Raw genomic sequence first — 57,671 nt, forward strand, 5'->3', positions numbered from 1 at the left:
GACCGCCGACTCCCTCGCCGCCCGCGGCGAGCGGCCCGTCCCGGCCGAGCAGCTCCTGCGCGACCTGCGCATCAACCGCATCTTCGAGGGCTCGACCGAGATCATGCACCTGCTCATCGCCCGCGAGGCCGTCGACGCCCACCTCGCGGTCGCCGGCGACATCATCGACCCGGACAAGACGCTGGGCGACAAGGCGAAGGCAGGCGTCCAGGCGGGCGCCTTCTACGCCCGCTGGCTGCCGAAGCTCGTCGCCGGGCCCGGCCAGCTGCCGCGCTCGTACGCCGAGTTCCACCCCTCCGGACACCCGGACCTCGCTACCCACCTGCGCTACGTCGAGCGCACCTCCCGCAAGCTGGCCCGCTCCACCTTCTACGCCATGTCCCGCTGGCAGGGCCGCATGGAGACCAAGCAGGGCTTCCTCTCCCGGATCGTCGACATCGGCGCCGAGCTCTTCGCCATGAGCGCCGCGTGCGTCCGGGCGGAGCTGCTGCGCTCCACCGACGAGCACGGCCGCGAGGCGTACCAGCTCGCGGACGCCTTCTGCCGCCAGTCCCGCATCCGCGTCGAGGAGCTCTTCGGCCGGCTGTGGCACAACACCGACGACCTGGACCGCACGGTGGTCAGGGGCGTGCTGTCGGGCACGTACACCTGGCTGGAGGAGGGCGTCCTCGACCCCAGCGGCGACGGCCCCTGGATCGCCGACGCGACCCCCGGCCCGTCGACCAGGGAGAACGTCCACCGGCCCATCCGTTGACACCGTTTCCGCCCGTCCCACCCGCCCCGGTACGTCCAGCCCTCATAATCGAGCCGCGATCACCACGATCTCGACGACGAACGGGAGCACGGATGTACGGGGCGGGAAAGCGGTACGGACGGAGCGGGCGCCTCGCCGCCGCGCTCGGCGGCATGCTCCTGCTGGCCGCGTGCAGCGCGGAGCGGCCCGACGCCCCGGACGACGACCCCAAGGCCAAGCCCTCCGCGAGCGACGCGAAGGGACCGGCGCCCCTCACCGAGGCCCGGCTGACCGCCGCTGCCTTCGCCGCGGACGAGAAGGCCGGCTCGTACACCACGAGCCCCTACGGCGTCGGTGAAGCGCCCTTCAGCGACAGCTACACCGCCGCCCCGGCCGTCTGCCAGCCGCTGGTCAGCCTCGCCAAGGGCGCCACGGCCCACGACCCGGTCGCCGAGGTCCACCGCGATCTGGACCGCGACAGCGAGCTCCGCTCCGTCAACGTCACCGTCCAGCTCCGCTCGTACGCGGGGAAGGACGCCACCGCCGTCATGGCCGCCCTCGCCAAGGCGGGCACCGCCTGCGCGGCCGGCTTCACCGAGGACCGGGCCCTCACCCAGGCGCGCTACCTGAAGGTGGAGCCGGTGAAGGCGCCCGCCGTCGGCGACGAGGCGAAGGCGTTCCGCTTCACCATCCAGGACGTCAAGAACAAGGACCTCAGGCTGTACGAGTACCTCACGGTCCTCCGCTCCGGTTCCACCACGCTCTCCTTCCGCGCCGACGTCCTCGACACCAAGGACTTCGGCGGTGTCCCCCAGGAGGTCGTCACCGCCCAGTGGGAGAAGTTCCGGGCGGCCACGGGCGGCGGCGCGTAGGCCCGGTCCCAGGGGCGCGGTCCTGGCACACGCCCGTTGCGGCAAGAATGGGGGCATGAGCGACAGCCCATCCCCCCTCGCAGACCCGCACATCGCCTTCGATCCGGCCGAAGGCCGCCGGGACATCGTCGTCCTCGGCTCCACCGGGTCCATCGGTACGCAGGCCATCGACCTGGTCCTGCGCAACCCCGACCGGTTCCGTGTCACGGCCCTGTCCGCCGCGGGCGGCCGGGCCGGGCTCCTCGCCGAGCAGGCGCACCGGCTGCGGGTCCGCACGGTGGCCGTGGCGCGCGAGGACGCGGTCCCGGCGCTGCGGGAGGCGCTCACCGAGCTGTACGGCTCCGAGCCGCTGCCGGAGATCCTCGCCGGACCGGACGCCGCCACCGAGGTCGCGGCCTCCCCCTGCCACACCGTGCTCAACGGCATCACCGGCTCCATCGGCCTCGCGCCCACCCTCGCGGCCCTCGAAGCGGGCCGCACCCTCGCCCTCGCCAACAAGGAGTCGCTCATCGTCGGCGGCCCGCTGGTCAAGGCGCTCGCCAAGCCGGGCCAGATCATCCCGGTCGACTCCGAGCACGCCGCGCTCTTCCAGGCGCTCGCCGCCGGCACTCGCGCCGACGTCCGCAAGCTCGTCGTCACCGCCTCGGGCGGCCCCTTCCGCGGTCGTACGAAGGCGGAGCTGGCCCATGTGACCCGCGAGGACGCCCTCGCGCACCCCACCTGGGCCATGGGTCCGGTCATCACGGTCAACAGCGCCACTCTCGTGAACAAGGGCCTGGAGGTCATCGAGGCCCACCTGCTCTACGACATCCCCTTCGACCGCATCGAGGTCGTCGTGCACCCGCAGTCGTACGTCCACTCGATGGTGGAGTTCACGGACGGTTCGACCCTCGCCCAGGCGACCCCGCCGGACATGCGCGGGCCCATCGCCATCGGGCTCGGCTGGCCCGAGCGCGTCCCGGACGCGGCCCCCGCCTTCGACTGGTCCACGGCCTCCACCTGGGAGTTCTTCCCGCTGGACACCGAGGCCTTCCCCTCCGTCGGCCTCGCCCGGCACGTCGGCGAGCTCGGCGGCACCGCCCCGGCGGTCTTCAACGCCGCGAACGAGGAGTGCGTGGCGGCGTTCCTCGACGGCCGGCTGCCTTTCACGGGGATCATGGACACGGTCACCGCGGTCGTCGCGGAACACGGCACACCCGGCACGGGAACCTCACTGACGGTGCCGGACGTCCTGGAGGCGGAGACCTGGGCCCGCGCCCGGGCCCGTGAACTGGCGGAGAAAACCATGGCGGAGGCTCGCGCATGACGATCCTGTTGACGATTATCGGCATCGCGATCTTCGCCGTCGGACTGCTCATCTCCATCGCCTGGCACGAGCTCGGCCACCTCTCCACGGCCAAGATGTTCGGCATCCGCGTCCCCCAGTACATGGTCGGCTTCGGCCCCACCATCTGGTCGCGGCAGAAGGGCGAGACCGAGTACGGCATCAAGGCCATCCCCGCCGGCGGCTACATCCGCATGATCGGGATGTTCCCGCCGGGCGACGACGGCCGGATCGAGGCGCGGTCCACCTCGCCGTTCCGCGGCATGATCGAGGACGCCCGCTCGGCGGCGTACGAGGAGCTCCGGCCGGGCGACGAGACGCGGCTGTTCTACACGCGCGCGCCGTGGAAGCGGGTCATCGTGATGTTCGCGGGCCCCTTCATGAACCTGGTGCTCGCCGTCGCCATCTTCGTGGGCGTCTGCATGACCTTCGGGATGCAGAAGCAGACCACCGAGGTCGCCGGGGTCCAGAAGTGCGTCATCGAGCAGAGCGAGAAGCGGGAGAAGTGCGCCAAGGGCGACCCGGTCTCGCCCGGACAGGCGGCCGGCCTCAAGGTGGGCGACCGGATCGTCGCCTTCAACGGTGAGCCCGTCCACGACTGGCCCACCCTCTCCGAGCGCATCCGCTCCACCATCGGCCCGGCCACCCTCACCGTCGTACGCGACGGCCAGGAGGTGGTCCTGCACCCCGAGCTCATCGAGAACAAGGTGATCGCGAAGGACGCCGACGGCGAGGTGATCCCCGAGAAGTACGTCCAGGCCGGGTACCTCGGCTTCGCCTCCAAGACCGTGATCGAGCCGCTCACCTTCGGCGAGTCCGTCGACCGCATGGGCGGCATGATCGAGGACGGCGTGGACTCCGTCATCGCCCTGCCGTCGAAGATCCCCGACCTGTGGGACGCGGCCTTCGGTGACGGCGAGCGCAAGGCCGACTCCCCGGTGGGCGTGGTCGGCGCCGCCCGGATCAGCGGCGAGGTGATGAACCTCGACATCCCGGCGCCGAACATCGTGGCGACGCTCCTGCTGTTCCTGGCGATGTTCAACCTCTCGCTCTTCCTCTTCAACATGCTGCCGCTGCTGCCGCTGGACGGCGGGCACATCGCCGGCGCCCTGTGGGAGTCCCTGCGCCGCAATGTGGCGAAGGTCTTCCGGCGCCCGGACCCGGGACCGTTCGACGTGGCGAAGCTGATGCCGGTGGCGTACGTCGTGGCGGGCATCTTCATCTGCTTCACGCTGCTCGTGCTGGTCGCGGACATCGTGAACCCGGTGAAGATCTCCTAGCGACGGCCGGGCCGGGCCGGGACCGCACCGCAGGAGTACGAGAGTGGGTACAGCCGTGCGAGTGGGGCGGGCGGCCGGACACCCCGTGGTGTCCGGCCGCTCCACCCCGGGGCTGTAACCTCAAACCTGGAGCCCGCCGATCTCGGGACCTCGATCCACACCTTGGGGTTGCACACCAGATGACCGCGATTTCTCTCGGTATCCCGTCCGTTCCCACCAAGCTCGCCGACCGGCGCACGTCCCGGCAGATCATGGTGGGCAGCGTCCCGGTCGGCGGCGACGCCCCGGTGTCGGTGCAGTCGATGACGACCACCCGGACGTCCGACATCGGTGCCACACTGCAGCAGATCGCCGAGCTGACGGCCTCGGGCTGCCAGATCGTGCGTGTGGCGTGCCCGACGCAGGACGACGCGGACGCGCTGCCGGTGATCGCCAAGAAGTCGCAGATCCCGGTGATCGCGGACATCCACTTCCAGCCGAAGTACGTCTTCGCGGCGATCGACGCCGGGTGCGCGGCGGTCCGCGTCAACCCGGGCAACATCAAGCAGTTCGACGACAAGGTCAAGGAGATCGCGAAGGCCGCCGGCGACGCCGGTGTGCCGATCCGCATCGGCGTGAACGCGGGCTCGCTGGACCAGCGCCTGCTCCGGAAGTACGGCAAGGCCACCCCCGAAGCCCTGGTCGAGTCGGCGCTCTGGGAGGCCTCCCTCTTCGAGGAGCACGGCTTCCGCGACATCAAGATCTCGGTCAAGCACAACGACCCGGTCGTGATGATCGCCGCCTACCGCCAGCTCGCCGCGGCCTGCGACTACCCGCTCCACCTCGGCGTGACCGAGGCGGGCCCGGCGTTCCAGGGCACCATCAAGTCGGCCGTCGCCTTCGGCGCCCTGCTGAGCGAGGGCATCGGCGACACCATCCGCGTCTCGCTCTCCGCGCCGCCGGCCGAGGAGGTCAAGGTCGGCATCCAGATCCTGGAGTCGCTGAACCTGCGCCAGCGCCGTCTGGAGATCGTCTCCTGCCCGTCCTGCGGCCGCGCCCAGGTGGACGTCTACAAGCTGGCGGACGAGGTCACCGCGGGCCTGGAGGGCATGGAGGTCCCGCTGCGCGTCGCGGTCATGGGCTGCGTCGTGAACGGCCCCGGCGAGGCGCGCGAGGCCGACCTGGGCGTCGCCTCCGGCAACGGCAAGGGCCAGATCTTCGTCAAGGGCGAGGTCATCAAGACCGTCCCGGAGTCGAAGATCGTCGAGACCCTCATCGAAGAGGCCATGAAGATCGCCGAGCAGATGGAGAAGGACGGCATCCCGTCCGGCGAGCCCTCGGTCTCGGTCGCCGGCTGACCCCGCCGTACACCCACGACGACAAGCCCCGCCGCACCCCGGCGGGGCTTCTCGCCGTCCGGCCGTCCTGCCACTCCTCCCGCGCCGCCAGGTACAGTGCCAGGACCCTGTCGGAACACGGTGAGGCCCCCTCGTGCTGACGCAGACCACCACCCGGGTCCTCGAACCCGGCGATCTCGGCGCCGCGCTCGCCATCCTGGAGAGCGACCCCGTCCAGAACGCGTTCGTCACCGCGCGCGTGCGGGCCGCCGGGCTCGACCCGTGGCGCCTCGGCGGCGAGATGTGGGGCTGGTACGCCGACGGGCGGCTGACGTCGCTGTGCTACTCCGGCGCCAACCTCGTCCCCATCTGCGCTACACCCGAGGCCGTCCGCGCCTTCGCCGACCGCGCCCGCCGCGCCGGGCGCCGCTGCTCCTCCATCGTCGGCCCCGCCGAACCGACCGCCCGGCTGTGGCGGTTGCTCGAACCGAGCTGGGGCCCGGCCCGCGACGTCCGCGCCCACCAGCCGCTCATGGTCACCGACCGGCCCTCGCCGGACGTCGCCCCCGACCCGCTCGTCCGCCGGGTCCGCAAGGACGAGATGGACGTGATCATGCCGGCGTGCGTGGCGATGTTCACCGAGGAGGTCGGCATCTCGCCGATCGCCGGCGACGGCGGACTGCTCTACCAGGCGCGCGTAGCCGAGCTCGTCGGCGCGGGCCGCGCCTTCGCCCGCATCGAGGACGGCAAGGTCGTCTTCAAGGCCGAGATCGGCGCCGCCACCCCGCAGGCCTGCCAGATCCAGGGCGTCTGGGTCGCCCCCGAGTACCGCGGCCGCGGCCTGTCCGAGACCGGCATGGCGGCCGTCCTGCGCTACGCCCTCGCCGACGTCGCACCGGTCGTCTCCCTGTACGTCAACGACTACAACGCCCCCGCCAGGGCGGCCTACCGGCGCGTCGGCTTCCGCGAAGTCGGGGCCTTCATGAGCGTCCTGTTCTGAGGCTAGGGTTCGCCCATGGAAGACGTGGATGACGTGCGGGACGCGGAGGACGCCGGCGACGTCGTGGTCGGACCGGTCGACCTCGCCGCGCGCGTGGACGCGGCCCTCGCCGTACAGGCCGTCGCCTTCGGGCTGAGCGAGGACGAGATCGGCGTACGCCGCCACATCGTGCTGCGCCACCTGCTCTGCCCCGGCGCCACCTCCTACGGCGCGACCACGCCCGGCGGGCGGCTCGTCGGCTTCGTGTACGGGATGCCCAACGACCGCGCCCACTGGTGGTCGACGGTCGTCCAGCCCTACCTCGTCCGCGAGGGCAACGAGAGCTGGCTCGACGACTCCTTCGTCATCACCGAGCTCCACGTCCACCCCGCGTACCAGGGCCGGGGCCTCGGCCGTCAGCTCATCACCACCATCACGGACGCCGCCGCGCAGCCACGCTCGATCCTCTCCGCCATCGACGTGGAGAGCCCGGCCCGGATGCTCTACCGCTCCCTCGGCTACCGCGACCTCGCGCGCCGGGTCCACTTCCCGAGCGCGGCGAGGCCGTACGCGGTGATGGGCGCGCCGCTCCCGCTGCGGCGGCGCGGCGACGCCCCGCAGGGGAACTGATTTCCGCCGGGCGGTGACCCAGGGCTAACCTCCTAGGCATCACACTTTTCACCGCAGGAGAGTTCCCCATGGCCCAGGTCCAGCGCATGTCCCGGTTGATGGTCAAGACACTGCGCGACGACCCGGCGGACGCCGAGACGCTCAGCCACAAACTGCTCGTCCGCGCCGGTTACGTCCGCCGCAACGCCGCCGGCATCTGGTCCTGGCTGCCGCTCGGCATGAAGGTCCTGGAGAACGTCGCCCGCGTCGTCCGCGAGGAGATGGACGCGATCGGCGGCCAGGAGGTGCTCCTGCCGGCCCTGCTGCCCAAGGAGCCCTACGAGGCGACGGGCCGCTGGAACGAGTACGGCGCGGAGCTGTTCCGCCTGAAGGACCGCAAGGGCGGCGACTACCTGCTCGGCCCGACGCACGAGGAGATCTTCACGCTCCTCGTCAAGGACCAGTGCACGTCCTACAAGGACCTGCCGGTGATCCTGTACCAGATCCAGACGAAGTACCGCGACGAGGCGCGTCCGCGCTCCGGCATCCTGCGCGGCCGCGAGTTCCAGATGAAGGACTCGTACTCCTTCGACACCACCGACGAGGGCCTGGCCGAGTCGTACCGCCTGCACCGCGAGGCGTACATCAAGATCTTCACGCGCCTGGGCCTGGAGCACAAGATCGTCTCGGCGGTCTCGGGTGCCATGGGCGGCTCCGCCTCCGAGGAGTTCCTGGCCCCGGCCGCCGCCGGCGAGGACACCTTCGTCTACTGCCCCTCCTGCGACTACGCCGCCAACACCGAGGCCGTCACCCACCCGCTGACGCCCGTCGACGGCTCGGCGCACGGCCCGGTGGAGGAGCTGGACACCCCCGACACGCCGACCATCGAGACGCTCGCCGCGCACCTGGACGTACCGGCCGCCGCGACGCTGAAGAACCTGCTGGTCAAGGTTGACGGCGAGATCGTCGCCGTCGGCGTGCCCGGCAACCGCGACGTCGACCTCGGCAAGCTGGAGGACCACCTCGCCCCGGCCACCGTCGAGCTCGTCACCGCCGAGGACTTCACCGGCCGCCCCGACCTCGTCCGCGGCTACGTCGGTCCGCAGGGCCTGGACAAGGTCCGCTACATCGCCGACCCGCGCGTGGCCCCCGGCACCGCCTGGATCACCGGCGCCAACAAGCCGGGCACGCACGCGAAGAACGTCGTCGTGGGCCGCGACTTCGAGGTCGACCAGTACCTCGACGTCGTCGAGGTCGAGGACGGCGACCCGTGCCCCAACTGCGGCACCGGCCTGAAGATGGACCGCGCCATCGAGATCGGCCACATCTTCCAGCTCGGCCGCAAGTACGCCGACGCCCTCCAGCTCGACGTCCTTGGCCAGAACGGCAAGCCCGTCCGCGTCACCATGGGCTCGTACGGCATCGGCGTCTCCCGCGCCGTCGCCGCCCTCGCCGAGCAGCACGCCGACGAGCAGGGCCTGTGCTGGCCCCGCGAGGTCGCCCCGGCCGACGTCCACGTCGTCGCGGCGGGCAAGGCCCTCCAGACGGAGCTCGCGCTCGACGTCGCCGACAAGCTCGGCGAGGCGGGCCTGCGGGTCCTGGTCGACGACCGGGCCGGGGTCTCCCCGGGCGTGAAGTTCACCGACGCCGAGCTCATCGGCGTACCGAAGATCCTCGTCGCGGGCCGCCGTTCCGGCGAGGGCGTCCTGGAGCTGAAGGACCGCCGCACGGGCGAGCGCGAGGAGCTCACGGTCGACGAGGCGATCGCCCGCCTCTCCGCGTAAGCGCCCGGCGCCCGGCCTCACATACAGCCCGCCGTACCGGTGTCGTCCTCCCGCACGTCGTGCACGTGCGGGGAGGCCGGCGCCGGTTCGCGTTTCTGCTCGTGGTCGTACGCCTCCGGCGGCAGCGGCTCGTGCGTGTGCGGTTCGTGGAGGTGGAGCCCCTGGGCCGGCTCGGGCTGCGCGGCCCGCTCCAGGAAGCGCAGCAGCTCGACGGGGAAGGGCAGCACCAGCGTGGAGTTCTTCTCGGCGGCCACCGCCACGATCGTTTGCAGCAGCCGCAGCTGGAGGGCGGAAGGCGTCTGCGACATCACGCCCGCCGCCTCCGCGAGCTTCTTCGACGCCTGCAGCTCGGCGTCCGCGTTGATCACGCGGGCGCGCCGCTCGCGGTCCGCTTCGGCCTGGCGGGCCATCGAGCGCTTCATCGTCTCCGGCAGCGAGACGTCCTTGATCTCGACGCGGTCGATCGTGACGCCCCACTCCACGGCCGGATTGTCGATCATCAGCTCCAGGCCCTGGTTGAGCTTCTCGCGGTTGGACAGCAGATCGTCGAGATCGCTCTTGCCGATGATCGACCGCAGCGATGTCTGCGCGATCTGCGAGACCGCGAAGCGGTAGTCCTCGACGCGGATGATCGCCGCCGCCGGGTCCACGACCTTGAAGTACACGACCGCGTCCACGCGGACCGTGACGTTGTCCCGGGTGATGCCCTCCTGGGCGGGCACCGGCAGGGTCACGATCTGCATGTTGACCTTGTTCAGGCGGTCGACGAACGGGACGATCATGGTGAATCCGGGTGCCCGGACGCCGCTGCGAAGCCGCCCGAACCGCAGCACGACGCCTCTCTCGTACTGCTTGATGACCCTCGCCGCGGCCGCCAGGTACACCGCGCCCGCCGACCCCGTCGCCGCGGCCGCCGCCACCAGTTCCTCGACCATGACAACCCCCTTACGGGTGCGTTATGCCCAATATCGCACCTTTGGGGCCGTTCGGGGGAGATGGGAAGTCGGACCGCCCGTACGGTCCTACAGCCAGCCCGCGAACTCCATCAGCAGCTCCCCGTCCTGCCGCCGCCCCGCCGCCAGCGCCCTGGTGCCCGACTCCACGGCCCGGAAGAGCGTCCAGCCGCGCAGCCGCTCACGGTCCACGTCCAGCGAGTCGGCCAGCCTGCTCACCCGGCGGCGCGCCACCGAGGCGCCCGAGGCCGTTGCCACCAGGTCCTCCACCCGGTCCCGCACCAGCCGCGCCAGGTCGTACGCCCGCTCGCCCACCACCGGGTCCGGCCCCACGGCCAGCCACGGCGCCCGCTCCCCGCCCAGCACCTTGCCCTGCCGGAACGCCCCGTGCAGCAGCAGCTCCTCGGGCGGGGCCGCCACCAGCTCCTCACGGGCGTCGAGCGCCGCCGTCACGAGCGCGGCGGCCTCCGCGTCCTTGCCCGCCCGCATGGCCTCCGCCTGCCGCGCCGTCCGCTCGGCCACCGACTCGAAGCCGTGCCCGGCGGGGGGCTCCACCCACAGCCGCCGGACCGTGCCCGCCGCCTCCAGCAGCGCCTTGGCCTCCGGCAGCGAACGCAGCGAGACCTCCGTGTGCAGACGCTCCAGCAGCAGCCCGGGCCCCTCGGCGTCGAGGAGCCGTACCGCCCCCCAGCCGTTCCAGTGCGCGAGCGCGGCCCGCTCCAGCTCCGGCGCGGCGAACGGCGGCGCGACCTTGAGCGCGGCCGGCTCCCCGGACGGCTGCCGTACGAGGACGACGACGCCGCTGCGCCCGCCCGGGACGACGACCCGCTCGGCCTCCAGACCCCGCCGGTCCAGCGCGTCCGCCACGACCCCCGGGACCTGGTCCAGCCAGTCCCGCGCGGCCGCGTCCCCGTACATCTCGCCCAGCGCCCGCACCAGTCGCTGCGGCGGTTCGAAAGCCATGCGTGCGTTGTTCCCCTTCGACGCCCTGCTCAAGTTCTCTTCGGTCGCGTTCCGCGCTTCGCTACCGCTGTGGGCAGATGCCGCCTTCGCCACGCGGCGGAGCCGCATATCGATGCAGCCAGGCAACCTCTACCCTCCGCTACAGCTCAGCTCAGCTGCTCACCGGCGTTCGGTGAGACCGGGAAAGGCTACGCCGCTGCCGCGCCACCGCACCGCCCGCACCGCCGCCTCCCGCAGGGCGCCCGCCGCCTCGCGCCGCAGCGGGCCCTCGGCCGCCCGGACCAGGTCCGCGTAGACGCCCGCCACCCGGTCCTCCAGCTCGGCGGCGAGCCGTACGGCCGCGGCCGCGTCCGGCACCGCGAACGGCAGGGCGTATCCCGCGGCCGCGGCGGCGGGCTTCGCGCCCAGGTCGCGCGCGGTACGCGCCAGTGAGTCCCGCCGCGCGCGGTGCGCGGCGTACGCGGCGGACGCCTCGGCCCGGCGCTCCTGGCCGACCCGGGCGCCGACGACCCCGTACCCGTACACCGCCGCGTGCTCGGCGGCGAGTGCCGCCTGGACGGCGTCCAGGGCGCTCATGATCGGCTCTCCTCTCGTGGCGTCGGCGCTCTACGCGTCGGCGGTCAAAAGGTACGCGTGCGCGGCGGCCGCCGCGGCGACGGACGCCAGCAGCCGCGCGTACTCCGGCGGGGCGGCCGCCAGCGCGGCGGTGTGCGCGTCCGAGGCGCGGCGGGCGGCCGCGGCCAAGTGGGCCAGCGCGGCGGCCGGGTCCTTCGGTACCGGCTCTCGCGAGGGCGAGGGCGAGGGGCTCGTCCCGGCCGCGGGCGGGGCCGCGGCCTCGGTGCGCGGCGTCGGGGTCGGGGACGCGGCCCGGCCGGTGCCGTCCTCCGCGAGCGCCGCCGTGTGCGCGGCGACCTGGGCGCGCAGCGGGAACAACCGCGCGCCGAGCGAGGGGTGCGCGGCGAGGACCGCGTCGTACTGCCCGAGCAGCGCGGCGCTCACGGCGGTGCAGCGGCCGCGCAGCCGCGCCGCCGCGCGCGCCGCGCGGTCGGCCGCCGACGCCGAACGCGCGGAGCCGCCGTCACCGGCCGAGCAACCGGCCGCCCACAGCCCCGCCGTGGCGACCGCGCCCGTCGCGATGAGCGCACGCCTGCGTGTCGTACCCCTGCGCCCCACGCGTCTCTCCCATCGGCCACATCGGCCCGCCGGCGAAGATCATCGCAGGCGAGCGTACCCGCGGGTCCCGCGAGGTGGACGGCAACACCCCCCGCGACCGGATACCCTTTGCTCTGACACGCGACGATCCCACAACAGCACACGCGGCCGAGGAGTCACCCGGATGAGCACCACCCAGAGCGAAAGGCTGCGCGGGCTGCTGGAACCGCTCGTCAGCGCCCAGGGTCTGGATCTGGAAGAGATCGAGGTGTCACGGGCCGGCCGCCGCCGGATGCTCCGGATCGTCGTGGACTCGGACGAGGGCGTGGAACTCGACGCCTGTGCCGAGGTGAGCCGCGCCATCTCCGACAAGCTCGACGAGACGGACGCGATGGGCGACGAGGAGTACGTCCTCGAAGTGAGCTCGCCGGGCGCCGACCGCCCGCTGACCGAGCACCGCCACTACGTACGCGCCACCGGCCGCCTGGCCCGGCTCCAGCTGCGCGAGGGCGGCGACCTGGTGGCCCGCATCCTCTCCGTGGACGACGACGGCCTCGATCTCGAGGTGCCGGGCGTGAAGGGGCGCAAGCCCACCACCCGCCGCGTGGAGTTCCCGGACATCGCGAAGGCGCGCGTGGAGATCGAGTTCAACCGCAAGGACAAGAAGGAAGAGGAGGCGTAGCCGTGGACATCGACGTGAAGCTCCTGAGGGGCTTGGCACAGGAGAAGGAGATTCCCTTCGACCTGCTGGTCGAAGCCATCGAGTCGGCCCTCCTCATCGCCTACCACCGCACCGAGGGAGCCCGCCGCCACGCCCGTGTCGTGCTCGACCGGCAGACCGGTCACGTGACGGTGTGGGCGAAGGAGGACCCGGCCGACCTGGAGGAGGGGCAGGAGCCCAAGGAGTTCGACGACACCCCGTCGGACTTCGGCCGCATCGCGGCGAGCACCGCCCGCCAGGTCATCCAGCAGCGCCTGCGCGACGCCGAGAACGACGTGACGTTCGGCGAGTACGCCCGCCGCGAGGGCGACATCGTGGCCGGCATGGTGCAGCAGGGCAAGGACCCCAAGAACGTCCTGGTGAAGCTGGACGACAAGCTGGAAGCCATCCTTCCGGTGCAGGAGCAGGTGCCGGGCGAGGAGTACACGCACGGCCTGCGCCTGCGTACGTACGTCGTCCGCGTCGCCAAGGGCGTGCGCGGCCCGTCCGTCACCCTTTCGCGGACGCACCCCAATCTGGTGAAGAAGCTCTTCGCCCTGGAGGTCCCGGAGATCGCCGACGGTTCCGTCGAGATCGCCGCGATCGCCCGTGAGGCCGGTCACCGTACGAAGATCGCCGTGCGGTCCACCCGTTCGGGGCTCAACGCCAAGGGCGCCTGCATCGGCCCGATGGGCAGCCGGGTGCGCAACGTCATGGCCGAGCTGCTCGGCGAGAAGATCGACATCGTCGACTGGTCGGACGACCCGGCCGAGATGGTGGCGAACGCGCTCTCACCCGCACGGGTCTCCAAGGTGGAGGTCGTGGACATGGCCGCCCGCTCCGCCCGGGTGACCGTGCCCGACTACCAGCTGTCCCTGGCGATCGGCAAGGAGGGGCAGAACGCCCGTCTGGCCGCCCGCCTCACCGGCTGGCGCATCGACATCCGCCCCGACACGGAGCAGCCCTCCGAGCAGGGCTGAGCGTTCCGGGAATAGATCCCGTCGTGGTCACGTTGTGCCACAGCGAGATCACGACAACAACCGTTCGATTTTTGCCCCAAAGGGGTGAGGTCGGTGCGGGGAGGTAGACTTAAGCGTGTCTGGCCGGACGCATGCCCGCGCATGCCCTGAGCGAACCTGCGTGGGATGCCGGGAGCGGGCGGCCAAGCGTGAACTGCTGCGCATCGTGGTGATCGACGGCGCCTGCGCCCCCGATCCACGCGGTACGCTGCCCGGCCGGGGTGCATACGTGCATCCCGCCTCGGTCTGTCTCGACCTGGCGGTCCGCCGAAGGGCGTTCCCCCGGGCCTTCAAGGTCCAGGGACCGCTCGAAACGGCGGATGTCCGCCAGTACGTCGAGCAGCCGGCACCGTAAGAAAGAAGTACGGCACGGAAAACCGTGCGGTCAGGTACCTCGCGAGTCTGGAAGTAGGTCGAGATTGCGATGAGCACTCGATGAGTACGCGATGAGTACGCCCATGAAGTAGCGACGGTCCGGCGGTAACCCGGACCTAAAAGGAGCGAAGTGGCTAAGGTCCGGGTATACGAACTCGCCAAGGAGTTCGGTGTGGAGAGCAAGGTCGTCATGGCCAAGCTCCAGGAACTCGGTGAATTCGTCCGTTCGGCGTCTTCGACCATCGAAGCGCCGGTTGTACGCAAGTTGACTGACGCGCTGCAGGGGCCCGGCGGCAACGCCGGCAAGTCCGCAGCCAAGCCCGGCGCGCCCCGCAAGGCCGCGCCTGCCAAGCCTTCCCCCGCCGCGCCGAGCCGCGCCGAAGGCACCCCCGCCGCCCCCGCGCCCTCCCCGGCGCAGGCGGCTCGTCCCGCTGCTGCCCCGAAGCCCGGCGCCCCCGCGCCGAAGCCCGCGGCGGCCGAGAAGCCCTCGACGCCGGCCGCCGGCCCGCGTCCCACCCCGGGTCCGAAGCCGGCCCCCGCGGCGCCCAAGCCGGCGCCCGCGTCCCCGGCTCCGGCCAACCCGGAGTTCACCGCGCCTCCGTCGGCCCCGGCCGCCGGTCAGCGCCCCGGTGGCGCCACCCCCGGTCCCCGTCCGGCCGCACGGCCCGGCCAGGGCTCCGGTCAGGGCGGTGCCCGTCCCGGCGCCCCGCGCCCCGGTGGCGAGCGCCAGGCCCCGCGTCCGGGCGGTGCCCGTCCCGCGGGTCCGCGTCCGGGCAACAACCCCTTCACCTCCGGTGGCTCGACCGGCATGGCGCGCCCGCAGGCGCCCCGTCCCGGTGGTGCCCCGCGTCCGGGTGCCGGTGCGCCCGGCGCCGGTGGTCCGCGTCCGCAGGGCGCCGGTCAGGGCGGTCCCCGTCCGCAGGCCGGTCCCGGTGGGCCGCGTCCCACGCCCGGCTCCATGCCGCGGCCCCAGGCCCCGCGTCCGGGTGGCGGCCCTGCCGGTAACCGCCCGAACCCGGGCATGATGCCGCAGCGTCCGGCTGCCGGCCCGCGTCCGGGCCCCGGTGGCGCCGGTCGCGGTCCCGCCGGCGGCGGTGCCCGTCCGGGTGGCGGCGGCGGTCGTCCCGGCTTCGCCGGTCGTCCCGCCGGTCCCGGTGGTGGCGGCGGCGGCTTCGCCGGCCGTCCCGGTGGCGGTGGCGGCGGCGGTCGTCCCGGCGGTCCGGGTGGCGGCGGCTTCGGTGGCGGCGGTGGCCGTCCCGGCTTCGCCGGCCGTCCCGGTGGCCCCGGTGGCCGTGGTGGCACGCAGGGCGCCTTCGGCCGTCCCGGCGGTCCCGCGCGTCGTGGTCGCAAGTCGAAGCGGCAGAGGCGCCAGGAGTACGAGGCCATGCAGGCCCCGTCGGTCGGCGGCGTGATGCTGCCTCGCGGCAACGGCGAGACCGTTCGCCTGTCGCGCGGTGCGTCCCTCACCGACTTCGCGGAGAAGATCAACGCCAACCCGGCGTCGCTCGTCGCGGTCATGATGAACCTCGGCGAGATGGTCACCGCCACGCAGTCCGTCTCCGACGAGACGCTGCAGCTCCTCGGCGACGAGATGAACTACACGGTTCAGATCGTTTCCCCGGAGGAGGAGGACCGCGAGCTGCTCGAGTCCTTCGACCTCGAGTGGGGCGAGGACGAGGGTGGCGAGGAGTACCTCGCGCCGCGTCCGCCGGTCGTGACCGTCATGGGTCACGTCGACCACGGTAAGACGCGACTGCTGGACGCGATCCGCAAGACGAACGTCGTCGCGGGCGAGGCCGGCGGTATCACCCAGCACATCGGTGCGTACCAGGTCGCGACCCAGGTCAACGACGAAGAGCGCAAGATCACCTTCATCGACACCCCGGGTCACGAGGCGTTCACCGCCATGCGTGCCCGTGGTGCGAAGTCCACCGACATCGCGATCCTCGTGGTGGCGGCGAACGACGGTGTGATGCCCCAGACGATCGAGGCGCTGAACCACGCCAAGGCGGCCGACGTGCCGATCGTGGTCGCGGTCAACAAGATCGACGTCGAGGGCGCGGACCCGGTCAAGGTGCGCGGTCAGCTGACCGAGTACGGCCTGGTGGCCGAGGAGTACGGCGGCGACACCATGTTCGTCGACATCTCCGCCAAGCAGGGTCTGCACATCGACTCGCTGCTGGAGGCCGTGATCCTGACGGCCGACGCCTCGCTCGACCTGCGGGCCAACCCGGAGCAGGACGCGCAGGGCATCGCGATCGAGTCGCACCTCGACCGCGGCCGCGGCGCCGTCGCGACCGTCCTGGTCCAGCGCGGCACCCTGCGGGTCGGCGACACGATGGTCGTCGGCGACGCGTACGGCCGCGTCCGGGCGATGCTCGACGACAAGGGCAACAACGTCGAGGAAGCGGGTCCGTCGACCCCCGTCCTGGTCCTGGGTCTCACCAACGTCCCGGGCGCCGGCGACAACTTCCTCGTCGTCGACGAGGACCGCACGGCCCGCCAGATCGCCGAGAAGCGCGCTGCGCGTGAGCGCAACGCCGCCTTCGCCAAGCGCACCCGCCGCGTGTCCCTCGAGGACCTCGACAAGGTGCTCAAGGCCGGCCAGATCCAGGAGCTCAACCTCATCATCAAGGGTGACGCTTCCGGTTCGGTCGAGGCGCTCGAGTCGTCCCTGCTCCAGCTGGACGTCGGCGAAGAGGTCGACATCCGCGTCCTGCACCGCGGTGTCGGTGCGGTCACGGAGTCGGACATCGACCTGGCCATGGGCTCCGACGCCATCGTCATCGGCTTCAACGTCCGCGCGGCCGGCCGTGCCGCGCAGATGGCGGAGCGCGAGGGCGTCGACGTCCGGTACTACTCGGTGATCTACCAGGCCATCGAGGAGATCGAGGCGGCCCTCAAGGGCATGCTCAAGCCGGAGTACGAAGAGGTCGAGCTCGGTACGGCGGAGATCCGCGAGGTCTTCCGCTCGTCCAAGCTGGGCAACATCGCGGGTGTGCTCATCCGCTCCGGCGAGGTCAAGCGCAACACCAAGGCGCGCCTCATCCGCGACGGCAAGGTCATCGCGGAGAACCTCAACATCGAGGGTCTGCGTCGCTTCAAGGACGACGTCACCGAGATCCGCGAAGGCTTCGAGGGCGGTATCAACCTCGGAAACTTCAACGACATCAAGGTCGACGACGTCATCGCGACGTACGAGATGCGCGAGAAGCCGCGCGCCTGATTCCCAGGTGCGGCAGCCGGGGCCGGTCGGCGGAGGAATATCCGTCGATCGGCCCCGGCCGTTCCGTGTACGGTTCTTGTGTCCCTGCCAAGTGGTTGGCAGGACCACCGAACCCGAACCGGCGGGACATCCGGCTCTTCATGTATGTGGGGACTCTGTCCTTCGACCTGCTCCTCGGCGACGTACGGTCGTTGAAGGAGAAGCGCTCCGTCGTCCGCCCGATCGTCGCCGAGCTCCAGCGCAAGTACGCGGTGAGCGCGGCCGAGACCGGCGACCAGAACCTCCACCGCAGGGCCGAGATCGGTCTCGCGATGGTCTCCGGAGACGTCGGGCATCTCACGGAGGTACTGGACCGGTGCGAGCGCATGGTCGCCGCCCGGCCCGAGGTGGAGCTGCTGTCCGTACGGCGGCGGCTGCACACCGACGAAGACTGATCGTGCAAAGGGCGCGAGACGTGCGGGACGACACCGCACAGCGCAAGAAAGAGGAGACGGACCAGTGGCCGACAACGCGCGGGCGAAGAAGCTGGCGGACCTGATCCGGGAGGTGGTGGCACAGAAGCTCCAGCGCGGGATCAAGGACCCGCGGCTCGGCACGCATGTGACCATCACCGACACCCGGGTCACGGGGGACCTGCGGGAGGCGACCGTCTTCTACACCGTGTACGGCGACGAAGAGGAGCGCAAGGCCGCCGCCGCGGGCCTGGAGAGCGCCAAGGGCGTGCTGCGGTCCGCCGTCGGCGCGGCGGCGGGCACCAAGTTCACCCCGACGCTGACCTTCGTGGCGGACGCCCTCCCCGAGACCGCCAAGACCATCGAGGACCTGCTGGAGGTGGCCCGCGCCTCGGACGCCAAGGTGCGCGAGGCGGCCTCGGGCGCCGCGTACGCGGGCGAGGCGGACCCCTACCGCAAGCCGGGCGACGACGAGGACGAGGACGCCGCCACCGAATGAGCCAGCACACCACGACGCCGGACGGACTTGTCATCGTCGACAAGCCGTCCGGCTTCACTTCGCACGACGTCGTCGCCAAGATGCGCGGGATCGCCAAGACCCGGCGCGTCGGCCACGCGGGGACGCTCGACCCGATGGCCACCGGGGTCCTCGTCCTCGGCGTCCAGAAGGCGACCAAGCTCCTCGGTCACCTCGCGCTGACCGAGAAGGAGTACCTGGGCACCATCCGCCTCGGGCAGAACACCATCACCGACGACGCCGAGGGCGAGATCACCTCGTCCACCGACGCGTCCGCCGTCGTCCGCGAGGCCGTCGACGCCGAGGTCGCCAAGCTGACCGGCGACATCATGCAGGTGCCGTCCAAGGTCAGCGCCATCAAGATCGACGGCAAGAGGTCGTACGCCCGCGTGCGTGGCGGCGAGGAGTTCGACATCCCGGCCCGGCCGGTGACGGTCTCCTCCTTCCAGGTGTACGACATGCGCGAGGCGGTGGCGGAGGACGGGACGCCCGTCGTCGACCTCGTCGTCTCGGTCGTCTGCTCCTCCGGTACGTACATCCGCGCCCTCGCCCGCGACCTGGGCGCCGGCCTCGGCGTCGGCGGCCACCTCACGGCGCTGCGGCGCACCCGCGTGGGCCCGTACAAGCTGGACGCGGCGCGCACGCTCGACCAGCTCCAGGAGGAGCTGACCGTGATGCCGATCGCCGAGGCGGCGGCCGCGGCGTTCGCGCGCTGGGACGTGGACGAGCGGCGGGCGAAGCTGCTGCTCAACGGCGTACGGATCGACATGCCGGCGTTCGATACGGCACCGGTCGCGGTGTTCGGGCCCGGTGGCGGGTTCCTCGCGCTCGTGGAGGAGAAGGGCGGCAAGGCCAAGAGCCTCGCGGTCTTCGCCTGACACCCTCGCCCCGCAGAATTCACCCGGTTGGCGAGGCGCTCGAAGCGAACACGGGGAGCGCTCGGGGGCGCTTTCCGTGCGGCTCCTTCTCGCGGTGATCATTGCCGACCTACCGTCGAGCCATGGAACGCGGGGACGGTGCGACGCTCGTACACATCTGTGACGCGGGAGGCCGGGCGCGCGGTACCGGCTTCGTCGCGGACGACCTGGGAACGGTCGTGACCAGCCATGAGGCCGTCGACGGCCTGAGACGGGTCGTGCTGCTCGGGCCCGGCGGCCGGACGTGCGTCGCCGAGGCCGACGCCATCACGCCGCTGCCGGGCGCCGCGCTCGCCCTCGTACGCGGCGCCGGGCTCGGCGCGCGCCCCCTGCCGCTGGCGGACCGCCCCTGCGTCGAGCCGGGCACCTACGTACGGATCGCCGCGGGCGGCTGGCGGCAGGCGCGGGTCCTCGGGCCGGCCGACGTGACCTACACCGCCACCGACCGGTTCCATCCGCTCGGCGGCGTCCTGGAGCTCGCCGTCGGCACCGAGGGCAGCGAGGCGCTGCGGCGGGGCGGTGAGGCCGCGGGCGGGCCCGTCCTCGATGCCACGACCGGGGCCGTGCTCGGCGTCCTGGTCACCGCGCTGCACGCCGAGCGGCGGGCGGCCGGTTTCGCCGTACCCCTCGCGGCGATGGCCGCGCGCGATCCCGGAGGGCCGCTCGCCGCCCTGCTGCGGCGCAGCGCCGCGACCGTCCCGGCGTACGGGCGGGACCTCAACCTGGCGGGCGTGCTGGAGCTGGCCGCCGCCTCCGGGGACCCGGACTCCGGCGCGAGCGCCTGGCCGGAGCCGGTCGAGCGAGCCCAGGCGGCGCGGGCGCACGAGCTGTTCGCGGCCTCGCCGGACGCGCTGCTGCTGGGGCTGGTCGGCGAGCCCGGCAGCGGGCGCACCACCGAACTGGCGGCCCTGGCCGCGCGCCGCGCGCGGGGCGCCGAGCCCGCCCCCAGCGTGTGGGTGCGCGGCACCGACCTGCGGCCGGACGACACCTCGGTGGCCGACGGGCTCGCGCGGGCGCTGCGGCGCGCCGGCCGGACCGTCGCCGCGAGCGGGCGGCCGGGCCTGTGGGACGAGTCCGCCGCCGCCACGCCCGAGCGGGTGGCGGCCCTCGCCCGCGCGGCGGGCCGCCCCCTGCTCGTCCTCCTGGACACCCCCGAGGAGCCGCCACCCGCCTGGGCCGAGGGCACGGCGGCCTGGCTGCGCGCGCACGGCGCCCGGCTCGCGGTCGCCCGCCGCCCCGAGCAGTGGGAGCGGACATGTGCGCCGTACCCGGCGGGGGAGGTGCGGTGCGTGCGCCTCGGCGACCTGACGGAGCGGGAGGCGCGCTGGGCGCGCGCCCGGTACGGGCTGCCCGCCGACGCCGTCGCGGACGCCGACGCCCGGCATCCGCTGGCGCTGCGGCTGCTCGCCGAGGTGCGGGAGGCGATGGGCGGGGGCGCGGTGGTGCGGGCCCGGCGGGCCGACATCTTCGCGGCCTACCTCGACCTGGTGTGCCTGCGCGTCGCGGTCCGGGTCGCGGACGCCTCCCGGCCGCCGGCGCGCGGCACCGCGGTGCGGCGGCTCGCGGCGCGGGTGGCGGGCCGGGTCCACGAGGCGGCGCGGCGCTGCCCGGACCCGGAACTGGACCGGGCGGCGTTCGAGGAGCTGTTCCCCTGGAAGGGCGGCTGGGCCTCCGCGGTCCTCGCCGAGGGCCTCCTCGTCCCGGCCGGCACCGGCTACCGCTTCGGCCCCGAGGAGCTCGGCGACTGGCTCCGGGCCGCGCACCTCGACCTCGACGCGGCCCTGCGGGCGCCCGTGGACGACGGCCGTACCGCAGACCTGGCCGCGCGGGCGCTGCTCGCACTACCGGACGCCCGGGCGTACGCGGGCGCGCTGCGGGAGCTGGCGGACCGGATCGCCGACGCGCCCGACGTCGCGCCCGCCGCCTTCGGGCCCGACTTCTGGTCGCGGCTCGCGGTCGGCGAGGACGAGCGCCTCGACCTCCTGCGGCGCCTGGTGGCGAGCGGGAGCCCGCGGTTCTTCGACGCCGCCGCCGCGCGCCTCGTCGCCGACCCCCGGGGCGTACAGCCGCTGCTGTGCCGCTGGTTCGCCGACGAGCGGCCGCTGCCCACCGAGCCCGGCTCCCGGACGCGGTCGGTGCGGACCACCGTCGCCGGGGCCGCGCAGGCGCTGCTGTACGCGCACCGGGGCCCGGCCCTCGACGACCTGTGCGAGGCGCTCGTCACCACCGCCCACCCGCGCGCCCACGAGCTGCTCGCCGCCCTCGCCGAGGACGAGCCGTCCGCGCTGTGCCGCGCCGTCGACCGCTGGGCCCACGACGACGTACGCCCCGCCCGCCGCGCAGCCGCCGCCACGTACGGCCGACTCGTCGCCCCGCACGCCACGGCCGCCGCCGACCGCGAGCTGCTGCGGTACGCCGCCCTCGCGCTGCTCGCCCGCCCCGGCGACCACGCCCTCCACGACGCGGCCCTCGACCTGCTCGCCCGCGAGCCGCACGGGCCGGGCCTGCCGGGCGAGCCGGAGGCGCTGCTGCGGGCCGCCGCCCTCGGTGCCGAGCGGTGGCCGGAGGCCCGCGTCCGGGAGCTGGTGCGGCGCGCGGGCGCCCTCATGGTGCGTACGCCCGAGGGCGCGACCCGCTTCGACCGGCACCTCGTCGAGCTCGCCCGCGAGGTGCCCGGCTTCGCGGCGCTGGTCGCGGGATGGCTGGCCAAGGCCCCCGAGGAGTGGGTGTTCCTGGTGGGGCCGAGCGCGCGGCGCACGGTCGAGGCGCTCGTCACTCCGATGCCGATGCGGGCGGCAAGCCATCGGCATGGCAGTCTTAGACCTGCGTAATCCGTCAATGACGTACACAGGTTCGGGCGAGGAGCGGTCACAGTGCAGCGCTGGCGTGGCTTGGAGGACATCCCCCAGGACTGGGGGCGCAGCGTCGTCACCATCGGCTCCTACGACGGGGTCCACCGCGGGCACCAGCTGATCATCGGGCGCGCGGTCGAGCGGGCGCGCGAGCTCGGCGTCCCGTCCGTCGTCGTCACCTTCGACCCGCACCCCTCCGAGGTCGTCCGCCCCGGCAGCCACCCGCCGCTGCTCGCGCCGCACCACCGGCGCGCCGAACTGATGGAGGGGCTCGGCGTCGACGCCGTACTCGTCCTGCCGTTCACGGCCGAGTTCTCGCAGTTGTCGCCGGCCGACTTCATCGTGAAGGTCCTCGTCGACAAGCTGCACGCCCGCGCGGTCATCGAGGGCCCGAACTTCCGCTTCGGCCACCGGGCCGCGGGCGACGTCGCCTACCTCGCCGAGCTGGGCTCCACGTACGACTACGAGGTCGAGGTCGTCGACCTGTTCGTCAGCGGCGAGGCGGGCGGCGGTGAGCCGTTCTCGTCCACGCTGGCGCGCCGCCTGATCGCCGCGGGCGACATCGAGGGCGCCGCCGAGATCCTCGGCCGCCCGCACCGCGTCGAGGGCGTCGTGGTGCGCGGGGCGCAGCGCGGCCGGGAGCTCGGCTACCCCACCGCCAACGTCGAGACCCTCCCGCACACCGCGATCCCCGCCGACGGCGTCTACGCCGGATGGCTCGTCGTGGGGGAGGAGCGCATGCCGGCGGCGATCTCCGTCGGCACGAACCCCCAGTTCGACGGCACCGAGCGGACGGTCGAGGCGTACGCGATCGACCGCGTCGGCCTGGACCTGTACGGGCTCCACGTCGCCGTCGACTTCCTTTCGTACGTGCGCGGCCAGGAGAAGTTCGCCTCCATCGACGAACTGCTGGAGGCCATCGCGGCGGACGTGGAGCGCTGCCGCGACCTGACGTCGGCTCACGCCGCCTAGGGACGCTGTCGGCCACCGGCCGCCCAGTGACACGCCGCCCCCCGCCCGCGCCCCGGCAGGACCGGCAGGTCCCGGGTCCGGCAGGCGTCCGCGAGGCCGGGGACGGCCGTTCGGGGTGAGGCCAGGACCGGGCAGCGGGCGTGGAAGCGGCAGCCGGGCGGAACACGGGCCGGGTCCGGGGGCTCGCCGGTCAGGAGCACCGGCTCGCCGGGGGACTCCGGCAGGACGGACAGCAGCGCCCGGGTGTAGGGGTGCCGGGGGGAGGACAGCACCTCCTCGACCGGGCCCGTCTCCACAACGCGGCCCAGGTACATGACCGCCACGCGGTCCGCGATGTTCCACGCCAGGCCCAGGTCGTGCGTGACGACGAGCGCGGCCAGGCCCAGCTCGTCGCGCAGGTGCAGCAGCAGCGCCAGGATCTCGCCGCGTACGGAGGCGTCGAGCGAGGCGACCGGCTCGTCGGCGACGAGCAGCTCGGGCTCCAGGACCAGCGCCCCGGCGATGACCACGCGCTGCCGCTGCCCGCCGGACAGCTCGTGCGGATAGCGCGGGAAGAACCGCTCCGGCGGCCGCAGCCCCGCCCGCGCGAGCGCCGAGGCGACGGCGGCGGGCTCGTCCCCGTCGTACCCGTGGATCCGCAGGCCCTCGGCGACCGCGTCGTACACCGTGTGCCGGGGGTTGAGCGAGCCGCTCGGGTCCTGGAGGACGAGCTGGACGCGGCGCCGGTACGCCTTGAGCGCGGCGCCCTTGTGCGCCAGCGGCGCTCCGGCGTACGACACGGAGCCGGACGTCGGCTGCACCAGGCCCAGCAGCGAGCGCGCCAGCGTCGTCTTGCCGCAGCCGGACTCGCCGACGAGCGCGACGATCTCGCCGGCGCCGATGTCCAGGTCGACCCCGTCCACCGCGAGGACCGGTGGGGAGCCGCGCCGCCGCCCCGGGAAGGCGACGCGCAGGCCGCTGACGGACAACAGGGCGGTCTCGCGGGACGTCATGCGGGGATTCATACGGGACGTCATGCGGGGCTCCCGGCGGGGAAGAGGCAGGCCGAGCGGTGGCCGGGTGCCGCCTCGGCCAGCGGCGGCTCGTGGGACGCGCACGCCTCCACGGCGACCGGGCAGCGCGGGTGGAAGGCGCACCCCGGCGGCAGCGCGGCCGGGTCCGGCGGATCGCCCGGCAGGCCGCGCGGGGCGAACCGGGAAGCCGGGTCGCCGACGCGGGGGAAGGCGGCGGACAGCGCCCGGGCGTACGGATGCCGGGCCGCCGCGTACACCGCGCGCGCCGGGCCCTCCTCCACGACGCGGCCCGCGTACATCACCGCGAGCCGGTCGCAGGTGTCGGCCAGCACCGACAGGTCGTGGCTGATCATCATGAGCGCGATGCCCTGCTCGGCGACGAGCCGCTCGATGAGCCGCAGGATCTGCGCCTGGATCATCACGTCGAGCGCCGTGGTCGGCTCGTCCGCCACGATCAGCCGGGGCTCGCAGGCCAGCGCCATGGCGATCATCACGCGCTGCCGCTGCCCGCCGGACAGCTCGTGCGGGTAGGCCCGCGCCCGTGCGGGCGGGAGCCCCACCTGTTCCAGCAGCGCGGCCACGCGTTCGCGGGCCGTCGCCGCGGTCGCCAGGCGGTGGACGAGGAGGGGCTCGGCGATCTGGTCGCCGACGCGGTGCACGGCGTTCAGCGCGTGCATCGCGCCCTGGAACACGATCGACGCCCCCGCCCACCGGACCGCCCGCAACCGGCCCCACCCCATGGTCAGGACGTCCTCGCCGTCGAGCAGGACCCGCCCGCCGAGCCGCGCCGACGCGGGCAGCAGCCGCAGCAGCGCCAGCGCGAGCGTGGACTTGCCGCAGCCCGACTCGCCCGCGACGCCCAGCTTCTCGCCCGCTTCGAGGGTGAGGTCGACGCCCCGCAGGGCGGGCGTGTCCGTCCCGTAGGTGACGGTCAGGTCCCTCACGTCGAGCAGGCTCACCGCCCCACCGCCGGCCCCGCGTCGACCAGCCGGGGGTTGTGCAGCCGGGGGTTGAGCACCGACTCGATCGCCCGCCCGCACAGCGTGAAGGCGAGCGCGACGGCCGCGATGGCGATGCCCGGCGGCGCCAGGTACCACCAGTGCCCGGAGGAGACCGCGCCCGCCTCCCGCGCGTCCTGGAGCATGCCGCCCCAGGAGACGACGGCCGGGTCGCCCAGCCCGAGGAAGGCGAGCGTCGCCTCCGTCAGGATCGCGGTGGAGATGCCCAGCGTCGTCTGGGCCAGCACCAGCGGCATGACGCCCGGCAGCACATGGCGGCGCATCAGGTGCGCGTGCCCGCCGCCGAGCGCCCTGGCGCGTTCGATGTACGGGCGCGACTCGACCGCGATGGTCTGCGCGCGCACCAGCCGGGCCGTGGTGGGCCAGCTGGTGACACCGATGGCCAGGATCACCGTCCACACGCTGCGGGACAGGACGGTGGCCAGCACGATCGCGAGCACGAGCGACGGCATGACCAGGAACCAGTCCGTGACGCGCATCAGCACCGTCGCGAACCAGCCGCCGTAATGCCCCGCGACGACCCCGACGAGCGTGCCGATGGCGACGGACAGCGCCGCCGCCAGCAGCCCCACGGCGAGCGACACCCGCGCCCCCTGCACCAGAAGCCCGAGCAGCGACCGCCCGAACTGGTCGGTGCCGAGCGGGAAGCGCGCGCTCGGCGCCTCCAGCGGCATCCCGGGCGCGCGGGTCACGCTCCGCACGTCAGCGCCGACCAGCAGGGGCGCGGCCAGCGCGACGAGCCCGATCACGGCGAGGGCACCGAGCCCGTACAGCCCGGCCCGGTGCGTACGGTAACGGCGCCAGAAGCGGGCGAGGGAGTCGCGGCGGCGTGCCCAGGTCAGGGCGGAGGGCGAGGAGGTCGAGGAGCTCATCGGGCCACCCGGGGGTCCAGCAGCGGGTACAGCAGGTCGGCGAGGAGGTTCGTCACGATCATCGCCCCGGCGAAGACGACGAACAGACCCTGCACGAGCGGCAGGTCGGGCACCGACAGCGCCTGGTAGAACAGCCCGCCGAGCCCCGGCCAGGAGAAGACCGTCTCGACGAGGATCGAACCGGCGGCCACATGGCCGAGGTTGATGAAGACCATGGTGACGGTGGGCAGGAGGGCGTTCGGCACGGCGTGCCGGCGGCGTACGACGGCGTCGCGGAGCCCCTTCGCCCGCGCGGTCACCAGATAGTCGCCACCCTTCTCGTCGAGGAGCGAGGACCGCATCACCAGCAGCGTCTGCGCGTAGCCGACGGCGACGAGCGTCAGCACCGGCAGCACCATGTGGTGCGCGACGTCGAGGACGTACGCGATGCCCGTCTCGCCGCTGCCGGACTCCATGCCTCCGGTGGGGAAGACCCCCGGGACGGGGCCGACGCCGACGGCGAAGACGATGATGAGCAGCAGCCCGAGCCAGAACGACGGCACGGACCACAGCGTCAGCGCGACACCGGTGTGCAGCCGGTCCGCGAGGCCGCCGTGGCGCCAGGCCGCGCGGGTGCCGAGCCACAGCCCGAGCGCCGAGTAGACGACGACCGCGACCCCGGTGAGCAGCAGGGTGGCGGGGAGCCGGCCCGCGATCAGCTCGCCGACGGGCGCGCGGAACTGGTACGACAGGCCGAGATCGCCTGTCAGCGCCTTCGCGCAGTACTCCGTGAACTGCTGCCACATCGGCAGGTCGAGCCCGAACTGCCGCCGCAGCGTGGCCATTTGCTCGGTGGAGGTCGGCCGTCCGTGGGTCATGGCCCGGACCGGGTCGCCGGGGAGGATCCGGAAGAGGAAGAAGCTGGTGACGAGCACGGCGAACAGTGACACCACCGCGCCGCCCAGTTTGCCCGCCATATGGCGCGGATACGACGAAACGGCCGCCCGGGGCCGCCGGGACCGCCGTACGGCCGCCCCGGCGCTCGTGCTCGCGGTCGCGCTCCCGGTCGTGCTCGCGGTCGTCACGGGTTACTCACGCTCGTCGACGGTGGCGCGGCGGCGCACGGCGGCCCAGGCACCGACGGCGAGGAGGACGAGCGCGGCGGGACCGGCCACCAGCCAGACGCCCGTGGACCCGCCGGAGTCCCCGCCGGCCCGGCGCGCCGCCGACGCCGGTGTGGCGGACCACCAGCTCCAGTAGCCGTCCTGGCCCCAGATGTTCCCGGCCGCCTCCGGCATCGTCGTGATCGACCTGATGTGGTCCGTGCGGTACGCCTCGACCGCGTTCGGGTACGCCATGACGTTCATGTACCCGGTGTCGTACAGCCGTGCCTGCGCCTGCTTGACCAGCTCCGCCCGCTTGGCCGGGTCGTACTCGCCCGTCTGGCGGGCGTACAGCTGGTCATAGGCGCGGTCGCAGACGAAGTTGTCGGTGGCGCCGGTGTCCGCGGGGGTCGCCGGGAGCGCCGCGCAGGTGTGGATGAAGAGGACGAAGTCGGGGTCGGGGTTGACCGACCAGCCGTCGAAAGCCAGGTCGTAGTCGCCCTTGAGCCAGGGGTCGGAGACGTTGTCGAGGCAGGTCACCTTCAGCCCGATGCCCAGCTGGGCCCACCACTCCTGGAGGTAGGCGGCGACCGCCTTGTCGTTGGGGTCGGTGGCGTGGCACAGGATCCGGAAGTCGAGCGGCCTGCCGTCCTTGCCGACGCGCCGGCCCGCGCCGTTCTCGCGGTAGCCGGCGGCGTCGAGGATCCGGGCCGCCTGCGCCGGGTCGTACGCGCGTTTCCGCGCGCCCTCGGGCTTCCAGAAGTACGGGGCGAAGCGGGGCGGGATGTAGCCTTCGCCCTCGACGGCGTGGCCCTGGAAGACCTTGTCGACGAGGGTCCCGCGGTGGACGGCGAGGAAGAGCGCCTTGCGGACGGCCGGGTCGAGCAGGGCCGGGTGGCCGGTGCCGAACCTCTTGCCGTTCTTCGCCCGCGCGCCCGGGTTGGTGGCCAGGGCGTAGAAGCGGCGGCCGGGCGCGTCGTTCACCTCGATGTGCGGGGCGGAGCGCAGGGACGCGGCCTGGGCGGGGGTGAGGTTCGGCACGAAGGAGACCTCGCCCTTGCGCAGCGCGGCGACGGCGGCGTCCCCGTCCTTGTAGTACCGCAGCACCAGCTCGTCGAACTTCGGCGCCCCGCGCCAGAAGTCCTTGTTGCGCTTCAGCTTCACGTACTGGTCGACCTTGTAGTCCGTGATGAGGAAGGGGCCGTTGCCGACGATGGGGAAGCTTTTGTCGTTGGTGAAGGTGGAGAAGTCCTTCACCTTCTCCCAGACGTGCTTCGGCACGATCGGGACGTCGAGCGCGACCATCGTGGCCTGCGGCTTCTTCAGCTCGATGACGAGAGTGCGGGGGTCGGGCGCGGAGACCCGCTCGAAGTTGGCGGTGAAGCTGCCGTGGGCGGTGGCGGCGTCCGGGTCCGTCATCATCCGGCCGAAGGTCCAGGCGGCGTCCTCGGCGGTCACCGGCCGGCCGTCGGACCACGTCGCGTCGGAGCGGATGGTGTACGTCCACGTCAGCTTGGACGGGGACGGTGTCCAGGAGGTGGCGAGACCCGGGACGGGGCGGGCGTCCCTGACGTCGTAGTTGGTCAGGTTCTCGTACGTGAGCCGGTGCAGGGTGGTGGAGACCAGCCGCTGGGCGAGGAAGGGGCTCAGGGAGTCCACGCTCTGTGACACGGCGATCGTGAGGACGCTCTTCGAGGCGTTGCCGGCGTCGCCGTCGGCGTAGGCATCCCCGTGTGCGGGAGGCGCGTGGAGGGCGGCGGCGACGCACGAGGCGAGTGAGGCGAGAAGCAGGCGGAGGGAGCGGTGCGGAGCCATGGTGACCATGAGCTGACCTCGCGTCGGATGCGGGCGGCGGCGCCGGCTGGTGAAGCGAGGTGTACCAGCGCCGTAGGGCCGCGTCAACGAAGTGTCAGCGCGCGTTGTGAGGGGCCGCAACGCGCGAGGGCCCGCACCGTCACGGCGGTGCGGGCCCTCAGTGGTCCAGTCCTCTGCCGCCCTACTGCTGAGGGGCCGGCGGCGCCTGCGGAGGCTGCTGTCCGGGGTGCTGCTGCCCCGGCTGCTGCGGCACCTGGTGCTGCGGCGGCTGGGCGGGGTACGGCTGTCCGGGAGCCGGCTGCTGGGGCGCGTACGGCTGTCCGGGCGCGGGCTGCTGATGCTGCCACTGCTGCGGCGGCTGGGCGGGGTACGGCTGCCCCGGCGCCGGCTGCTGCGGTGCGTACGGCTGTCCGGGAGCCGGCTGCTGCGGTGCGTACGGCTGTCCGGGAGCCGGCTGCTGGGGCGCGTACGGCTGACCGGGGCCCTGCGGGGGATAGGGCTGGCCCTGCTGCGGGTACGGCTGGGGCTGGCCACCGGGTCCCTGCTGGCCCGGCACCGGCGGCGCCATCTGCGGCGGCATGCCGCCCTGCCCGTCCCCGGTCCACAGGCCCTGCGCCTGCTGCGCCCGTGAGAAGTCCTCGGCGACCATCGCGGAGAGGTTGAAGTACGCCTCCCGGGTCTTCGGCCGCATCATGTCGAGGTCCACCTCGGCGCCCGCCGCCAGGTGTTCGTCGAACGGCACCACGATCACCCCGCGGCAGCGGGTCTCGAAGTGCTGGACGATGTCCTCGACCTTGATCATCTTGCCGGTCTCGCGGACACCCGAGATCACGGTGATGGACCGCTGCACCAGCTCCGCGTACCCGTGCGCCGACAGCCAGTCGAGCGTCGTGGACGCGCTGGAGGCACCGTCGACGGAGGGGGTGGAGATGATGATCAGCTGGTCGGCGAGGTCGAGCACCCCGCGCATGGCGCTGTAGAGCAGACCGGTGCCGGAGTCGGTGAGGATGATCGGGTACTGCTTGCCCAGGACGTCGATCGCCCGCCGGTAGTCCTCGTCGTTGAAGCTCGTCGAGACGGCCGGGTCGACGTCGTTGGCGATGATCTCCAGACCGGAGGGCGCCTGCGAGGTGAAGCGGCGGATGTCCATGTACGAGTTGAGGTACGGGATCGCCTGGACCAGGTCGCGGATGGTGGCCCCGGTCTCGCGGCGCACGCGGCGGCCGAGCGTACCGGCGTCCGGGTTGGCGTCGATCGCGAGGATCTTGTCCTGCCGCTCGGTGGCCAGCGTGGCGCCCAGCGCGGTCGTCGTGGTCGTCTTGCCGACGCCGCCCTTGAGGGAGATGACCGCGATCCGGTAGCAGGACAGCACGGGCGTACGGATCAGGTCGAGCTTGCGCTGCCGCTCCTGCTCCTCCTTCTTGCCGCCGAGCTTGAAGCGGGCGGCGGCGGAGGGGTTGCGGCTGGACTTGGCCTTCTGCTTGTTGTTGCGCAGCAGGCGGTCGGACGACAGCTCGACGGCCGCGGTGTAGCCGAGCGGCGCGCCCGGCACCGAGCGCTCCCGCTGGTCGTGCGTGACGGGCGTGGGCCACGCGCCCCCGGTACGCGGGTCGTACGGGCCGGGCTGGCCGGGCGCGGCCTGCGGCTGCTGGGGTGCCTGGGGCTGCTGCGGGGCGGGCTGCGCGGGGTGCGGGAAGCCGTAGCCGCCCTGCGGGGCCTGCGGGGGCATGGGCTGCGCCGGCTGCGCCGGGTGCGGGAAGCCGTACCCGCCCTGCGGGGGCATGGGCTGCGCCGGCTGCGCGGGCTGCGCCGGGTGCGGGAAGCCGTAGCCGCCCTGCGGAGCCTGCGGGGGCATGGGCTGCGGCTGGGGCTGGGCCTGCGGCTGGTCGGGCGCGGGCGCCTGCGGCGGCATGGGCTGGGCCTGCTGCGCCGGGTGCGGGAACCCGTAGCCGCCCTGCGGCGCCGGGGCGTTCGGCACAGGCGGTTGCGGCTGGGCAGGCTGCTGCGGCTGCACGGGCTGGGCCGGGTGCGGGAAGCCGTACCCGCCTTGCGGCGCCGGGGCGTTGGGCTGCGCGGCCGCCGGGTAGGCGGGCTGGTCGGCGGTCGGCGCCGGCCACTGCGGGGCCGCCGTCGGCGCGGCGGGCTGGAACGCCGGCGGCAGCGGCGGCAGCGCCGCGCCCTGCGGCGCACCCGGCGCGGGAGCCCACGGCTGAGCCGACGCGTCGGCGGGCGCCGCGTCCTGCTGCGGAGTCTCCTGTTGCGGAGTCTCCTGCGGTACGGCGTCGGCCACTTCGGCCTCCGCTTCCGCTTGCGCCGGGGCGGCGGCTTCCTCGGCCGCCAGGTCACGCGGCTCGTCACCGCCCTCCTCGGCGGGGCGGTCGTCGGCCTGGGGAGCGGCCTCGGCCTTGGCCTCGGGCTGCTCCTCGGCGCCCGCGTCCTCGCCGACCGAGGACTCAGGGGTCTCGGCAGGCTCCGTTGCCGGGTCCTCGGCGGGTGCCTCGCTACCGCCCGACGGAGCTCCCTCAGACGGAGCCCCACCCGACGCGGCCGCCTCGCGCTCGGCGATCTCGGCCATCTCGCGCTTGAGCGCGGCGGGCGAGAAGCGCATGGTCGCGCCGCTCTCCACGTCACCGCCCCCGAAGGGCTGCTCGGGCTCGGGCCGGCCGGACTCTGCCGAAGCCTCCGCCACGGGAGCCTCCGCAGCATCAGGTGCAGGCGCAGGGGCGGGAGCCACCGGCGCGGGAGCAGGAGCCGCGGGCGAGGGAGGCGCGGGCGGCGTCGCCCAGTTCGGCTCGAAACCGCTGCCCGGCGGCAACCCCGGCACCGCGACCGGCATCGCCCCGCTCGGCGGCGGAGGCGGAGTGAACCCGCCGCCTGCCGCACCACCGGCACCACCACCCGACGACGACGTGTCCGCGGCGTTCTGCGTGTACCAGGCCGGCGGGGTGTAGTCGATGGTGAACTCACCCGTCATCTCGGCGGGATCCGCGTCGGACTCGTCGACGGGAAGGTTCCAGCTCCCGTGGATGTCGTCCCGATCGCCGTTCACTTTGCCTCCTGGTGTGGTCGAGCACCCTTGTGCCGTGGTGGGTGGGGCCACCGTTGACTTCCGATCGGCCCGGCTCTGCGACCCACCCTAATCGTCAACAATGCCGGACCGGCAGGCTCACCCGGCGCTCACCCTCCGTCCCGTACCTCACGCCCTGCCCTGTCGTCACGTGAGTTGGGCAGAGCGTGAGGTTCCCCGCCGGGAAAATCGGTACAACTGCCAATGAACCAGGAGCGCTCAACAGCCGCACGGCGAGGCCCTCACCCCACCTCACCGAAGTCTTCGCGAAGCCCTCACGGGCCCTCGCGACCTCACCGCATCACTTGATGTCGAACTCGCCGTCCCGCGCCCCGAGGACGAAAGCCCGCCACTCCGCCTCGGTGTACCGCAGTACCGTGTCCGGGTCCAGGGACGAGCGCATCGCGACCGCGCCCCCCGGCAGGTACGCGATCTCGACCCGCTCCTCGTCGGGGCTGGTGCCGGGGGGACCGTGCCACTCGACGCCGGAGATGTCGAGGGCGTACAGCTCTTCCTTCTCCTGTGCGCTGCCCATCGGGGTTCCTTTCTGTCGCGGCGGCGGCCGGTACGGCCCGACTGCCTGTGGCGGCGCGTGAGGCACCTGTCGCTCCGCGTCACCGCCAGCATCCTAGGCCAGTCGGGGGACCCCGTAAGGGTGCTCAGTCCATCCGTCGCGGCATGCCCAGCAGGCCCGACTCCGCGTCCGTCGCGGTCGTCATCACCCAGTTCCGCTCGCGTCCGGAGCACCAGAGCGTGACGCCGTCCGCCAGCGTGGGCAGGGCCTCCGTCTCGACCTGGGTGAGGCCCAGGATCCGCCCGATCTGCTGCGCCTCCTGCGGCGAGACCCGCTGGACGCCGACGAGCGTGGACGCCCGCATCAACCGGGGCGCCACCGGGCTCAGATACGGCAGCAGTGTCAGGACCGACTGCCACGGCGACGACACCACGCGACCGCGCGGCGGCCGCATGCCGCAGTCCCGTACCACCACGACCGGACTGCTCACCGTCGCGCCCATCGGCGGTACGCGGCCCACCTCGTGCAGCGTGATGCACTCGAGGCCGGCGCCCGCGGTCTGGGCGAGCGCGGTCCACTCCTGCGCGCGTCCGGTCTCCACCGCGACCCGCGCACCGGTGCCCGCCGCGCGCAGCGCCAGCACCTGAGCCGTCCACAGGCCGCCGATCAGCAGCACGTCGTACGGCGTCGAACGGTGGAAGCCGATCATCTGCGGCCGGCCCTCGCCGTCGTCGCCGATGACCACCCCGTCGTCCCCGACCGGCAGGGACAGCGCGCCGAGATGGTCGGCCGCCATGGTGTGCCCGGCGAAACGCGGGCCGAACAGCCCCCGGAGCCCCCGCCCGGAAGCAGCCTCGGACACGGGCACGGATGCGGATCCGGTACGAGTACGAGCCATCAGCGGGCACCTCCCAGCGGCAGCGTCGCCAGAACGCCCGGCAACTGCTCACGGTCCAGGCGCAGCAGGCCCACCTTCGCCGACCGTCCGGCCTGCTCCAATTCCCTGCGTACGCCGATCAGTTCAGTGTCGGAGCCGCCGGTGATCCGGACGTGCCCGAGTACATCCAGCGCTCCCTGGCGCGCACCGCGCCGCAGCGTGAAGCTCACGGTCGTCGCGTACGCGGGCACGGCGGTCAGCAGGGACACCAGCTTCGGCAGGGGCGTCGCCCCCCGGCCCAGCTCGGGCCAGCGGCCCACCGCGTACGTCGTGTGCCAGCGGTCGTCGCACCGCCAGACCCGCGACGTCTCCGCCGTACGCCGCTGCGGCGCCGCGTCGGGCCGGCCCGCGCGGGCGGTCAGCCGCGCGCTCGCGCAAGCCGCGATGGACACCGTGGAGTTGAGCTCCTCCTGGTCCAGGACCACGGCCTGGAAACCGGCTCCGGTCATGCGGCTCGCCACATGGTCCGCCGCGCGTACGAGGCAGCGCTGGGCGCCCTCGATGCCGCCACCGCGCGCCGCGACCGCCTCCGCGCACAGCTCCGGGTCCAGCTTCACCGCCACCCACGTCATGCGCAGCGCGGGCGCGCCGGTCCGCTCCTGCAGCGGCGCGTAGGAGCGGCGGGCCACCGACTGCTGCGGCAGGTGCGGCGCGGGCGCCGGGCGCACCTGCTGCACCAACTGCACCGACTCCAGCACGATGTCGTCGACGTGCAGTGCGCTTCCCAGGACGGACAGCGGCAGCGCACGGGCGCCGAAGGCCGGGCGCAGCGCACTCCCGCTGGCCTCGATCCGTACGACCGCGGTCAGGAAGGTGCCGTCCCCGAGCATGCCGACGGTGCGGCGGTTGCGGTCGACGAAGGGGTACGGGCGGAAGCCCGGCACGCTCTCCGCGACGACGGCCAGCGACGGGTCGACGTCCGCCGGCGCGGGTGCGGCGCGACGGTTGCGCGAGCGCAGGGCCATGGCCGCCGACAGCCAGTCCCGCAGCGCCTGGCCCCGGCGGCGGATGACGGCGAACAGCACCAGCAGGCACGCCACCAGGCAGGCGGGGATCAGCCACAGCCCGCCGAGCGCGACCCCCACCGCCGCCAGCGCCAGCGCCAGTTCCACCAGCATCAACTGGCGCAGCTGGAAGGGCCCCACACGGCTCGTGCGGGACAGGGGGCGCAAAGTCGTGGACGCCGGGACGGCGTTGCCGCGCGCGGCCGGCGCCGCCGGGGCGTTGCTTCGTTGCCGTCGGGAAGTTTCGGGGGCGGCCCGACCGGAGTTACGCCCATTTCGCGCGCGCGTCGCCGTACCCATCGCCGCGTTGCCCCCTCGTGTCCGTAATTACTGAATTCCCATGGGCGTTGACCGGGCGATCACCCTACCTGAGCGGTGGAACGCTGGTGCCAGCAGGCATAGTAGGGGGCGGCACCGACGACAGGTCCCGCTCGACGCATGTGGGAGCCTGGTCGCTCAGCGGGGAGAGGGACAACGGACACATGGCATCACGACGGGACGAACTCAACGCTTACACCTTTGCGAAGCGAAGGCTGGTGGCGCAGTTCGTACAGCCGAATGCGACCGGGTCGGAGGAGGGCGCGCCGCGGCCGCTGCGCGCGGTCCTGCCGGGCGTCATCGTCGGTGTGGTGATCCTCGCGATCTTCGGGGCCTGGGGCATGTTCAAGCCCGTGGCGCCCCAGGGCTGGGCGACCCCCGGCGAGAACGTGATCATCGCCAGCAAGTCGACCACGCGGTACGTGGTGCTGGAGACCAACAAGAAGAAGCAGCTCCACCCGGTGCTCAACATGTCGTCGGCCAAGCTGCTGCTCAACCCCGACAAGGGCAAGGTCATCAACGTCGACGAGTCGGTGCTCGACAGCGGCAAGATCCCGCACGGCGCCACTCTCGGCATCCCCTACGCCCCCGACCGGCTCCCCGACCCCAAGGAGGCGGGCGCGGCCAAGCGCTGGGCGGTCTGCGAGCGGCCCGGCGAGGGCGGCCGCGCCATCCAGAAGGCGGCGTTTGTCCTCGCCCAGCGCGAGGAGAAGAAGACCGAGGGCAAGGAGCGCCTCACCGGCGGCGAGCTGCTGTACGTCGAAGGCCCCGACAAGGCCCGTTACGTGGTCGACGCCCAGGGCACCGCGTACCCCGTCAAGCGGGACGACGAGCTGCTCCTGCGCCAGCTCGTCGGGCAGGGCCGCGCCGCCCAGCGCGTGTCCGCGGCCTGGCTGGAGACCCTGCACAAGGGCGACACCATCGAGTTCCCCACCATCCCCGGCCAGGTCGGCACGGACGCCGACGTACCCGGCAGCCTCGACCCCGAGGTCAACAAGGTCGGCACGGTCCTGACCGCCACCGACGGCACCCGGGAGCAGCAGTACGTCGTCCTCCGCGACCGCGTCGCCCCCATCTCCGACTTCACGGCCAAGCTGCTGCTCAACAGCCGCCAGCTGGTCGAGCTCGACCAGGCCGGCCGCGCCACCTCGGTGAGCGCCGCCGCCTTCCAGCCGGGCGAGGCGTTCGGCGCGGACAAGAAGTGGCCGCGGTTCGCGCCGAAGCCCGTCAACGACGCCGGTACGGAAGAGGGCAGCCGCAACACCGTCTGCAACGTCCTGCGCGAGGTCGACACCGACAACGGCGCCACCACCCTCAGCACCTGGGCGGGCACCGACTTCCCCGCCCCGCTGCCCACCGGCGCCAGCAGCGCGTACGTGACCCCCGGATCCGGCCAGCTCTTCCGCCAGTTCAAGGGCTCGGAGACCGGCACCGGTTTCCTCTTCCTGGTCACGGACACCGGCCTGCGCTACGCGATGCAGTCCAACGGCGACACCGCCACCGACGACTCCGGCATCGGCTCCTCCGGCGACGAGAAGGAGAAGCAGGCGCGGGCGCAGGAGGCCGCCCAGGCCCAGAACCGCCTCGGCTACAAGGACGTCGACCCCGTCCCCGTACCGGCGGAGTGGTCGACCTTCCTGCCGACCGGTCCCCGGCTGTCGACCGGCGCCGCGCGCCAGCCGCAGGGCTCGTGAGGACCGGGGCGGACATGACCTACACCCACCGACGCCTGCTGGCGGCCGCCCCCGTGCTGGTCGCCACCGCACTGGCCGCCGTCATCCTGCCCGCGCCGCCCGCGGCCGCCGACGACCTCCAGCAGTGCACCTTCCCCGGCAAGATGTACGAGGGCCGGCCCTGGGCGCTGCAGCGCGTCCTGCTGGACGAACTGTGGAAGCAGTCCACGGGCAAGGGCGTGCGCGTCGCGGTCATCGACACCGGCGTGGACGTCAAGAACCCGCAGCTGGCGAAGGCCGTGGACACCGGCAGCGGCATCAACCTGCTGCCCAAGAAGGACGACCAGGGCAAGGAACTGGAGCGCGGCAAGGAGGACGGCACCACCGACACGGTCGGCCACGGCACCAAGGTCGCCGGCATCATCGCCGCCCGCCCCGCCAAGGGCACCGGTTTCGTCGGCCTCGCGCCCGACGCCACGATCATCCCGATCCAGCAGAACGACGCCGAGGGCCACGGCACGGTCAAGAGCCTCGCGGCCGCCATCCGGCACGCGATCGCCGAGAAGGCGGATGTGATCAACATCTCGCAGGACACGGCGGACGCGGTGAAGCCCGCACCCGACCTCAAGCGGGCGGTGGACGCCGCCCTGGGTGAGGGCATCGTCGTCGTCGCCTCGGCGGGCAACGACGGCCTGGGCGGCAACGTCAAGCCCACCTACCCCGCCTCGTACGAAGGCGTCCTGGCCGTGGCCGCCTCGGACCGCAACAACGAGCGCGCGCAGTTCTCCCAGTCGGGCGACTTCGTGGGCATCGCCGCCCCGGGCGTCGACATGGTCTCCACGGTCCCGGGCGGCGGCCACTGCGCCGACAACGGCACCAGTTTCTCCGCGCCGTACGTCGCCGGCCTGGCCGCGCTCATCAAGGCCAAGCACCAGGACTGGACGCGTGAGCAGATCGTCGCCCAGATCCAGCAGACCGCCGAACGCTCCGTGGCCGGCCACGACCGCCTCGTCGGCTGGGGCGTCGTCGACCCGGTCCGCGCCCTGACGGAGGACGACAAGCCCATCGACAAGCCGGTCGCCCACGAGGGTGTCACCCGCGCCGAGGCCCCGACCCCGGCCGAGGTCCACCTCGGCGAAACCCCGGAGGAGCGCAACGCCCGCCTCGCGACGTACGTGGTCGTGGGCGGCGGCGTCCTCGTCGCGGCCATCTCGGGAAGCGCGGTCGCCGTACGTGACGCACGTCGCAGGGCGAGGCGCGTGGCGTTGCAACTGCGGGGCCGGGAAATGGCGTGATCTGTAAGGCGCTTGGGACTGTCATACCCAGTGACTAAAGTGATGTGACGCAATCAAACAGCGGAAGCAAACGGGGAGGAACGAGCATCGTGCTCGAGGGAATGGTTGACGGGGGCGGCTATGGCAGGTGACCTCGAGCGCGGGGTTGGTGCGCTGAAGGCGTTCCAGAAGGACGTGAACGCCCTGCTGTCGGACCTCCAGGGCGGAGCCGGAGGCAGCTCCAAGATCGCCGAGGAGCGGGTCACCCGCGAATCCCTCGGCCATGGCTTGGCGTTCGCCGAGGCGGACGGCTTCTACACCCAGTACAACCGCGTACACCAGGCGATTGTCCAGCTCTCCAAGCACCTGAGCGACCAGATCGAGCTCTACAGCATCGCGGTCCACGCTGCGGACGTCGGTTACGACAACGTCGAGGAAGAGCAGCGGCAGCGGTACCACTCGATCCTGGCACGCCTGGACGAGGAACGGGACAGGGCCGAGGCGCAGGCTCAGGAACAGAAGCCCGAGACCGGTAAGCACCAGGACGGCAACCGCGTCGGCAAGGATCTGGGGTGATGACTGATGAGTGAAGAGAAGCAGCCCACGGAGCAGAAGCCGCCGGCGGACCCGAAGCCGCTGCCGGAGCAGCTGAAGCCCGAGCAGCGGTACGAGCAGGAGCAGAAGCAGCAGCAGGCGGCCGACACGACCATCACGGGTCAGCGTGTCGCCACGGACATGGCGCAGAAGGTGCACGAGACCTTCAGTGGTGTGTTCGGGGGCAGCGGCACGAGCGTGTTCGGCAAGACCAGCTTCGAGGACGCGCCTCTGAACAAGATGCTCGACCTGCTCGACAGCGCCAACCCGGCGGACCTCACGAACGCCGGCCAGAAGCTGGAGGACGCCACCAAGGCGCTCAACGAGGCGGCGAGGAACCTCGACAACTTCGTCAGCAAGACCGACTGGAAGGGTGAAGGCGCCGAGGAGTTCCGCCGCTACGGCAAGGAACTCGTTACGTACACCTACGGTCTGGGGTCGTTCTCCAACGTGGCGGGCGCCCAGCTGAAGGAGGCCGCGGTCGGCCTCAGCTCCGTCCGCAACTCCAAGCCGCCGCGCGACAGCCGGGCCATCCAGAAGAAGCCCGAGGACTTCGCCCTGCCGGAGCGCACGGAGGACAACCCGGACTACCAGAAGGCCCTCAAGGTCGAGAAGGACCGCCAGGAGGCCATCAACCAGATGAACCGTCTGGCGTCCTTCTACGCGGTCTCGGAAAGCACCTTGAAGTCGCAGGAGCCGCCGAAGCTGCCGAAGCCGCTGGGGAGCTCGGCGGTGCCGCCGCCGGCGGGGCAAGTGGACAGTGGCCGTGCCAGGGGGGAAGCAGGCTCCACAGGTAACGACCTGTCGCGGAGCTCCTCGGCGCAGCCCAGCGAAGCACGCGGCTGGGCCAACAACGTGGGAGATAGCACACCTCGCACGGAAGTCACGGGCAAGCCGGTCGAGGCAGTGGGCTCCAACCCCCGCACCGAGATCGACAGCGTCCAGACGCTTCCGCCGCCGACGACCCCCAATGCACCCACCCCGACCGGCCCGGTCACCGGCAACCCGGGCCCCAACGCCGCACCGCCCATCCCCGGCTTCGGCCCGCCCGTCCGCCCCACGGCACCGCGGGCCACTGGTATGCCTGGTGTCCCTCGGACCAGCGGTGGTCCGGGCCCCCACACGACCAGCCGTACCGGCACCCCTAACAATCCGACCGGACGCACCACGGGAACGCCTCCTGGGCGCTCCCCGGGAATGCCCGGTCGATCCACGGGGATGCCCGTTACAGGTCATGGAGCACCCCCCCAGGCCACTGGGCGTGCCGGCCAGCCGATGGGTCGTTCCGGACCCATGGGGATGCCGACAGGCCAAACGGGTCGCACCGGTGGCCCCGGGCAGGCGCCGGTGACCGGTCGGCCGACCACGTCGGCGCCGGGCATGGCCGGACGCCAAGGCGGCCCCGGCGCGACGCCTCGTGCGGGCCAGAACGGCATCGTCGGAGGCACACCGCAGCGTGCTATCGGCGGGTCCACCGGATCCCGCATTCCCAAGGGCACGGTCATCGGCGGAGAGGCAGCGTCCACCGGCCGTCCCTCCACCGCGAGGCCGAGCCAGTCCGGAGTCATCGGCGCCAATCAGGCGAATGGTGCCGCTCGCGCCACTGGACGCGGCACGCCCAGTGTGAACGGTGTGGTGGGTACGCCGCGTGGCGGCGCGACGGCCGCCCGGCCGGGCGGTGCGGCCATGGGCGCTCGCAGTGGCCAGCGTCAGGCCCGTGACGAGGAACAGGAGCGGAGCAACTCCACCCGTCCGGATTACCTGACGGAAGACGAAAAGACGTGGGCAGCCAAGCGAGGGAATGCTGTGCCACCGGTGATCGACTAGGCACTCGGAAGGTTCGGAAGTCAGGATGACGCCAGTGATGAGTCGGGTCCGTAGGCACACCGTGCGGCGTGGCCTGCTCTGTGCCGTGGCTGCGGCTGGAGCTTGGTCGCTGGGGATCGGGGGTACTGCCACAGCGGCAACCATCACCGACCCTCAGTCGAGGCAGTGGTACCTGGATGCGATGCACGCCGATGAGATTTGGAAAACGGCCACCGGCGAAGGCATCAAGGTCGCGGTCATCGACAGCGGTGTCAATCCCTCCACGCCCTCACTCAAGGGCCAGGTTTTGAAGGGCGTGGACTTCACCGGCGTCAAGGGCGAGGCGACCGACGACTTCGATGGACACGGCACGTCGATGGCTGAACTCATCGCAGGTACTGGAAATGGTGGCGGGCTGAAGGGCCTCGCACCAGGAGCCAAGATCATCCCGTATCGCGTATCCGATACCGAACTTCAGAACAGGGAGAAGGTCAACGCCTTCGACATGCGAGAGGCGATCCGTGCGGCGGCGGACAGTGATGCACAGATCATCAACGTCTCGATGGCCAGCGATTACTACAACGCCGACATCAGGGATGCGGTCGAGTACGCCCAGAGCAAGGGCAAGCTGCTCTTCGCCGGTGCCGGTAACGGTGCCAAGAAGGGGAACAAGAAGCAGTATCCGGCTGCTTATCCGGAGGCGATTGCTGTTGCCGGCACCGGTCCCGACGGCATGGTGTCCGACTATTCCCAGCACGGCGACTGGATCGACATTGCCGCTCCCGCCGACGATATTCCCGGCTGGTGTGATACAGCCTTCGATGTCTACTGCGACGGCGACGGCGGAACCAGCTCAGCCACCGCCATCGCCTCAGCGACCGCCGCCCTCATCTGGTCCAAGCACCCCGACTGGACCGGAAACCAGGTGCTGCGCGTCATGTTCGAATCCGCCGCGCGTGGCGAGGACTGGAAGCCCGGCACCGTGAGCACGTATCTCGGGCACGGCGTCGTGCGGCCCAACGCACACCTCAACCGGGGGCTCGGAAAGCCGGGTGACCCCAACATCAGCCCGTTGACCAACGAGCGGGTCGGCGGCAAGCCCGGCTCGTCCGCTTCGTCGGCTCCTTCTGCACCAGGTTCGTCACAGGCCCCGAAGGACAAGGCCGCCGATGACGCGGCCATGGCAAGCTCTTCGAGCAAGAACGCAGACGGCAACGGCCAGTTGGGGCTCATCATCGGCGGAGTCGCCGTCGTGGCCGTCCTCGCGGGAGCGGGCGTCTTCGTGGCCCGTAGGCGGCGTACCGCCTGACGCGGCAGCCGCGTCAGGCCCCCACCGGGGTAACCCACAAGACCATCGCTGCGGACAGCTGAAGCGAAAGTCCGCAGTGCAATGGAAAACCCAAGAAAGGGAGAGCGACACATGGCAGTCCAGAAGGTCGGCGATGCAAGTCTCAAGGACTTCCAGGACGAAATCACCCGGAACTTCGACGACGTCAAGGGGCAGCTGAAGAACCTCCAGGGCGTTATCGACAGCCTCGAAGGCAACTGGAAGGGCATTGGCGCCGGCGCCTTCGACGTCAAGCAGAACGAGATCAACCAGGGCATGGTTCGTATCGCGAAGCTGCTGCTGAACTTCCAGGAAGCGATCCAGGTCACCCGCACGACCGCCGGCAACACCGAGGACGAGGTGGAGCAGGCGCTGCGCGGCGTCGACGTGACCGGCGGTTTCTCCGGCGACGCGGGCGCGGAGCGCCGCGCGACGTCGAACATCGCCAGCTACTAAGCGCACAGGTCGTCATCCCGCGACCGCGACCGCGATCAGCACAGAGAACACACGCCTCAATCGGTATTTGGAGGAACCGTGGCACAGTCCAACGACGGCGTGATGGTCGTCACTTACGCCTCACTCGAGCAGGCGGCATCGACCATCGAGGCCCAGGCTGCCCGCCTGGACGCGTCTCTCGAGGCCATCCAGAACAAGATCAAGAGCATCTCCAACACCTTCGAGGGTGAGGCGAAGACCGCCGCGGACGGTGCCCACGCCAAGTGGGACCAGGAGACGCGCGCGATCCACAACGCCCTCAAGGGCATCGCCAAGGCCGTCCGCGAGGCCGGCCCGGCGTACCAGGCCGGCGACCGCAAGGCCGCCAGCCACTTCTAAGTCTCACGGCCCGGCGAGGGCCTGAGCAGCACGCAGAACGAGTAGCAGGGTGGGCATGCGCGGGAGATGCCCACCCTCACTCTTTTGTGTGCTTCGTGCTTCGTGCTTCGTGCTTCCGCTCGCCTCGAGAGCGATGGGGCGACGGCTGCTTGGTAGAACTGGGCGGGGCCCGCACCGAGCTCACACGGATGACCATCCCGCCCGGCGGCCGATTCCTCCGACCGCCCCGGCCTTCGCTCTGGAGCCCGCTGTGCCTCTGCGGTCAGATATCACCCGCCCGATATCCCTGCTCCTGTCGACCGCGCTCACGGCCGGACTCACCGGCTGCGCACTGCTGGACCTCGCCGAGGACTGCGACGGGACCCACGACCAGGTGCAGGAGATGGCGGCGCTCGACATCCTCGACTCCCGGCCCGCAGGGGCCACCGTCGCCCGGGGCTTCGAGGAGGTGGACGCCGGCTGCTGGGCGGACAGCGGCGACGTCTCGGTGTACGCCGGCCGGACATACGCCTTCCCCGGCACGCAGGCCGACGTGGCCGCGTACTACCGGACGGCGGCGGTACGGGACGGATGGAATCCGCACCCCGAAGCCTCGCCAGACGACCTGTGCTTCGTCAGGGAGAACATGGTCCTGCAGATCGTCTTCCTCGTCGCCGAGCGCCTCGCGGAGGACGGTTACGGAAGCGGGCCTGATGTCACCACCAGGGCCGACTACTCGATCGACATCACCTCGTTCGTGAACAGCGGCGCCGAGGCGGGCTGCTAGGGGCTGCCGGCCGAGCCCGCAGCCCCGGCCCTCGGCCGGTCCGGAGACCAGGCTGACCGGAAGATCCACCTGGCGCACGAGGGGAGCGGCCGGAGCCCCGGCGGTGCCACGCGCATCTGCGCGGCCTAGCGCGGCAGCTTCAGATCCGTGCAGCCGTGTTGCTGAGCGGCCCGCTTGGCGAACGCGATGAGGGCGGCCTTCGCGAACCCCGGGTTGTTGGTCTCCCTCGTTTGCGCCCGGATGCGGAAGATCGCACGGAAGATGTCGTCGGGGCATCGAGCACTAGCCCAGTAGTCCTCCTCGGAGCCGCCGGCAGGCTCCTCCGTCAGGTAGGGGGCCTGGGCATGCCGATTGGCCGCGTACGGGCCGAAGGCGGCCTCGAGGCGATAGACCTCCTCAGCTGTCCGGTAGTTGATCTCGTCCTTGAGAACGCAGATTTCGAGCGGTGCGGCATCACTCGATGGTGCTTCCGCCACGCTGGTGACGTGCTTCTCCAGGGTGAACGGCAGGCCCGAGCAGGTGCCCTGCGCTGCGCTCGGGAGCGTGTCTTGCAGGGGCTTCGGAATGGGCGGCAACGGCCCGCCGGGCGTGGTGTCGCAGTCCCAACGTTCGGCCGCCTTCGCCGCCGTGGCGGTGACGAGCTCAGCGATCTTTCCGGGCCTGTGCGCATAGTCCTGGACCGCAGTGACCACCAGCGTGGTGTCCCTGTTGCGGCAGGGGAGGACAACGGCCGTGTTCGTCAGATCGGTGAAGCCGCGCCAGCCACCACCCAGGGGGATGGGCAGCGCCTTGGCGTCCTCCTCGGGGAGGTAGTGCTCCCAATCGGTGTCTGTGAAGGGGACACGAGCCGGTAGGCGGCTGACCGTGACGTACAGGCCCGCGACCTTGCACCAGTCATAGCCGTGGTCGCCTCTATCAAGGCGGATGTCGTGGGGCAATGCGCGCTCGTGGCCCATCCCGGCGAGGGAGACGGTCTCCTCGTACGGCAGGACGCCGCCGCAGTACGTCTCGAGCTTGCTCTCGTACCGCCACCGCTTGCCGGTGTCACTGAGCTGGTACCAGCCGTATCCCGCGAGGGTGGCTAGCGCGAGGGGTACCCCGATCCAGACAGCCCACCGTCGTAGCGCCTTCATCTGATCACCTCTGCGTCGTTACGCCGTGCGCGGCGGCTACCCCTCGTCGCTGACCTTCGGCGCCTTGGCCGGAAGCTGGGAGGGAAGGTTGCACCCCACCTCTCCACGACGACAGTGAGGTTGTAACTGCCTCTGTATACGTCTCCGGGAAGCTTTGCTGACGAAGAACAGGGAACAAGAATGGCCGCCGCGCCTGCCCCGAGGACCCCCCTGTTTCCAGCTTCGAAGTCGTCGACGTCTTCCGGAGTCCTGTCGTTGAGCACGCGCCTCACCCAGTGGTTCGACGGGGTGGCCTGCGTGAGTTCTGTCCTGGTGTGGAGGAGGAGTCCGCCATCCCCGTACACCTGGCAGTTAACGGTGAAAAACCGTCCGCCAAAGGAGACGGGCTTGCCGTCCCATGACTCATCGAAGTTGTATTCAGATTTGTCGGGGCAGCGTCGCGCCAAGAGCACGGGAGGCGCTGGACAGGTCGCCCAGCGGCTCGCAAAGGTCATGCGCCCGGATTTCTCCGCGTCTTGCGAAGGGCGACAGCCCGAGGGCGTGGACGACGGAGGTCGCTACCAATACGGTCACGAGAGCCACGAAGGCAAGCTTGGTCCTACGAGACACCGGCACCTTCACCCCGAGCACTCCTCGGACTTCGACACTGCCTCCGCGAAGCCGAGGACCAGCTTCTTCATGGCCTCCTCCTTCGCGGCGTCCACGACGTAGACGCTGGCGAACAGCTCGTACGTGCCTTTACGTGAGCTCACCTTGGGGTTGGGGCACGTCACGTGGCTGACCGCGCCCCTGTCCCTCCACGCGTAGCGCCTGTCGTCACTGACGTGCTCATCGAGTGCAAGGTTCCTCTGCGACCTTGCGACCTTGGCCGGTTCCGTTCCCTTCTCGAACCACTCGAAGCTCGCGGACAGCACCTCCCTGCCGTCCACTGAGACGAGGCACCGATCCCATCCGATGGCGCCGGCGGTGCGCATGGAGATCCTTTCCCCGCTGCGGGGGAGAACCGGATCCAGCAGGCTCGGCTCGATGGGCATATCGCATAGGGCGGTGGGTGTGCTGAAGCTCCTCTTCGGCTCGGGCGACGCACACCCGGAGACGGCCCCGGCCGCCAGCACCGCAGCCACTGCTGCAAGGGCGGGTACCCGGGGCCTGTGCGTGCTGAAGCGGTTCAACTTCCCCCCATTGGCCTGTGGGGGCACGCGCCCTCGCTCCCGCCCACAGCCGAGCGCCGTCTCACCAGATGTCACCCCGGCAGGCAGCCGAATCGGCCATCGCGTCCGTGTAGTCAGTGATCAGCGCCAAGATCTGGGATTCGGTGGCCGGCTCACCCTCGATGCGAATCGAGGTGAACAGCTCACCGTCGGTATCCTTGTCGATCTTTCTCGGGTCCACACACTTGACCCGGCCGATCGCTCCGGTGCTGGAGTACATATAACGCTTGTCGGAGGTCTCCTTATCGCCCGGTTCGACGCCGATCGTATTGGTTGCGACGTAATTCAAGGTGGAGCCCTGCTCGTACCACTCGACAGCAGCGGCGAGCGCGGCTTTTCCATCCACGTTTACGTAGCAGCGCCTCGCCCCAGAGCCTCGGGTGGCTCTGAAGGAAACGTTCTCGCCTGCCGGAAGGAGCGGCCTCAACACGTCGGGAGAGACTTTTGTGCCGCACAGCGATGTGGGAATGTCGTACTCCTGCTTCGGTGCAGAGCAGGCACCGAGGGCCAGAGACAATGCCAGCACACTCATGGTGGCGGCGACCGCCCGCCCGTGCGTCCCAAATGGCCCATGCAGTCGATGTGACCTTGGTTTGTCTTCGAAGAGCATCATCGTCTCTCTTGGCGAAGTGGTGCCCGCGGTGGCAGGGCGTACCTGCCGCTGCGGACTCGGCAATAGATCACTCAACGACTCAGGTGGGAATCTCCGTTTCGAGGTCGTCTGCCATTCGGCGAACCGATGTGGACGCGTCATTGAAACCATCCGCGGTGCCGAGACGGGTCCACTCCTCGACCCTGGCCATGTCGGGCGACTTATGCGCCGCCGTAGCCAGGCGTGCGGCCTCAGCACTGAGGAGGATGTTCCTCTCCTTGCTGTCCTCCCACAGCTGCCCCACAGTGGACCCACGGTTCTTCAGGTTCTCTGGTTCGGAATCCTTGAAGACCTGTTCAAGGAGGACGCCGCTCACCGTACCCGCGGCGCCGCCGACTGCGGCGCCCACGACCGGGGATGCGATGAAGGAGGTGCCGATGCCGACACCCGTGCCGATGATGCCGGAGATGGCGCCCTTCCTTTGGTTGACCGCCAGCTCGAAGTCGGCGTCGGCTTCCTTCGCCTCACCCAGCACGGCCTCCTGCCGTCCGATGGCAAGTGTGCCGCCAACCTCGGCCGAGCGCCGGGAAATTTCCCTGAGGGTGTTCTCGGCACCCTGGTCATAACGCTGATTCGCTGGCAGGTCCGGGTTCAGGTGGTAATCCATGAGGTTGGCCATGTAAGCCTTCTGACCCACCTCGATGGCCGCGTAGCCTTCAGTGTTTTGCCCAACGGTCACCAGGAACCGTGTCACATCCGCGTGGTCCAGGTCCGCTACCGCCCCCGCGATGGGGAAAAGTTTGCTGACGCTCTCGTTCTTCTCATCGGCGTCCGCGGTTGCCCTGTTGATGTCCGGCAGGTATTCAGAGGCGATCTGGCCCAAGCTGTCGGACATGAAGCCGTAATCCGTGAGGCGTTTGGGAACTTCGGAGACCGAAGCGAAGATGTCCTCCACCAGCCTGGCCTGCGCGGCGTTGTGGGCCGGAGTGTCGGCGGTGGGCATCTCCCCGGCCCGGTGACCGGTTGCTGCGGCCTCCAAGGCCAGGGCGAGATTGTTGCGGCCCTCGATGCTGTCCTCGCCCTTGCTGTCCACCTCCGGTGGCCAGTGGCGCTCCTCGAAGAGGTACTGGAAGTTGCTGAGTTCCTTCCTGCCCTTGTACTCGTTCTCGTCTCCGGAGTCGTACGTGAATTCGTGGTCGTCGTCCTTCGACAGGAATTTCTGGTTGAAGAAGTCGGCGCCGGCACCCGGGCTGTTGGACAGGGCCTTCAGGAAGCCCACCAGAGGGTCGGAACCAGAATCCGTGCCGGTCCGGTTAAGTTCGGGCGCAGCCGGGAGGTGTTGCCAGGCCGGTTGGCGGCCGTTGTCGCTGCGAGTCTTCTCGACCTGCATCAACTTGGCGCCGTAGTCCTGGAGGAACCCGTCATCGAAGTCGCCCCAGCGCATCAGGTTGCTCATCACCTGGAAGCCGTACACGCCGCTGTTCTTGTTGAGGGGCTGTCCGCCGAGGTCGGCCATGTCGTACTTCCACTTCGACATCTCGGGAGAGTCGGCGTGCGAAGCGGTGGCCAGCGTCAGGCTGAGGTTCTTCTGGAGGTCGTCGTATTGCTCGCGCCGGTCGTGGTAGACGTCATAATTCCGCGACATGTCGGTGATGCCCGCCCAGAAGTCAAGGGTCCCCTTCGGCCCCAGCTGCTCGGCGAAGCGCTCGGCGAACAGCGGGTCCCCGGAGCGCTTCTGCAGGCCCGCGTTGAGCCGGTCGAAGTCGCTGGGGGTCAGGTCCTCGGGCTTCTTCTTGGCCAGCTTGGCGAGCTCCTCCGCCTCCTTGAGGGCGGCGGCCGCGGCGTCGCGGTCCTTGTACTTCGCCTCCGAGAAGCCGTAGTCGGTGAGGTCGACCAGCGCCTGCAGGGTGGTGGCGGCGGAGTTGTCGATCTCGCTCGCCTTGTTGACGATCCCCTGAAGCTCGTCGCGCAGCCCGTCGATGTCCTTCTGCGTCACGTCCTTGGCCTCGGGGTTCGCGTCGACCTTGAAGCTCTTACCGCTGACCGTCACCGTGAGCTGCTTCGTACGCCCTCGCTCGATGGCCTCCTTGAGCAGTCGCTGCTGCGTCTTCAGCTCGTCGCGCGTGTCCCGGAGGATGTTGAGGATGGACGTGGCCTGCGTGTGCGCGTCGGAGAACTCGCCGGCGGTCTTGGCGATGAACTGCCGGGAGACCGCGGCGTTGTAACCGGCCCAGTTCGCCTTGTTGGCCTTGCCGACGAGCCCGCCCTTCGCATCCGCCGCCAGCTGTTGCAGTTTGGTCAGCATGCTCGTCCAGTCGCTGACCGTATCGTCGAGCGGCTTGAAATTCGCGGAGTGCAGATCTTCGAAATCCACCGGCTGGTCCCCCTAGTCCTTCTCGTCCTTCTTCTCGCCGTGCACTGAGTTCTTCTCGCCCGGCGGTGCGTAGGACTCGTCGAAGCCGGCATCGAGCGTGGCGATGCTGCTCACGTGACGTTCGATGTGGATTTCGTCGCCCTGGTGCGCCTTCGTCGTGAAGTCCATGTGGTTCGAGATCAGCGCACAGGCGTCCATGAGGGTGTTCAGCTGCTTGTCCCAGCGGGCGGCCACGTGCTTCAGGGCCCCACCCAGCGCGAAGCCCTCCTTGGTCAAGGCGGTTCCGGCTGCGTCGGTCTCGGCGACCCGGGCCTCTTTCCACATGCGGTTGTAGAGCTTGAAGGCCTCGTCGCCGATCGCGGCAAGGTCCTTCTGGGAGACCTGGAGATCGCCTGTCTCGCGGCCCGCATTGGGCCTGTCCTCGGGCGGCAGGCCGTTCAACCGCATGCCGGTCGACTGCTTCTGGGCAGCCGATTCCTTCAGCTGCTCCCACTCGTTCCACGCCATCGTCCGGGCTCCTTCCCCCGCGCCTGCCGCGCGCCTCATGTGGCATGAACCTATTGAGCTCTTGCGGCTACTTGCAAGGACTGTCCTGGACGTCGGTTTTGATGCTGTACAAGAGGTTGACGCCCACGGCATGCGTCACTTCCGACTGTCCCGGCAAAGGCGTCGCCGTCACCGTCAGACAAATGCCGGCGACCTCGTATTTCTCCACGTCCCCGTCTTTCTTGACGAGTCGTACAGAGGGGTCGTCACCCGGCCCGCGCAACCGAAGGTCGATGAACTCGTCCCACGAGTTCCCCAGTCCTTTGGAGCGGCCCTGGCCCTCATCGGTCGCCAGATTCGCGGCCGCGTACCTCACCCGCTTGAGCGTCTCGGCGTGATCCGGCCCCGAGTCGAAAGCACCCGCGGCCCGCAGCAACACCACCACCTGCCACACGAAAGCGCCCGCGAGCACCACCAGGCCGATCCGCCGCCACCTGAACGCCGCATCCGGCGGCTCGTGCGCTTCCGGGTTGTCGAAGTGGGGGGCCCGGAAGCGCCACCAGAGCCTGCGCGGCAGGTCCACGACCGCCGCGGCCAGGAACAGCACCGCGAACGTCGCGAGGAAGGCGATTAAGCCGCTCACCCCAGCAGCTCCGGCATCAGCCCCGTCTGCACCAGCGGGTTCCCCCGCTGCCGCGAGACGAAGGTGCCCCGGCCCGCCGGCATCGGCCGCATGCGGACGCCGCCCAGGATGTCGCCCTCCTGCGGGTCTCCCGACAGCAGGACGCCCTGGGCGCCCAGCTCCATCATGCGCTGCATGAACGGCTCGTAGGAGGCGCGGCTCGCGCCCGCCGCGCTGCGGGCGATGATGAAGCGCACGCCCACGTCCCGCGCGAACGGCAGGTGTTCCGTCAGCTTGGACAGCGGGTTGCCGCTCGACGTCGACACCAGGTCGTAGTCGTCGACCACGACGTACACCGACGGGCCCCGCCACCAGCTGCGGTCCCGCAGCTGCTGCGCCGTCACGTCGGCCGACGGCGTACGGCGCTGCATCAGGTCGGCCAGGGCGTCCACGTGGTGGTCCATGTTGTTGGACATGGGCACGTACTCCGCCAGGTGCGTGGCGGGGGTGACGTCCAGCAGCGCGCGCCGGTTGTCGACCACGAAGAACTTGCAGGAGTCGCCGTCGTATCGCTCGCTCAGCTGCTTGATCAGCAGCCGCAGCAGGTTCGACTTGCCCGACTCGCTCTCGCCGAACACCAGGAAGAACGGGTCGCGGTCGAAGTTGACGAAGACCGGCTCGAGGTTGTTCTCGTCGATGGCGAAGGCGACGCCCCGCTTCGGCTCCACGAAGCCCGCCGGCAGCTGCTGCACCGGAAGCTCGCGCGGCAGCAGCCGCACCGCGGGCGCGCCCGGCGCCGTCCAGTGCCGTGCGACCTCCTGCGCCATCGCGGCGGCGGCCTCGGACAGCTCGGTGTCGGAGTTGATGCCGTCGATACGCGGCACCGCCGCCATGAAGTGCAGCTTCTCCGGGGTCAGACCACGCCCCGGCACACCCGTGGGCACGTTGACGGCCGCCTTGCGGTCCAGCTCCGAGTCCATGGTGTCGCCGAGCCGCAGCTCCAGGCGGTTCATCAGGTGGTCCTTGAGGTTCGCCCGGACCTCCATCGACCGCGAGGCGGTGAGGATGACGTGGATGCCGTAGCCCAGACCGCGCGCCGCGATGTCGAGCACCGCGTGCTCCAGGCCCTCGTACTCGGTACGGAAGTTGCCCCAGCCGTCGATGACGAGGAAGACGTCACCCCACGGCTGCTCCGTCACGGAGATGTCGCCGCGCGCCCGCAGCCTGCGGTACGTGGCGATCGAGTCGACGCCCGCGCTGCGGAAGTACTCCTCGCGCCGCGCCAGGATCCCGTACACCTCGGCGACGGTGCGCCGCACCTTCTCCGGGTCCAGACGCGAGGCGACCCCGCCCACGTGCGGCAGCCCGGCGATCGACGCCATACCGCCACCACCGAAGTCCAGGCCGTAGAACTGCACCTCGTGCGGCGTGTGCGTCAGCGCGAACGCCGAGATCAGCGTCCGCAGCAACGTCGACTTGCCGGACTGCGGGCCACCGATGATCTGCATGTGGCCCGCCGCACCCGAGAAGTCCCGGTACAGCGTGTCGCGCCGCTGCTCGAACGGCTTGTCGACCACGCCGAGCGGCACGATGAGCCGCCCCGCCCCCTCGTACCCGGGCTGCGTCAGCCCGCGTCCCTGCACACCCGTCAGACCGGGCAGCAGCTCGTCCAGCGGCGGCGGGTTGTCCAGCGGCGGCAGCCACACCTGGTGCGCCTCCGCGCCCCGCCCCTCCAGCCGCCGCACGATCACGTCGAGTACGGAGTCGGCCAGCGCGTCGTCCTCGGGCGTGCGCTGCTCGGGCACCTGCGCCTGCGCGGTCGGCTGGATGTAGTGCACCGGCACCGGCGCGGCCGTGAACAGCGCCGGCCGCCGGTCCACCGGCAGCGGCCCGCCCGGCACGGCGGCGTGCGCGTTCTCGCGGTACACGCCGGAGACGTACGCCGCCTTGAACCGCACCATCTCGTCCGTACCGAACTTCAGGAAGCCGGAGCCGGGCACGTTCGGCAGCTCGTAGGCGTCGGGCACACCGAGAGCCGCGCGGGACTCGGCCGCCGAGAAGGTCCGCAGACCGATCCGGTACGACAGATAGGTCTCCAGGCCGCGCAGCCGGCCCTCCTCCAGGCGCTGCGAGGCGAGGAGCAGGTGCACACCGAGGGACCGGCCGATACGGCCGATCTGCACGAACATCTCGATGAAGTCCGGCTTGGCGGACAGCAGCTCGCTGAACTCGTCGATGACGAGCACGAGGGAGGGGATGGGCTGGAGCGGGGCTCCGGCGGCACGCGCCTTCTCGTAGTCGTGGATGTTGGCGTAGTTGCCCGCGTCGCGCAGCATCTCCTGGCGGCGGTTGAGCTCACCGCGGATGGAGTCGCCCATGCGGTCCACCAGGGTCAGGTCGTCCGCCAGGTTGGTGATGACGGCCGCCACGTGCGGCATCTGCGACATACCCGCGAAGGTGGCGCCGCCCTTGAAGTCGGCGAGGACGAAGTTCAGCGTCTCCGAGGAGTGCGTGACCGCCAGACCGAGCACGAGCGTACGCAGCAGCTCCGACTTTCCGGAACCGGTGGCGCCCACGCACAGACCGTGCGGGCCCATGCCCTCCTGGGCCGCCTCCTTCAGGTCCAGCATGACCGGCGTGCCGTCCTCGCCCACACCGATCGGCACCCGCAGCCGCTCCGACTGCGAGCGCGGCCGCCAGGTGCGGCTGACGTCGACGGACGCCGCGTCGCCGAGGTTCAGCAGGTCGGTGAAGTCCAGGTTGGCCAGCAGCGGTTCGTCGTCGTCCGACCCGGAGCCGACCCGCAGCGGCGCGAGCTGGCGCGCCAGCGTCTCGGCGGCCTCCAGGCTCAGCCGGTCCGGAGCCCCCTCGTACACCATGCCGTGCGCCGACTCCAGGCGCAGCGAGTCGGGGTGCACCACGACCGACAGGCCACCGCGAGCCCCGTGGACCTCGCCGGGTACGACCTCGATGATCGTCACGCCCTGCAGGCCCTCCGCCGTGGCGAGCGCCGACATGGAGGGGATGGACTGGCCGTCGAGGACGACCACGACGTGCGGCTGGTCCAGCAGCGGGTTGCCGCCGAAGCGCGGACGGCCCTCCAGCCGCGCGCCGAGCAGCTCGTCGAGCTCCCGCGCGTCGGTGGTGATCAGCCGCCGCGAGCCCGCACCGTCACCGGGCCCGGAGGCCTGGACGTGCGGGAACCACTTGGCGAACTCCCACTGGCCGGCGCTCTCGCGGCCCACGGCGAGGGCGATGACCAGGTCCTCGGGGGAGTGCAGCGACGCCAGCGAGCCGACCATCGCGCGCGCGGCCGAGCGCGCGGACTCCGCCTCGCCGCTCACCGTCAGGTGGTAGAAGGCGCGCAGCGAGACGGCGATGGGCAGGCCCTCCAGCGTGCTGTGGGCGTTGATGAACTGCTGCATCGCACCGGCCGTGAGCGGTTCCAGCTCGTCCACGGGTGCCGTTTCGGGGGCGATGAGCGGGGTGGCGAGCTGCTGGCTGCCGAGCCCGATGCGGACCTGCGCGAAGTCGTCGTCGGCGACGCGCCGCTCCCAGACGCGGCTGCCCTCGGCGACCAGCGCCCACAGCTGCTCGGGGGAGGGGTGCAGATAGAACTGGGCGTCGCGCTGCAGGCGCGCGGTCCGCAGCACCGTACGCCGGGTCTGCGTCAGGTACTTGAGGTAGTCACGGCGCAGGTCGGCGAGCTGCCCCTGAGTACCGCGCCGGTAGCGCACCATCATCGCGATGGCCATGGCCACCGTCGACGCGATCATCACCATGCCCATGATCCGCATGACCGGATTCGGGGTCATGAAGAAGAAGACGACCGAACCACCCATGCCGAGCGTCGGCAGCAACTGCATGAGCACGCCCTCCTGCTGCCCTCTGGGCAGCTCGGGAGGGGGTTGCAGTTGCACCTGCTCGCCGGGTACTTCGGACGGCAGGGCCCGTGGTGGGCGCTTGACGATGATTTGACTCACAGCTCACCAATTCCCTTGGCGGACGGAAACGTTCCTATCGGCGCCCCCGTGGCGACGGGTTCCATCCGCGGGGAGGGATCCTACTTGTGAGGGGGGTTACGGGTGGGCGGTAGGGTGGCGAGAAATGGTGGCGCACCCGTGAACCTCCGCAAACAAATGGGTCATTCGGAGCGCCACGGCAGGACTTCGACGACTTGGACGACGCTCGGCGCCCGAGGTCGTCTCCGACGCCTCGACGACGATCGACGCACGACATCCACGAGGGGAAGCAGCAGGTGAGTATGACGGCCACAGCCGCGGCCACCGGAACGGGTCACCCGGCTCCCGCGACACCGTCCGGCGGCGGAACGGGATTCTGCCGCGTCACGGTCGTCGCGCCCGACGGCCGCGTCGACGTGGCACTGCCCGAGGACATCCCGGTCGCCGACCTCTACCCCGAGGTCCTCAGGCTGTCCGGCCAGAGCCCCGCACCCGGCGCGCCCGTCGGCTACCACCTGGTGCGCCGCGACGGCACGGTGCTCGACAGCGCGCGCTCGCTGGCCGCGCAGCGCATCCTCGACGGGGAGCTGCTGTCGCTGCGGCCCTTCGCCGAGTCGCTGCCCCCGGCGGTCTTCGACGACGTCGCCGACGCGGTCGCCTCCGCCGTCGCCCGTGACCGCACCCTGTGGTCCGACGCCCTGATGCGCGGCGCCGGCCTCTTCGGCGGCTCGGTGCTGCTGGTCCTGGTCGCCTTCGTGCTGTGGACGGCCGACCCGCGGCACGACATGCACGGCCTGCCGGGCATCCTCGCCGGCATCACCGGCGTCCTGCTGCTCGCGCTCGCCGGCGTACGCGCCCGGGTCTACGACGACCGGGCCTCCGCCATCGCGCTGGGCGTCGGCGCCATGGCGAACGCCGCGGTCGGCGGAGCGGGCCTGCTACCGCTCACGGGCGGGCAGGGCATCGGCAAGCTGCAGTTCCTGCTGGCCTGCGCCGCCGTCCTGGTCGTCGCCGTCATCCTGACGATCGTGGCCCCGGGCGGCGACGGCCCCTTCGTCGCGTTCGTCTTCGCCTCGGCCGTCGGCCTGCTGGTGACCTTCGTCGCCATCACCACCAAGATCACGCCCGCCGAGACGGCCGCCGTGTGCGCCCCGCTCGCCGTGGGCGCGCTCGCCTTCCTGCCGGGCCTGTCCACCCGCTTCGCCCGTCTCCCCATCGGCTTCGAGCCGCCCCGCACCTCCGTCGGCGGTTACGGGGCCGAGCCCGAGAGCCAGGGCCCCGTCGACTCCGAGCGCATCGCCGCCCAGGCCCGGCGCGGCCACGAGCTGCTGGTCGGGCTCGTCGGCGGCTGCGCGCTGCTGGCCGTCGGCGCCTCGGCGGTCCTCGGCTTCTCCGACAACGTGTGGGGGCAGCTGCTCGCCCTCGCCACGGGCGTCGCGATGCTGATGCGCGCCCACCTCTTCCGGTACACCGCCCAGGTCGGCTGTGCGCTCGCCGCCGGCCTCGGCTCCCTGGTGCTGCTGGGCCTGGGGCTGTGCCTCAACCCGCCGGCGACCCTGATCCGCGACGCCCTGCGGGGCGACGGCACCGCGCTGGACATCCGTACGATCTGGCTCACCGCGGCGGTCGCCGCCGTGGCCGCGCTGATCGTCTCGATCGGGCTGATCGTGCCGCGCAAGGGCGTCACCCCCTTCTGGGGCCGGTTCCTGGAGATCGCGGAGTCCTTCGTGCTCCTCACCCTCGTACCGCTGTGCCTGGCGGTCTTCGACGTCTACCACTCCATCCGCGCGCTGACGTCCTGACTGGGCCTGGTACGCTGTGTAACGGCCGTTTGTGTACGCGCACCCGGAGAGCTCGCTCTCTCTGGAGTGCAGCGCCCATCGTGCCTTCGCCTCCGAGTCACGGAAGCTCCCCTGAGACCAAGACCAGGGGCACTCGCGGGCGCATCGAACACCAATGAGGAGTACCGAGTGTCTCTCGACGCCGCTACGAAGAAGCAGATCATGGCCGAGTTCGGCACCAAGGAGGGCGACACCGGCTCCCCCGAGGTCCAGGTGGCCATGCTCTCCCGCCGCATCTCGGACCTGACCGAGCACCTCAAGACCCACAAGCACGACCACCACTCCCGCCGGGGTCTGCTGATCCTGGTCGGCCAGCGCCGCCGCCTGCTGCAGTACCTGGCCAAGAAGGACATCCAGCGCTTCCGTGCGCTGGTCGACCGCCTCGGCATCCGCCGCGGTGCGGCCGGCGGCGCCAAGTAAGTCGCCGTGAAGGGAGCGGTTCCCACGCTGAGGGGGCCGCTCCCTTTGCTGTTGCTGTAAGCGCCGTACCGCCCCCAAGGGGTGTACGCGCTGTGATCGGAATGCCAACCTGAGCCAAAGCTCAGTAACCTGGTCGCACAACGCAATAACGAAAACGCCATAAGAGCCGCAGAGGCTGGCTGGGAGAGGCGCCCCTCGCCGTCGCCGGTCCTCGGTAGTGGCCCCCGGGAGGGACATCCCGGGTGCTTCGATCGAAGACCGGCCCGCACACAAGGCGCGCTTCTCCGCCCCGTCCCCCGCCACACGGGCGTCCAGGGGACGCAAAGACGACAAGTAAATGGAGAAATCGCTAGTGGAGAACGAGACCCACTACGCCGAGGCCGTCATCGACAACGGCACCTTCGGCACCCGCACCATCCGCTTCGAGACGGGCCGCCTGGCCAAGCAGGCCGCCGGCTCCGCCGTGGCCTACCTGGACGACGACACCATGGTGCTGTCGGCCACCACGGCCTCCAAGAAGCCCAAGGACCAGCTCGACTTCTTCCCCCTGACGGTCGACGTCGAGGAGCGGATGTACGCGGCCGGCAAGATCCCCGGCTCCTTCTTCCGCCGTGAGGGCCGCCCCTCCGAGGACGCCATCCTCACCTGCCGCCTGATCGACCGGCCGCTGCGCCCCTCCTTCAAGAAGGGCCTGCGCAACGAGATCCAGATCGTCGAGACGATCATGGCGCTCAACCCCGACCACCTGTACGACGTGGTCGCGATCAACGCCGCCTCCTGCTCCACGCAGCTGGCCGGCCTGCCCTTCTCCGGCCCGATCGGCGCCACCCGTGTCGCCCTGATCAAGGGCCAGTGGGTCGCGTTCCCGACGCACACCGAGCTCGAGGACGCCGTCTTCGACATGGTCGTCGCGGGCCGCGTCCTGGAGGACGGCGACGTCGCGATCATGATGGTCGAGGCCGAGGCCACCGAGAAGACCATCGAGCTCGTCAAGGGCGGTGCCGAGGCCCCCACCGAGGAGGTCGTCGCCGCCGGTCTCGAGGCCGCGAAGCCGTTCATCAAGGTCCTCTGCAAGGCCCAGGCCGACCTGGCCGCCAAGGCCGCCAAGCCGGTCGGCGAGTTCCCGGTCTTCCTCGAGTACCAGGACGACGTCCTGGAGGCGCTCACCGCCGCCGTCAAGCCGGAGCTGTCGCAGGCGCTGACCATCGCCGGCAAGCAGGAGCGCGAGGCCGAGCTGGACCGCGTCAAGGAGGTCGCCGCCGAGAAGCTGCTCCCGCAGTTCGAGGGCCGCGAGAAGGAGATCTCCGCGGCGTACCGCGCGCTGACCAAGAAGCTGGTCCGCGAGCGCGTCATCAAGGACAAGGTCCGCATCGACGGCCGTGGCCTGACCGACATCCGTACGCTCGCGGCCGAGGTCGAGGCCATCCCGCGCGTGCACGGCTCCGCGCTGTTCGAGCGTGGCGAGACCCAGATCCTGGGCGTCACCACCCTCAACATGCTCCGCATGGAGCAGCAGCTGGACACCCTCTCCCCGGTGACCCGCAAGCGCTACATGCACAACTACAACTTCCCGCCGTACTCCGTCGGCGAGACCGGCCGCGTCGGCTCCCCGAAGCGCCGCGAGATCGGCCACGGCGCGCTCGCCGAGCGCGCGATCGTGCCGGTCCTGCCGTCGCGCGAGGAGTTCCCGTACGCGATCCGCCAGGTGTCCGAGGCCCTCGGCTCCAACGGCTCGACGTCCATGGGCTCGGTCTGCGCCTCCACCATGTCGCTGCTGAACGCCGGTGTGCCGCTGAAGGCGCCCGTCGCCGGTATCGCCATGGGTCTGATCTCCCAGGAGATCGACGGCGAGACGCACTACGTCGCCCTCACCGACATCCTCGGTGCGGAGGACGCCTTCGGCGACATGGACTTCAAGGTCGCCGGTACGAAGGAGTTCGTCACCGCCCTCCAGCTCGACACCAAGCTGGACGGCATCCCGGCCTCCGTCCTGGCCGCGGCCCTCAAGCAGGCCCGCGACGCCCGCCTCCACATCCTCGACGTGATGATGGAAGCGATCGACCGCCCGGACGAGATGTCCCCCAACGCCCCGCGGATCATCACCGTCAAGATCCCCGTGG

At 71.4% G+C, this 57,671-nt stretch carries 48 protein-coding genes (2 of these 48 only partly in view); 28 read left to right on the forward strand and 20 right to left on the reverse strand.

Going from position 1 to position 57,671, the window contains the following annotated elements; all coding sequences use genetic code 11:
- The 8 genes from ACIRNI_RS02765 to ACIRNI_RS02800 form a co-directional block, all read left to right on the forward strand.
- A protein-coding gene (locus ACIRNI_RS02765) for an acyl-CoA dehydrogenase family protein (protein ID WP_403547665.1) crosses the window boundary here: on the forward strand, positions 1–754 show its final stretch. Its footprint begins 1,184 nt before the window's first position; 754 of the gene's 1,938 nt are visible here — the last part of the coding sequence; the start codon falls outside the window, past its left edge; its stop codon occupies positions 752–754.
- A 92-nt stretch (positions 755–846) separates the two neighbouring features.
- Complete coding sequence (locus tag ACIRNI_RS02770; protein WP_403547667.1) at positions 847–1,605, forward strand: hypothetical protein; 759 nt, start codon at positions 847–849, stop codon at positions 1,603–1,605.
- A 55-nt stretch (positions 1,606–1,660) separates the two neighbouring features.
- Entirely contained in the window at positions 1,661–2,911 is a 1,251-nt protein-coding gene (gene dxr / locus ACIRNI_RS02775; protein ID WP_356648915.1) for a 1-deoxy-D-xylulose-5-phosphate reductoisomerase, read from the forward strand.
- Positions 2,908–4,209: a M50 family metallopeptidase gene (locus tag ACIRNI_RS02780; protein ID WP_403547669.1), complete on the forward strand. Its 1,302-nt coding sequence runs from the start codon at positions 2,908–2,910 to the stop codon at positions 4,207–4,209. Before dxr ends, ACIRNI_RS02780 begins: the two co-directional genes overlap by 4 nt.
- A gap of 179 nt (positions 4,210–4,388) precedes the next feature.
- Complete coding sequence (gene ispG, locus ACIRNI_RS02785; RefSeq protein ID WP_355356131.1) at positions 4,389–5,546, forward strand: flavodoxin-dependent (E)-4-hydroxy-3-methylbut-2-enyl-diphosphate synthase; 1,158 nt, start codon at positions 4,389–4,391, stop codon at positions 5,544–5,546.
- 133 nt (positions 5,547–5,679) lie between these two features.
- On the forward strand, positions 5,680–6,525 hold the full coding sequence (locus tag ACIRNI_RS02790; RefSeq protein ID WP_403547671.1) for a GNAT family N-acetyltransferase: 846 nt from the start codon (positions 5,680–5,682) through the stop codon (positions 6,523–6,525).
- 15 nt (positions 6,526–6,540) lie between these two features.
- On the forward strand, positions 6,541–7,134 hold the full coding sequence (locus tag ACIRNI_RS02795) for a GNAT family N-acetyltransferase (protein WP_403547672.1): 594 nt from the start codon (positions 6,541–6,543) through the stop codon (positions 7,132–7,134).
- Between the two features lie 68 nt (positions 7,135–7,202).
- Complete coding sequence (locus ACIRNI_RS02800; protein WP_403547674.1) at positions 7,203–8,897, forward strand: proline--tRNA ligase; 1,695 nt, start codon at positions 7,203–7,205, stop codon at positions 8,895–8,897.
- Between the two features lie 17 nt (positions 8,898–8,914).
- Here ACIRNI_RS02800 and ACIRNI_RS02805 read toward each other — a convergent pair whose 3' ends face one another.
- The 4 genes from ACIRNI_RS02805 to ACIRNI_RS02820 all read right to left on the reverse strand — a co-directional run bounded on the left by ACIRNI_RS02805 (position 8,915) and on the right by ACIRNI_RS02820 (position 11,986).
- Positions 8,915–9,832, reverse strand: a complete 918-nt coding sequence (locus tag ACIRNI_RS02805) for a slipin family protein (protein ID WP_403547676.1) — start codon at positions 9,830–9,832, stop codon at positions 8,915–8,917.
- 87 nt (positions 9,833–9,919) lie between these two features.
- Positions 9,920–10,813: an aminoglycoside phosphotransferase family protein gene (locus ACIRNI_RS02810; protein ID WP_403547678.1), complete on the reverse strand. Its 894-nt coding sequence runs from the start codon at positions 10,811–10,813 to the stop codon at positions 9,920–9,922.
- 159 nt (positions 10,814–10,972) lie between these two features.
- Positions 10,973–11,389, reverse strand: coding sequence for a DUF4439 domain-containing protein (locus ACIRNI_RS02815; RefSeq protein WP_403547680.1), 417 nt, complete (start codon positions 11,387–11,389; stop codon positions 10,973–10,975).
- Between the two features lie 30 nt (positions 11,390–11,419).
- Complete coding sequence (locus ACIRNI_RS02820) at positions 11,420–11,986, reverse strand: hypothetical protein (protein ID WP_403547682.1); 567 nt, start codon at positions 11,984–11,986, stop codon at positions 11,420–11,422.
- Positions 11,987–12,149: 163 nt separating this feature from the next.
- Here ACIRNI_RS02820 and rimP point away from each other — a divergent pair, with 163 nt between their 5' ends.
- From rimP to ACIRNI_RS02865, 9 genes are all read left to right on the forward strand, one after another.
- Positions 12,150–12,647 carry a ribosome maturation factor RimP gene (gene rimP / locus ACIRNI_RS02825; RefSeq protein WP_403547684.1) on the forward strand — a complete coding sequence of 166 codons (498 nt, stop codon included), beginning with the start codon at positions 12,150–12,152 and terminating at the stop codon, positions 12,645–12,647.
- 2 nt (positions 12,648–12,649) lie between these two features.
- A complete protein-coding gene (nusA, locus tag ACIRNI_RS02830; protein ID WP_355356113.1) occupies positions 12,650–13,645 on the forward strand; it encodes a transcription termination factor NusA in 996 nt (331 codons plus the stop codon).
- A 115-nt stretch (positions 13,646–13,760) separates the two neighbouring features.
- The gene (locus tag ACIRNI_RS02835) at positions 13,761–14,039 is read left to right on the forward strand and encodes a YlxR family protein (RefSeq protein ID WP_403547686.1); all 279 of its coding nucleotides are present in this window, start codon (positions 13,761–13,763) and stop codon (positions 14,037–14,039) included.
- Positions 14,040–14,189: 150 nt separating this feature from the next.
- On the forward strand, positions 14,190–17,285 hold the full coding sequence (infB, locus tag ACIRNI_RS02840) for a translation initiation factor IF-2 (protein WP_403547688.1): 3,096 nt from the start codon (positions 14,190–14,192) through the stop codon (positions 17,283–17,285).
- A gap of 140 nt (positions 17,286–17,425) precedes the next feature.
- Positions 17,426–17,719, forward strand: a complete 294-nt coding sequence (locus ACIRNI_RS02845) for a DUF503 domain-containing protein (protein WP_031074807.1) — start codon at positions 17,426–17,428, stop codon at positions 17,717–17,719.
- A gap of 64 nt (positions 17,720–17,783) precedes the next feature.
- Positions 17,784–18,236, forward strand: a complete 453-nt coding sequence (gene rbfA, locus ACIRNI_RS02850; protein WP_403547690.1) for a 30S ribosome-binding factor RbfA — start codon at positions 17,784–17,786, stop codon at positions 18,234–18,236.
- Positions 18,233–19,132, forward strand: a complete 900-nt coding sequence (gene truB, locus ACIRNI_RS02855) for a tRNA pseudouridine(55) synthase TruB (RefSeq protein WP_403547692.1) — start codon at positions 18,233–18,235, stop codon at positions 19,130–19,132. Before rbfA ends, truB begins: the two co-directional genes overlap by 4 nt.
- Before the next feature lie 122 nt (positions 19,133–19,254).
- Positions 19,255–22,002, forward strand: a complete 2,748-nt coding sequence (locus ACIRNI_RS02860) for a serine protease (RefSeq protein ID WP_403547694.1) — start codon at positions 19,255–19,257, stop codon at positions 22,000–22,002.
- A 42-nt stretch (positions 22,003–22,044) separates the two neighbouring features.
- A complete protein-coding gene (locus tag ACIRNI_RS02865; protein ID WP_403547695.1) occupies positions 22,045–22,995 on the forward strand; it encodes a bifunctional riboflavin kinase/FAD synthetase in 951 nt (316 codons plus the stop codon).
- On the opposite strand, the gene ACIRNI_RS02870 is transcribed toward ACIRNI_RS02865, so the two are convergent.
- The 9 genes from ACIRNI_RS02870 to eccE all read right to left on the reverse strand — a co-directional run bounded on the left by ACIRNI_RS02870 (position 22,992) and on the right by eccE (position 34,618).
- On the reverse strand, positions 22,992–23,987 hold the full coding sequence (locus ACIRNI_RS02870; protein ID WP_403547697.1) for an ABC transporter ATP-binding protein: 996 nt from the start codon (positions 23,985–23,987) through the stop codon (positions 22,992–22,994). The genes ACIRNI_RS02865 and ACIRNI_RS02870 overlap by 4 nt on opposite strands.
- A gap of 20 nt (positions 23,988–24,007) precedes the next feature.
- Positions 24,008–24,967, reverse strand: a complete 960-nt coding sequence (locus tag ACIRNI_RS02875; protein WP_403547699.1) for an ABC transporter ATP-binding protein — start codon at positions 24,965–24,967, stop codon at positions 24,008–24,010.
- On the reverse strand, positions 24,964–25,899 hold the full coding sequence (locus ACIRNI_RS02880; RefSeq protein WP_403547701.1) for an ABC transporter permease: 936 nt from the start codon (positions 25,897–25,899) through the stop codon (positions 24,964–24,966). Before ACIRNI_RS02880 ends, ACIRNI_RS02875 begins: the two co-directional genes overlap by 4 nt.
- Positions 25,896–26,855, reverse strand: a complete 960-nt coding sequence (locus tag ACIRNI_RS02885) for an ABC transporter permease (protein WP_403547703.1) — start codon at positions 26,853–26,855, stop codon at positions 25,896–25,898. The genes ACIRNI_RS02880 and ACIRNI_RS02885 overlap by 4 nt, the downstream gene beginning before the upstream one ends.
- Positions 26,856–26,966: 111 nt before the next feature.
- Positions 26,967–28,805 (reverse strand): ABC transporter substrate-binding protein, encoded by a 1,839-nt coding sequence (locus ACIRNI_RS02890; RefSeq protein ID WP_403547705.1) that lies wholly within the window; start codon positions 28,803–28,805, stop codon positions 26,967–26,969.
- 172 nt (positions 28,806–28,977) lie between these two features.
- Positions 28,978–31,845 carry an SCO5717 family growth-regulating ATPase gene (locus tag ACIRNI_RS02895; RefSeq protein WP_403547707.1) on the reverse strand — a complete coding sequence of 956 codons (2,868 nt, stop codon included), beginning with the start codon at positions 31,843–31,845 and terminating at the stop codon, positions 28,978–28,980.
- Between the two features lie 319 nt (positions 31,846–32,164).
- Entirely contained in the window at positions 32,165–32,398 is a 234-nt protein-coding gene (locus ACIRNI_RS02900; RefSeq protein ID WP_355356076.1) for a DUF397 domain-containing protein, read from the reverse strand.
- A gap of 124 nt (positions 32,399–32,522) precedes the next feature.
- The gene (locus ACIRNI_RS02905) at positions 32,523–33,173 is read right to left on the reverse strand and encodes a hypothetical protein (protein WP_356643053.1); all 651 of its coding nucleotides are present in this window, start codon (positions 33,171–33,173) and stop codon (positions 32,523–32,525) included.
- 101 nt (positions 33,174–33,274) lie between these two features.
- Positions 33,275–34,618, reverse strand: coding sequence for a type VII secretion protein EccE (eccE, locus tag ACIRNI_RS02910; protein ID WP_403547709.1), 1,344 nt, complete (start codon positions 34,616–34,618; stop codon positions 33,275–33,277).
- 182 nt (positions 34,619–34,800) lie between these two features.
- Between eccE and eccB the strand changes: the two genes are divergently transcribed.
- From eccB to ACIRNI_RS02950, 8 genes are all read left to right on the forward strand, one after another.
- A complete protein-coding gene (gene eccB, locus ACIRNI_RS02915) occupies positions 34,801–36,330 on the forward strand; it encodes a type VII secretion protein EccB (RefSeq protein ID WP_403547711.1) in 1,530 nt (509 codons plus the stop codon).
- 14 nt (positions 36,331–36,344) lie between these two features.
- Positions 36,345–37,604, forward strand: a complete 1,260-nt coding sequence (gene mycP / locus ACIRNI_RS02920; RefSeq protein WP_403547713.1) for a type VII secretion-associated serine protease mycosin — start codon at positions 36,345–36,347, stop codon at positions 37,602–37,604.
- Between the two features lie 120 nt (positions 37,605–37,724).
- Positions 37,725–38,159: a hypothetical protein gene (locus ACIRNI_RS02925; RefSeq protein ID WP_403547715.1), complete on the forward strand. Its 435-nt coding sequence runs from the start codon at positions 37,725–37,727 to the stop codon at positions 38,157–38,159.
- Between the two features lie 6 nt (positions 38,160–38,165).
- Positions 38,166–40,004, forward strand: a complete 1,839-nt coding sequence (locus ACIRNI_RS02930; protein ID WP_403547716.1) for a hypothetical protein — start codon at positions 38,166–38,168, stop codon at positions 40,002–40,004.
- A 25-nt stretch (positions 40,005–40,029) separates the two neighbouring features.
- Entirely contained in the window at positions 40,030–41,292 is a 1,263-nt protein-coding gene (locus ACIRNI_RS02935) for a S8 family serine peptidase (protein ID WP_403547718.1), read from the forward strand.
- Positions 41,293–41,403: 111 nt separating this feature from the next.
- The gene (locus tag ACIRNI_RS02940; protein ID WP_403547720.1) at positions 41,404–41,766 is read left to right on the forward strand and encodes a WXG100 family type VII secretion target; all 363 of its coding nucleotides are present in this window, start codon (positions 41,404–41,406) and stop codon (positions 41,764–41,766) included.
- Positions 41,767–41,844: 78 nt separating this feature from the next.
- A complete protein-coding gene (locus tag ACIRNI_RS02945; protein ID WP_355356058.1) occupies positions 41,845–42,144 on the forward strand; it encodes a WXG100 family type VII secretion target in 300 nt (99 codons plus the stop codon).
- Positions 42,145–42,394: 250 nt separating this feature from the next.
- Complete coding sequence (locus ACIRNI_RS02950; protein WP_403547722.1) at positions 42,395–42,910, forward strand: hypothetical protein; 516 nt, start codon at positions 42,395–42,397, stop codon at positions 42,908–42,910.
- Between the two features lie 125 nt (positions 42,911–43,035).
- On the opposite strand, the gene ACIRNI_RS02955 is transcribed toward ACIRNI_RS02950, so the two are convergent.
- The 7 genes from ACIRNI_RS02955 to eccCa form a co-directional block, all read right to left on the reverse strand.
- Complete coding sequence (locus ACIRNI_RS02955; RefSeq protein WP_403547723.1) at positions 43,036–44,043, reverse strand: hypothetical protein; 1,008 nt, start codon at positions 44,041–44,043, stop codon at positions 43,036–43,038.
- 617 nt (positions 44,044–44,660) lie between these two features.
- Complete coding sequence (locus ACIRNI_RS02960) at positions 44,661–45,167, reverse strand: hypothetical protein (RefSeq protein ID WP_403547725.1); 507 nt, start codon at positions 45,165–45,167, stop codon at positions 44,661–44,663.
- A gap of 109 nt (positions 45,168–45,276) precedes the next feature.
- On the reverse strand, positions 45,277–45,867 hold the full coding sequence (locus ACIRNI_RS02965; RefSeq protein ID WP_403547726.1) for a hypothetical protein: 591 nt from the start codon (positions 45,865–45,867) through the stop codon (positions 45,277–45,279).
- A gap of 79 nt (positions 45,868–45,946) precedes the next feature.
- The gene (locus tag ACIRNI_RS02970; RefSeq protein WP_403547728.1) at positions 45,947–48,220 is read right to left on the reverse strand and encodes a hypothetical protein; all 2,274 of its coding nucleotides are present in this window, start codon (positions 48,218–48,220) and stop codon (positions 45,947–45,949) included.
- A 12-nt stretch (positions 48,221–48,232) separates the two neighbouring features.
- On the reverse strand, positions 48,233–48,727 hold the full coding sequence (locus ACIRNI_RS02975; protein ID WP_403547730.1) for a hypothetical protein: 495 nt from the start codon (positions 48,725–48,727) through the stop codon (positions 48,233–48,235).
- Between the two features lie 67 nt (positions 48,728–48,794).
- Positions 48,795–49,349 (reverse strand): hypothetical protein, encoded by a 555-nt coding sequence (locus ACIRNI_RS02980; protein ID WP_403547732.1) that lies wholly within the window; start codon positions 49,347–49,349, stop codon positions 48,795–48,797.
- Entirely contained in the window at positions 49,346–53,311 is a 3,966-nt protein-coding gene (gene eccCa / locus ACIRNI_RS02985) for a type VII secretion protein EccCa (RefSeq protein ID WP_403547733.1), read from the reverse strand. Before eccCa ends, ACIRNI_RS02980 begins: the two co-directional genes overlap by 4 nt.
- A 281-nt stretch (positions 53,312–53,592) precedes the next feature.
- Between eccCa and eccD the strand changes: the two genes are divergently transcribed.
- The 3 genes from eccD to ACIRNI_RS03000 form a co-directional block, all read left to right on the forward strand.
- A complete protein-coding gene (eccD, locus tag ACIRNI_RS02990) occupies positions 53,593–55,092 on the forward strand; it encodes a type VII secretion integral membrane protein EccD (protein ID WP_403547734.1) in 1,500 nt (499 codons plus the stop codon).
- 168 nt (positions 55,093–55,260) lie between these two features.
- Positions 55,261–55,551: a 30S ribosomal protein S15 gene (rpsO, locus tag ACIRNI_RS02995; RefSeq protein ID WP_003958228.1), complete on the forward strand. Its 291-nt coding sequence runs from the start codon at positions 55,261–55,263 to the stop codon at positions 55,549–55,551.
- A gap of 352 nt (positions 55,552–55,903) precedes the next feature.
- On the forward strand, positions 55,904–57,671 hold the 5' portion of the coding sequence (locus ACIRNI_RS03000) for a polyribonucleotide nucleotidyltransferase (protein ID WP_403547803.1). 455 nt of this gene lie beyond the right edge of the window; 1,768 of the gene's 2,223 nt are visible here — the first part of the coding sequence; the start codon lies at positions 55,904–55,906; its stop codon lies beyond the right edge, outside the window.

Origin of the sequence: Streptomyces sp. NPDC093546 (assembly GCF_044765045.1) — a bacterium.
Lineage (GTDB): Bacteria > Actinomycetota > Actinomycetes > Streptomycetales > Streptomycetaceae > Streptomyces.

What these genes read in the sequence shown, in the direction of transcription:
- ACIRNI_RS02770 (WP_403547667.1), top strand. Translation starts at nt 847, where the DNA reads ATGTACGGGGCGGGAAAGCGGTACGGACGGAGCGGGCGCCTCGCCGCC.
- dxr (WP_356648915.1), top strand. Translation starts at nt 1,661, where the DNA reads ATGAGCGACAGCCCATCCCCCCTCGCAGACCCGCACATCGCCTTCGAT.
- ACIRNI_RS02780 (WP_403547669.1), top strand. Translation starts at nt 2,908, where the DNA reads ATGACGATCCTGTTGACGATTATCGGCATCGCGATCTTCGCCGTCGGA.
- ispG (WP_355356131.1), top strand. Translation starts at nt 4,389, where the DNA reads ATGACCGCGATTTCTCTCGGTATCCCGTCCGTTCCCACCAAGCTCGCC.
- ACIRNI_RS02795 (WP_403547672.1), top strand. Translation starts at nt 6,541, where the DNA reads ATGGAAGACGTGGATGACGTGCGGGACGCGGAGGACGCCGGCGACGTC.
- ACIRNI_RS02800 (WP_403547674.1), top strand. Translation starts at nt 7,203, where the DNA reads ATGGCCCAGGTCCAGCGCATGTCCCGGTTGATGGTCAAGACACTGCGC.
- ACIRNI_RS02805 (WP_403547676.1), bottom strand. Translation starts at nt 9,832, where the DNA reads ATGGTCGAGGAACTGGTGGCGGCGGCCGCGGCGACGGGGTCGGCGGGC.
- ACIRNI_RS02810 (WP_403547678.1), bottom strand. Translation starts at nt 10,813, where the DNA reads ATGGCTTTCGAACCGCCGCAGCGACTGGTGCGGGCGCTGGGCGAGATG.
- ACIRNI_RS02815 (WP_403547680.1), bottom strand. Translation starts at nt 11,389, where the DNA reads ATGAGCGCCCTGGACGCCGTCCAGGCGGCACTCGCCGCCGAGCACGCG.
- rimP (WP_403547684.1), top strand. Translation starts at nt 12,150, where the DNA reads ATGAGCACCACCCAGAGCGAAAGGCTGCGCGGGCTGCTGGAACCGCTC.
- ACIRNI_RS02845 (WP_031074807.1), top strand. Translation starts at nt 17,426, where the DNA reads ATGTATGTGGGGACTCTGTCCTTCGACCTGCTCCTCGGCGACGTACGG.
- truB (WP_403547692.1), top strand. Translation starts at nt 18,233, where the DNA reads ATGAGCCAGCACACCACGACGCCGGACGGACTTGTCATCGTCGACAAG.
- ACIRNI_RS02860 (WP_403547694.1), top strand. Translation starts at nt 19,255, where the DNA reads ATGGAACGCGGGGACGGTGCGACGCTCGTACACATCTGTGACGCGGGA.
- ACIRNI_RS02870 (WP_403547697.1), bottom strand. Translation starts at nt 23,987, where the DNA reads ATGACGTCCCGCGAGACCGCCCTGTTGTCCGTCAGCGGCCTGCGCGTC.
- ACIRNI_RS02880 (WP_403547701.1), bottom strand. Translation starts at nt 25,899, where the DNA reads ATGAGCTCCTCGACCTCCTCGCCCTCCGCCCTGACCTGGGCACGCCGC.
- ACIRNI_RS02885 (WP_403547703.1), bottom strand. Translation starts at nt 26,855, where the DNA reads ATGGCGGGCAAACTGGGCGGCGCGGTGGTGTCACTGTTCGCCGTGCTC.
- ACIRNI_RS02890 (WP_403547705.1), bottom strand. Translation starts at nt 28,805, where the DNA reads ATGGTCACCATGGCTCCGCACCGCTCCCTCCGCCTGCTTCTCGCCTCA.
- ACIRNI_RS02900 (WP_355356076.1), bottom strand. Translation starts at nt 32,398, where the DNA reads ATGGGCAGCGCACAGGAGAAGGAAGAGCTGTACGCCCTCGACATCTCC.
- ACIRNI_RS02905 (WP_356643053.1), bottom strand. Translation starts at nt 33,173, where the DNA reads ATGGCGGCCGACCATCTCGGCGCGCTGTCCCTGCCGGTCGGGGACGAC.
- eccE (WP_403547709.1), bottom strand. Translation starts at nt 34,618, where the DNA reads ATGGGTACGGCGACGCGCGCGCGAAATGGGCGTAACTCCGGTCGGGCC.
- eccB (WP_403547711.1), top strand. Translation starts at nt 34,801, where the DNA reads ATGGCATCACGACGGGACGAACTCAACGCTTACACCTTTGCGAAGCGA.
- mycP (WP_403547713.1), top strand. Translation starts at nt 36,345, where the DNA reads ATGACCTACACCCACCGACGCCTGCTGGCGGCCGCCCCCGTGCTGGTC.
- ACIRNI_RS02925 (WP_403547715.1), top strand. Translation starts at nt 37,725, where the DNA reads ATGGCAGGTGACCTCGAGCGCGGGGTTGGTGCGCTGAAGGCGTTCCAG.
- ACIRNI_RS02930 (WP_403547716.1), top strand. Translation starts at nt 38,166, where the DNA reads ATGAGTGAAGAGAAGCAGCCCACGGAGCAGAAGCCGCCGGCGGACCCG.
- ACIRNI_RS02935 (WP_403547718.1), top strand. Translation starts at nt 40,030, where the DNA reads ATGACGCCAGTGATGAGTCGGGTCCGTAGGCACACCGTGCGGCGTGGC.
- ACIRNI_RS02940 (WP_403547720.1), top strand. Translation starts at nt 41,404, where the DNA reads ATGGCAGTCCAGAAGGTCGGCGATGCAAGTCTCAAGGACTTCCAGGAC.
- ACIRNI_RS02955 (WP_403547723.1), bottom strand. Translation starts at nt 44,043, where the DNA reads ATGAAGGCGCTACGACGGTGGGCTGTCTGGATCGGGGTACCCCTCGCG.
- ACIRNI_RS02965 (WP_403547726.1), bottom strand. Translation starts at nt 45,867, where the DNA reads ATGATGCTCTTCGAAGACAAACCAAGGTCACATCGACTGCATGGGCCA.
- ACIRNI_RS02975 (WP_403547730.1), bottom strand. Translation starts at nt 48,727, where the DNA reads ATGGCGTGGAACGAGTGGGAGCAGCTGAAGGAATCGGCTGCCCAGAAG.
- eccD (WP_403547734.1), top strand. Translation starts at nt 53,593, where the DNA reads ATGACGGCCACAGCCGCGGCCACCGGAACGGGTCACCCGGCTCCCGCG.